Source organism: Brevundimonas sp., assembly GCF_041648055.1.
In the GTDB taxonomy this organism is placed as follows: domain Bacteria; phylum Pseudomonadota; class Alphaproteobacteria; order Caulobacterales; family Caulobacteraceae; genus Brevundimonas.
In genome coordinates this window covers 953842-1010292 of sequence record NZ_JBAZPS010000001.1, presented here as the reverse complement: position 1 = coordinate 1010292, position 56451 = coordinate 953842, and the positions used below count along the sequence as shown (strand labels likewise).

Annotated in this window: 54 protein-coding genes (2 of these 54 cut by a window edge); 30 read left to right on the top strand and 24 right to left on the bottom strand. The window is 66.1% G+C overall.

All coding sequences use genetic code 11. The features are described 5' to 3' along the window. The 5 genes from WC585_RS05005 to WC585_RS04985 all read right to left on the bottom strand — a co-directional run. Positions 1-1433: the 5' portion of an MFS transporter gene (locus tag WC585_RS05005; protein ID WP_373256459.1), read on the bottom strand. Its footprint begins 244 nt before the window's first position; 1433 of the gene's 1677 nt are visible here — the first part of the coding sequence; its start codon is at positions 1431-1433; its stop codon lies beyond the left edge, outside the window. A 182-nt stretch (positions 1434-1615) separates the two neighbouring features. Next, positions 1616-1753, bottom strand: a complete 138-nt coding sequence (locus WC585_RS05000) for an entericidin EcnA/B family protein (protein ID WP_373256457.1) — start codon at positions 1751-1753, stop codon at positions 1616-1618. Positions 1754-1792: 39 nt separating this feature from the next. Next, positions 1793-3562: a sensor histidine kinase gene (locus WC585_RS04995; RefSeq protein WP_373256455.1), complete on the bottom strand. Its 1770-nt coding sequence runs from the start codon at positions 3560-3562 to the stop codon at positions 1793-1795. A 1-nt stretch (position 3563) separates the two neighbouring features. Continuing rightward, on the bottom strand, positions 3564-4175 hold the full coding sequence (locus tag WC585_RS04990) for a sigma-70 family RNA polymerase sigma factor (protein ID WP_373256454.1): 612 nt from the start codon (positions 4173-4175) through the stop codon (positions 3564-3566). After that, positions 4172-4366 (bottom strand): NepR family anti-sigma factor, encoded by a 195-nt coding sequence (locus tag WC585_RS04985; protein WP_373256452.1) that lies wholly within the window; start codon positions 4364-4366, stop codon positions 4172-4174. Before WC585_RS04985 ends, WC585_RS04990 begins: the two co-directional genes overlap by 4 nt. 190 nt (positions 4367-4556) lie before the next feature. Between WC585_RS04985 and WC585_RS04980 the strand changes: the two genes are divergently transcribed. Continuing rightward, positions 4557-5348 (top strand): response regulator, encoded by a 792-nt coding sequence (locus WC585_RS04980; protein ID WP_373256451.1) that lies wholly within the window; start codon positions 4557-4559, stop codon positions 5346-5348. Between the two features lie 84 nt (positions 5349-5432). On the opposite strand, the gene WC585_RS04975 is transcribed toward WC585_RS04980, so the two are convergent. Further along, the gene (locus WC585_RS04975) at positions 5433-5792 is read right to left on the bottom strand and encodes a hypothetical protein (protein WP_373256449.1); all 360 of its coding nucleotides are present in this window, start codon (positions 5790-5792) and stop codon (positions 5433-5435) included. A gap of 345 nt (positions 5793-6137) precedes the next feature. On the opposite strand from WC585_RS04975, the gene WC585_RS04970 reads away from it, so the two are divergent. Together WC585_RS04970 and WC585_RS04965 are read left to right on the top strand one after the other, a co-directional pair. Then, complete coding sequence (locus tag WC585_RS04970) at positions 6138-7160, top strand: NADP-dependent oxidoreductase (protein ID WP_373256448.1); 1023 nt, start codon at positions 6138-6140, stop codon at positions 7158-7160. A gap of 10 nt (positions 7161-7170) precedes the next feature. Beyond that, the gene (locus tag WC585_RS04965; RefSeq protein ID WP_373256447.1) at positions 7171-7578 is read left to right on the top strand and encodes an acyl dehydratase; all 408 of its coding nucleotides are present in this window, start codon (positions 7171-7173) and stop codon (positions 7576-7578) included. Positions 7579-7658: 80 nt separating this feature from the next. Here WC585_RS04965 and WC585_RS04960 read toward each other — a convergent pair whose 3' ends face one another. Continuing rightward, entirely contained in the window at positions 7659-8450 is a 792-nt protein-coding gene (locus tag WC585_RS04960; RefSeq protein WP_373256446.1) for a SapC family protein, read from the bottom strand. A 127-nt stretch (positions 8451-8577) separates the two neighbouring features. Between WC585_RS04960 and WC585_RS04955 the strand changes: the two genes are divergently transcribed. The 4 genes from WC585_RS04955 to WC585_RS04940 all read left to right on the top strand — a co-directional run bounded on the left by WC585_RS04955 (position 8578) and on the right by WC585_RS04940 (position 12614). Continuing rightward, positions 8578-9054: a Fur family transcriptional regulator gene (locus WC585_RS04955; RefSeq protein WP_373256445.1), complete on the top strand. Its 477-nt coding sequence runs from the start codon at positions 8578-8580 to the stop codon at positions 9052-9054. Positions 9055-9098: 44 nt separating this feature from the next. Beyond that, positions 9099-9989: an alpha/beta hydrolase gene (locus tag WC585_RS04950; RefSeq protein WP_373256799.1), complete on the top strand. Its 891-nt coding sequence runs from the start codon at positions 9099-9101 to the stop codon at positions 9987-9989. A gap of 91 nt (positions 9990-10080) precedes the next feature. Then, positions 10081-11583 carry a CoA-acylating methylmalonate-semialdehyde dehydrogenase gene (locus tag WC585_RS04945; RefSeq protein WP_373256443.1) on the top strand — a complete coding sequence of 501 codons (1503 nt, stop codon included), beginning with the start codon at positions 10081-10083 and terminating at the stop codon, positions 11581-11583. A gap of 86 nt (positions 11584-11669) precedes the next feature. Further along, positions 11670-12614 carry a hypothetical protein gene (locus WC585_RS04940; protein ID WP_373256442.1) on the top strand — a complete coding sequence of 315 codons (945 nt, stop codon included), beginning with the start codon at positions 11670-11672 and terminating at the stop codon, positions 12612-12614. 7 nt (positions 12615-12621) lie between these two features. On the opposite strand, the gene WC585_RS04935 is transcribed toward WC585_RS04940, so the two are convergent. Next, complete coding sequence (locus WC585_RS04935) at positions 12622-13791, bottom strand: aminotransferase class V-fold PLP-dependent enzyme (RefSeq protein WP_373256441.1); 1170 nt, start codon at positions 13789-13791, stop codon at positions 12622-12624. 84 nt (positions 13792-13875) lie between these two features. Continuing rightward, on the bottom strand, positions 13876-16773 hold the full coding sequence (secA, locus tag WC585_RS04930; protein WP_373256440.1) for a preprotein translocase subunit SecA: 2898 nt from the start codon (positions 16771-16773) through the stop codon (positions 13876-13878). A 245-nt stretch (positions 16774-17018) separates the two neighbouring features. Here secA and WC585_RS04925 point away from each other — a divergent pair, with 245 nt between their 5' ends. Genes WC585_RS04925 through WC585_RS04910 form a run of 4 tightly spaced genes read left to right on the top strand, consistent with a single transcriptional unit; the run spans position 17019 to position 19927 of the window. Further along, on the top strand, positions 17019-17924 hold the full coding sequence (locus tag WC585_RS04925; RefSeq protein WP_373256439.1) for a peptidyl-prolyl cis-trans isomerase: 906 nt from the start codon (positions 17019-17021) through the stop codon (positions 17922-17924). Further along, complete coding sequence (argJ, locus tag WC585_RS04920; protein ID WP_373256438.1) at positions 17921-19312, top strand: bifunctional glutamate N-acetyltransferase/amino-acid acetyltransferase ArgJ; 1392 nt, start codon at positions 17921-17923, stop codon at positions 19310-19312. The genes WC585_RS04925 and argJ overlap by 4 nt, the downstream gene beginning before the upstream one ends. Next, positions 19309-19719 carry a (deoxy)nucleoside triphosphate pyrophosphohydrolase gene (locus WC585_RS04915; RefSeq protein WP_373256437.1) on the top strand — a complete coding sequence of 137 codons (411 nt, stop codon included), beginning with the start codon at positions 19309-19311 and terminating at the stop codon, positions 19717-19719. Before argJ ends, WC585_RS04915 begins: the two co-directional genes overlap by 4 nt. Before the next feature lie 25 nt (positions 19720-19744). Then, positions 19745-19927, top strand: coding sequence for a Flp family type IVb pilin (locus WC585_RS04910; protein ID WP_373256436.1), 183 nt, complete (start codon positions 19745-19747; stop codon positions 19925-19927). Positions 19928-19934: 7 nt separating this feature from the next. Here WC585_RS04910 and WC585_RS04905 read toward each other — a convergent pair whose 3' ends face one another. After that, positions 19935-20819 (bottom strand): methyltransferase domain-containing protein, encoded by an 885-nt coding sequence (locus WC585_RS04905; protein ID WP_373256435.1) that lies wholly within the window; start codon positions 20817-20819, stop codon positions 19935-19937. On the opposite strand from WC585_RS04905, the gene WC585_RS04900 reads away from it, so the two are divergent. Genes WC585_RS04900 through WC585_RS04880 form a run of 5 tightly spaced genes read left to right on the top strand, consistent with a single transcriptional unit; the run spans position 20818 to position 23721 of the window. Then, positions 20818-21621, top strand: a complete 804-nt coding sequence (locus WC585_RS04900; RefSeq protein ID WP_373256434.1) for a phosphoribosyltransferase family protein — start codon at positions 20818-20820, stop codon at positions 21619-21621. The two genes, WC585_RS04905 and WC585_RS04900, sit on opposite strands and share 2 nt — an antisense overlap. A gap of 59 nt (positions 21622-21680) precedes the next feature. Next, a complete protein-coding gene (gene grxC, locus WC585_RS04895; protein ID WP_373256433.1) occupies positions 21681-21938 on the top strand; it encodes a glutaredoxin 3 in 258 nt (85 codons plus the stop codon). A 9-nt stretch (positions 21939-21947) separates the two neighbouring features. Beyond that, positions 21948-22787 (top strand): carbon-nitrogen hydrolase family protein, encoded by an 840-nt coding sequence (locus tag WC585_RS04890; protein ID WP_373256432.1) that lies wholly within the window; start codon positions 21948-21950, stop codon positions 22785-22787. After that, positions 22784-23215, top strand: coding sequence for a DUF1178 family protein (locus tag WC585_RS04885; protein WP_373256431.1), 432 nt, complete (start codon positions 22784-22786; stop codon positions 23213-23215). Before WC585_RS04890 ends, WC585_RS04885 begins: the two co-directional genes overlap by 4 nt. After that, on the top strand, positions 23215-23721 hold the full coding sequence (locus tag WC585_RS04880; protein WP_373256430.1) for a GNAT family N-acetyltransferase: 507 nt from the start codon (positions 23215-23217) through the stop codon (positions 23719-23721). The genes WC585_RS04885 and WC585_RS04880 overlap by 1 nt, the downstream gene beginning before the upstream one ends. Positions 23722-23725: 4 nt before the next feature. Here WC585_RS04880 and ubiG read toward each other — a convergent pair whose 3' ends face one another. Then, the gene (gene ubiG, locus WC585_RS04875) at positions 23726-24481 is read right to left on the bottom strand and encodes a bifunctional 2-polyprenyl-6-hydroxyphenol methylase/3-demethylubiquinol 3-O-methyltransferase UbiG (protein ID WP_373256429.1); all 756 of its coding nucleotides are present in this window, start codon (positions 24479-24481) and stop codon (positions 23726-23728) included. 127 nt (positions 24482-24608) lie between these two features. Here ubiG and WC585_RS04870 point away from each other — a divergent pair, with 127 nt between their 5' ends. The 4 genes from WC585_RS04870 to ispG all read left to right on the top strand — a co-directional run bounded on the left by WC585_RS04870 (position 24609) and on the right by ispG (position 30631). After that, complete coding sequence (locus WC585_RS04870) at positions 24609-25868, top strand: aspartate kinase (RefSeq protein ID WP_373256428.1); 1260 nt, start codon at positions 24609-24611, stop codon at positions 25866-25868. A gap of 52 nt (positions 25869-25920) precedes the next feature. Next, positions 25921-28188 (top strand): phosphoenolpyruvate--protein phosphotransferase, encoded by a 2268-nt coding sequence (gene ptsP / locus WC585_RS04865; RefSeq protein ID WP_373256427.1) that lies wholly within the window; start codon positions 25921-25923, stop codon positions 28186-28188. Between the two features lie 109 nt (positions 28189-28297). Then, on the top strand, positions 28298-29413 hold the full coding sequence (locus WC585_RS04860) for a helix-turn-helix domain-containing protein (RefSeq protein WP_373256426.1): 1116 nt from the start codon (positions 28298-28300) through the stop codon (positions 29411-29413). Between the two features lie 60 nt (positions 29414-29473). After that, positions 29474-30631 carry a flavodoxin-dependent (E)-4-hydroxy-3-methylbut-2-enyl-diphosphate synthase gene (ispG, locus tag WC585_RS04855; RefSeq protein ID WP_373256425.1) on the top strand — a complete coding sequence of 386 codons (1158 nt, stop codon included), beginning with the start codon at positions 29474-29476 and terminating at the stop codon, positions 30629-30631. Positions 30632-31209: 578 nt separating this feature from the next. Here the strand turns inward: ispG and WC585_RS04850 are convergent. Continuing rightward, positions 31210-31989 (bottom strand): sulfite exporter TauE/SafE family protein, encoded by a 780-nt coding sequence (locus tag WC585_RS04850; RefSeq protein ID WP_373256424.1) that lies wholly within the window; start codon positions 31987-31989, stop codon positions 31210-31212. A 169-nt stretch (positions 31990-32158) separates the two neighbouring features. On the opposite strand from WC585_RS04850, the gene prfA reads away from it, so the two are divergent. Then, positions 32159-33226 (top strand): peptide chain release factor 1, encoded by a 1068-nt coding sequence (prfA, locus tag WC585_RS04845; protein ID WP_373256423.1) that lies wholly within the window; start codon positions 32159-32161, stop codon positions 33224-33226. Positions 33227-33552: 326 nt separating this feature from the next. Here the strand turns inward: prfA and WC585_RS04840 are convergent, their stop codons facing one another. Both WC585_RS04840 and WC585_RS04835 read right to left on the bottom strand, forming a co-directional pair. Next, on the bottom strand, positions 33553-34218 hold the full coding sequence (locus WC585_RS04840) for an SOS response-associated peptidase family protein (RefSeq protein ID WP_373256422.1): 666 nt from the start codon (positions 34216-34218) through the stop codon (positions 33553-33555). A gap of 11 nt (positions 34219-34229) precedes the next feature. Then, positions 34230-34826, bottom strand: coding sequence for a hypothetical protein (locus WC585_RS04835; protein ID WP_373256421.1), 597 nt, complete (start codon positions 34824-34826; stop codon positions 34230-34232). A 236-nt stretch (positions 34827-35062) separates the two neighbouring features. Here WC585_RS04835 and WC585_RS04830 point away from each other — a divergent pair, with 236 nt between their 5' ends. The 4 genes from WC585_RS04830 (at position 35063) to WC585_RS04815 (ending at position 38245) form a co-directional block, all read left to right on the top strand. After that, a complete protein-coding gene (locus WC585_RS04830) occupies positions 35063-36220 on the top strand; it encodes a zinc-dependent alcohol dehydrogenase (protein WP_373256420.1) in 1158 nt (385 codons plus the stop codon). A 143-nt stretch (positions 36221-36363) separates the two neighbouring features. Further along, positions 36364-36891: a GrpB family protein gene (locus WC585_RS04825; protein WP_373256419.1), complete on the top strand. Its 528-nt coding sequence runs from the start codon at positions 36364-36366 to the stop codon at positions 36889-36891. An 84-nt stretch (positions 36892-36975) separates the two neighbouring features. Next, complete coding sequence (locus WC585_RS04820) at positions 36976-37527, top strand: hypothetical protein (RefSeq protein ID WP_373256418.1); 552 nt, start codon at positions 36976-36978, stop codon at positions 37525-37527. Then, positions 37508-38245 (top strand): hypothetical protein, encoded by a 738-nt coding sequence (locus WC585_RS04815; protein WP_373256417.1) that lies wholly within the window; start codon positions 37508-37510, stop codon positions 38243-38245. Before WC585_RS04820 ends, WC585_RS04815 begins: the two co-directional genes overlap by 20 nt. On the opposite strand, the gene WC585_RS04810 is transcribed toward WC585_RS04815, so the two are convergent. Together WC585_RS04810 and clpB are read right to left on the bottom strand one after the other, a co-directional pair. Beyond that, on the bottom strand, positions 38240-38854 hold the full coding sequence (locus tag WC585_RS04810; RefSeq protein WP_373256416.1) for a hypothetical protein: 615 nt from the start codon (positions 38852-38854) through the stop codon (positions 38240-38242). The genes WC585_RS04815 and WC585_RS04810 overlap by 6 nt on opposite strands. Before the next feature lie 32 nt (positions 38855-38886). Next, positions 38887-41475, bottom strand: a complete 2589-nt coding sequence (clpB, locus tag WC585_RS04805) for an ATP-dependent chaperone ClpB (RefSeq protein WP_373256798.1) — start codon at positions 41473-41475, stop codon at positions 38887-38889. Between the two features lie 173 nt (positions 41476-41648). Between clpB and WC585_RS04800 the strand changes: the two genes are divergently transcribed. Beyond that, the gene (locus tag WC585_RS04800; RefSeq protein WP_373256415.1) at positions 41649-42290 is read left to right on the top strand and encodes a LysE family translocator; all 642 of its coding nucleotides are present in this window, start codon (positions 41649-41651) and stop codon (positions 42288-42290) included. A gap of 19 nt (positions 42291-42309) precedes the next feature. Here the strand turns inward: WC585_RS04800 and WC585_RS04795 are convergent, their stop codons facing one another. Continuing rightward, on the bottom strand, positions 42310-44628 hold the full coding sequence (locus WC585_RS04795) for a TonB-dependent receptor domain-containing protein (RefSeq protein ID WP_373256414.1): 2319 nt from the start codon (positions 44626-44628) through the stop codon (positions 42310-42312). A gap of 248 nt (positions 44629-44876) precedes the next feature. On the opposite strand from WC585_RS04795, the gene WC585_RS04790 reads away from it, so the two are divergent. Next, positions 44877-46565, top strand: coding sequence for a serine hydrolase (locus tag WC585_RS04790; protein WP_373256413.1), 1689 nt, complete (start codon positions 44877-44879; stop codon positions 46563-46565). A 3-nt stretch (positions 46566-46568) separates the two neighbouring features. Here the strand turns inward: WC585_RS04790 and WC585_RS04785 are convergent, their stop codons facing one another. The 6 genes from WC585_RS04785 to prmC form a co-directional block, all read right to left on the bottom strand. After that, complete coding sequence (locus WC585_RS04785; protein WP_373256412.1) at positions 46569-47312, bottom strand: DUF4893 domain-containing protein; 744 nt, start codon at positions 47310-47312, stop codon at positions 46569-46571. 52 nt (positions 47313-47364) lie between these two features. Next, the gene (locus WC585_RS04780; RefSeq protein WP_373256411.1) at positions 47365-48546 is read right to left on the bottom strand and encodes an FAD-dependent oxidoreductase; all 1182 of its coding nucleotides are present in this window, start codon (positions 48544-48546) and stop codon (positions 47365-47367) included. 5 nt (positions 48547-48551) lie between these two features. After that, complete coding sequence (locus tag WC585_RS04775) at positions 48552-49214, bottom strand: DUF4893 domain-containing protein (protein WP_373256410.1); 663 nt, start codon at positions 49212-49214, stop codon at positions 48552-48554. A 47-nt stretch (positions 49215-49261) separates the two neighbouring features. Further along, positions 49262-50620 carry an ATP-binding protein gene (locus WC585_RS04770; RefSeq protein ID WP_373256409.1) on the bottom strand — a complete coding sequence of 453 codons (1359 nt, stop codon included), beginning with the start codon at positions 50618-50620 and terminating at the stop codon, positions 49262-49264. 79 nt (positions 50621-50699) lie between these two features. Further along, positions 50700-51707, bottom strand: coding sequence for a DUF4167 domain-containing protein (locus WC585_RS04765; protein WP_373256408.1), 1008 nt, complete (start codon positions 51705-51707; stop codon positions 50700-50702). 312 nt (positions 51708-52019) lie between these two features. Further along, entirely contained in the window at positions 52020-52913 is an 894-nt protein-coding gene (gene prmC / locus WC585_RS04760; RefSeq protein WP_373256407.1) for a peptide chain release factor N(5)-glutamine methyltransferase, read from the bottom strand. A gap of 83 nt (positions 52914-52996) precedes the next feature. Between prmC and WC585_RS04755 the strand changes: the two genes are divergently transcribed. The 3 genes from WC585_RS04755 (at position 52997) to WC585_RS04745 (ending at position 56429) form a co-directional block, all read left to right on the top strand. Beyond that, entirely contained in the window at positions 52997-54274 is a 1278-nt protein-coding gene (locus WC585_RS04755) for a YihY/virulence factor BrkB family protein (RefSeq protein ID WP_373256797.1), read from the top strand. A 162-nt stretch (positions 54275-54436) separates the two neighbouring features. Further along, on the top strand, positions 54437-54859 hold the full coding sequence (locus WC585_RS04750; protein WP_373256406.1) for a DUF2141 domain-containing protein: 423 nt from the start codon (positions 54437-54439) through the stop codon (positions 54857-54859). A gap of 91 nt (positions 54860-54950) precedes the next feature. Further along, complete coding sequence (locus WC585_RS04745) at positions 54951-56429, top strand: carotenoid oxygenase family protein (protein ID WP_373256405.1); 1479 nt, start codon at positions 54951-54953, stop codon at positions 56427-56429. Here WC585_RS04745 and WC585_RS04740 read toward each other — a convergent pair. Continuing rightward, a protein-coding gene (locus WC585_RS04740; protein WP_373256404.1) for a LytTR family DNA-binding domain-containing protein crosses the window boundary here: on the bottom strand, positions 56426-56451 show its end. The gene runs 745 nt beyond the window's last position; only the last 26 of its 771 coding nucleotides appear in the window; its start codon lies off the right edge, out of view; it ends in the stop codon at positions 56426-56428. The genes WC585_RS04745 and WC585_RS04740 overlap by 4 nt on opposite strands.

Here is a 56451-nt window from a genome sequence, read left to right as displayed (position 1 = left end):
GCCTGCGGGCCATAGACGGCGGTCGCGGCGATCATGAAGACCATCAGGATACCGAACACGGCGAGCAGGTTGATCCGCGCGGGGTCGGCCTTGGCGGGGTAACCGGCCTGGGTCAGCGCCGTCTTCACGCGCGTTTCCACATCGGTGCGCGCGGCCTTCAGCGCGGTGGCATCCAGGCCCGTGCCCTCGACCGAGGCGATCTCGACCGACCCGACCCGCACCACCGCAGGTGTACCGACCGGGGCCGCGACATTGTCATAGCTGACGCCCGCATTCGACAGGACGTTCTTGGCCAGGTCGCAGGACGAGGCGAAGGCGGCCTTGCCGACCGGATCGAACTGGACTGCACAGGTGGCGGGATCGGCGACGACCGTCACAGGCGATGTCGCCTGGGCTTCGGCCAGGGCCGGATTGGCGGCGCGTGTCAGGGCCTGGAAGCCGGGGAAGACCGCGATCAGGAACAGCACCATGCCGCCGACCATGACGGGCTTTCGCCCTAAGCGGTCCGACAGCCAGCCGAAGAAGACATACAGGAAGGCCGAGGCCACGGTGATCGCCAGGATCAGGCCGTCAACGGTCGAGACCTCGATCTTCAGCACCCGCTCCATGAAGAAGCGGGTGTAGAAATAGCCCGCGTACCAGACGGCCCCTTGGGCGAACATGATGCCGACCAGGGCGATGAGCACGAACTTGCCGATCTTCCAGGTGGCGAAGCTCTCGCGGAACGGGGCCTGGCGTTCGGTGCTTTCGGCCACCATCCGCTTGAAGGCCGGGCTCTCGTGAAGCTTGAGCCGGATCCACAGGGAGATGACCAGCAGGAAGAAGGACAGCAGGAAGGGGATGCGCCAGCCCCATGCGTCGAAGGCCTCGGCCCCCAGGATGGCACGGGTGATCAGGATGACGCTGAGTGCCATGATCAGGCCGATGGCGGCGGTGGTCTGGATCCAGCCGGTCAGGAAGCCACGCTTCTTCGGCGGTGCATGCTCTGCCACATAGATGGCTGCGCCGCCGTATTCGCCGCCCAGGGCAAATCCCTGAACGATGCGCAGGAAGATCAGCAGGACGGGGGCCGCGATGCCGATCTGATCATAGTCGGGCAGCAGGCCGATGGCGACGGTGGCGACACCCATCAGGGTGATGGTGACCAGGAACGTCGTCTTGCGCCCCGTCTTGTCGCCGAACCAGCCGAAGACCAGAGCTCCCAGTGGTCGCACCACGAAGCCGACGCCGAAGGTCAGAAGGGCCAGGATATAGGCCGTGGCTTCGCCCACATCGGCATAGAAATGCCGGGCGATGATCAGGGTCAGGGACCCGAAAATGAAGAAGTCGTACCATTCGAAGGCGGTACCGGCGGCGGAGGCCCCGACCACGGTGCGCAGGCCGGGGCCCGCCTCCTCGGCATCATCCGTGTCGGCTGTCGTCGTCCTGGCCATGAAACGCCTCCCCGCGTCTGAACGTGCGGGGTCGTCTTTAGCGCCCCTCGCAAGCCCTGCTTAGCGCTGGAAATCGAGGGCGGGAATAGCAAAGGCCCGCCGGTGGGGGGACCGGCGGGCCTTCTTCAACCGAACCGCACGTCGGGGGGAAACGCGGTCGGGAACTGTGTAGGCCGAAAGACCTAGTTCTTGGCTTCTTCGGCGGCACCGGTGACGGCGTTACCGGCGGCGGCGGCGTCCTGGCCCACGCCCGAAACCGTGTTGCAGGCAGCGGTGGTCAGGGCGGCGGCGGCGGCGACCAGAATGAAAATCTTGCGCATGGTAGGCTCCTCGAAACAGAAAACGCTGTGTCGAGGCTATCAATGCCTTCGTGCGGTGGAGGTTCCCAGGTCGGATGGATCAATCGGCGTAATCGCTTCGGGCGTGGCAAAGGTCATCCGCGCGAGGGTGCCGCCCGAGGGCGAAGGCACCATTTCGGCCGTGCCTCTGAGCTGTTTGGCAAAGGCCCCCATCAGGGTACGGCCGACGCCTGCCCGTTCGGTTTCGCTGACGCCCGGTCCATCATCCTCGACCTCGAGGATACTGGTGTCGCCATCCACCTTGAAGCGGACCTTCAGGTCGCCACCGCGCCCGGCGAAAGCATGCTTCTGGGCATTGCTGACGGCCTCGACCAGCCAGAGGGCCAGGGGGGCCAGCTTGTCGGGATCGACAACCAGGGAATCGGCTTCGACCGAAGACGTGACGACCGGTCCCCGACCGGCCTCGCCTGCAATCAGCTGGCCGACCAGATCGGTCAGGAACACCCGCGCATCCGCATAGCGCAGGTCGTCGCTCTGGTAGAGGGTGCGATAGATCAGGGCGAGCGCCGCGATCCTCTGGCGGGTGTCGCCGACCGCGGCCTTGGCCGGGGCGTCGGTCAGGGCTCGCTGCTGCATCGACAGCAGGGACGAGATGATCTGCAGATTGTTCTTCACCCGGTGGTGGATCTCGCGCATCAACGCATCCTTCTCCTCCAGCGAGGCGGTAAGGCTCTGGTTGCGGGCAGAAATCGTGTCGGCCAGATCGTTCAGCGTGCTGGCCAGGTTGCGGATTTCGGCGGGGGCATGCACGGCCTGGGTCGGCCGGACGCTGAACTTGCCCTTGGCATAAAGGGCCGCGATCCGCTCCAGATAGACCAGCCAGCGGACCACGATCCGCTCGCTGACCCAGGTCACGGACATCAGCGCCAGAAGCCAGGCCAGCACCGGCGCGAAGAAGGCCCCCAGCGGATTCAGCCGGGCCCAGGAGAGCAGGTCGGGCGCAGGTGCCGAAAGCAGGGCGTAGAGATCGCGTCCCGCCACGGCCGTCCCGGCATAGACCCGGTTGCGGCCTAGCGTGTCTTGGCCTTCGAAGATGGTCGATCGCGTGTCCCCCACTTGCTCAACCCAGCCATCCAAGGCCGAGCCGTTGCGCAGCAGGAAGGCGTCGCGGTCGGTGACGGTCAGAAGTCGTCCGCTCGCATCAGTCAGGGCCGCCTGGGAGCCCTCAGGGAGAGCCGGGTCATTGATGTCTGGCTGCAGTCTCGACAGGGGTACGACGGCGAGCATCACCCCATTGAAAGACCCCATCGGCCGCTCCAGCCGGATGGCGACGATCAGACTGGGGGGTGCGCCAGCAACGTCGGGGGCACGGGTCAGGATGGTGTCCTCACCCGCCCGCAGGCGCCGAAACCACTCGGTGGTTGCGGCCTGCGACAGCCATGCAGGCAGGGGCTCCGAAAGGTTCTGCGACGCGCAGGTCGTCTGGCCCGTCGCGCTGAGACGAGCCAGCCCGTCAATGTCTTCCAGACGCTGAACCAGAGAGGTCAGGCGAGGACGGCAGAACAGCTCCAGCGCCTCTGGCCGCAGGGCCTGGAGCAGCACGCTGGTGCTGTCCAGCCGCGCCTTTGCAGTAGCCGAAGTACGCTCGACGGCCAGTTGCAGATCTGCGCGCTGATCTGCGTCCTGGGCCTCGAAGGCCCGGTTGGCCTGGAAGGCACCGAGCACGAGGATCGGCAGCAGGGCCACGGCCATGGCCAGACCCAGGCGAAAGCGGATGCCGTGCAGGCGCGATCGGCGCCGCCGTCCGAACGCCCTGGCCAGCCTTGCCACCCTATCGATCCGGGGTGCCGCTCAGGCGATCGGCAGCCGCCAGGATGGAGCGCATGGCATCGCCAGCGGCCCGTCCGTCACGGCCATAGGCCCCGGCTTCCAGTGTGGCCAGCAGAGCCTTGCGGGCGCGAGAGACCCGGCTTTTTACCGTGCCGACGGCGCACTGGCAGATTTCGGCGGCTTCTTCATAGGCAAAGCCACCGGCACCGACCAGGATCAGCGCTTCACGCTGTTCTTCGGGCAGCGTGTTCAGCGCCTGACGCAGCTCGTCCAGCGCCAGTGGGGATTCCGGATCATCAACGGCGACAAGGGTGCGCTCTGCGGCTTCCTGGTCGAGCTGAGACTGACGCCACGACCGACGCTTTTCCGAGTAGAACTGGTTGCGCAGGATCATGAAGGTCCAGGCCTTCATGTTGGTGCCCAATTGATAGCTGGCGCGCGCATCCCAAGCCTTCATCATGGCATCCTGTGCCAGATCGTCGGCGGCCGTCGGATCCCCCGTCAACGTCCGTGCGAAGGCGCGCAGGTGCGGGATCAGCGTGACCAGTTCGCGTTTGAAGGCACCATCGTCAGCAGAATCCGGCTTGGGCGGCGCAGGTTTGTGGGCGCTCACGCCTTGTCACTCCCGCGCTCGTCGGCGCGGCGCAGGATGTCCAGGAACTCGTCCGGCACAGGCTCGTTGACCACATCGTCGAACAGATGACGCAACTTGACGCCAATGGCCTGTTGTCGAAGGCGCGCCTCTTCAAGCCCTGGCCCCTTGGCGGTGTCGGACTTGCCGGATGGATTGGTATCGTTTGTCATCAAGATTCGGTCGCCGCCTGGACTCTGTTGTCGGCCCGGAACGCCGCACACCGGGGGCGGTTCCTAGATGACACAGGTTTAATGCTCAAGCTTGCGGTGCCGAGCGGGAACCGTTGCCCGATTGGCACGTTGACGCGGCTTGCGAAGGCCTCATTGTCAGGGGCCTACTTCCTGTCGGGGACTATACTACATGAGCCTTCTGGCCCGCCTTGCGCCACACCTTCCCTATGTCCGGCGCTATGCGCGCGCCCTCACGGGTGATCAGACGACCGGCGACAACTATGTCCGCGTCGCGCTGGAAGCCTTGGCCGCAGGCGAGCGCCAGCTGTCGACCGATATGACGCCCCGTGTTGCACTGTATCACGTCTTCCACACAATCTGGACGACCACCGGAGCGCAGCTGGAAGACCGCAGCGGCATGGACGACGGCGACGCCTCGACCCGGTTGATGAGAATATCGCCTCGATCGCGCCAGGCGTTTCTGCTGACGGCACTGGAGGGGTTCACTCCTTCGGAGGCCGCGCAAATCCTGGATGCCGACGCTCATCAGGTCGAGCGCCTGATCGCCGAGGCCCAGTCCGACATCGATGCCGAACTGGCGACCGACGTCCTGATCATCGAGGACGAGGCCATCATCTCGGCCGATATTGAAAGCCTGGTCACCGAGCTTGGACACCGTGTCACCGGCACAGCCACCACTCATGATGAGGCGGTGGATGCCGTCGCCCGTCATCGCCCGGGTCTGGTCCTGGCCGATATCCAGCTGGCCGACGGGTCGTCGGGAATTGATGCGGTCAAGGACATCCTGAAGCGCTTTGATGTGCCGGTGATCTTCATCACCGCCTTCCCGGAACGCCTGCTGACCGGAGAGCGGCCCGAGCCGACTTTCCTGATCACCAAGCCTTTCCAGCCGGAAACTGTAAAGGCGGCGATCAGCCAGGCGCTGTTTTTCCACCCTTCGCGTCAGAAACAGGCCGCCTGACGCCTGCTGCGGGCCTGCACTTCAGCGCCTAGAAAGAGGGCCCGGTCGCCGACCGGGCCCTTATTGCGTATGAACAACGTCCCGTTAGCGGGATGGCTCAGCCGATGTCGTCGGGGCGTTCACATTGGGTGCGTCACCCGTGCCTGGTGCCGTCGGCTCCCCCGTCGAGGTAGTGGGCGCATCGGCTGCTGGGGGCGTGACCGAGTCACCGTCGAAGGCCTGTGAATCTACGGCCTGTCCGCCGACGTTGGCGTTGGTATTGGCAAAGCCGCCCTGGCTTACGAACCACATACCCAGCAAAAGTATTGCCACCGCGGCCGTGGAGATGACCAGAAGAACGAGTATGCGTCCTCCTGGACGCCCGCCACGGACGTATTTTGCATTAACCGGACGCCCCTCGTGGACGGCATCGGCAGCCTTGTCGTGCGGTGAGGGGTCGGTCATTTCAATTAATCCTGTAGCTTGAGTGTAGGTTTCATCCTTGGAACGCTGCGGGGGCGGCCCTGTTCCGGCCGTCTTCTCCCCGTCACTTTCAAATGGAAAGTTTGCATTTCACGGAACCGGAGTCTGCGAGGTCCGTTCACGTCATGCGAAGGCGACGACGCCCCCCCGACTTGAGACTGGCGCTAGTCAGTCTGTCGTCTTCGCGCTCATTCTCGATGATGCCACCTCACACGGCGGTTCCGATGTCGGAACCGCCGTTTCTTTGCCTGTGCCGCCAGACCGACTGGACACTGCCGCCCGCTTGACCACTATGCGCGTCTCGAAAGAAAACCTGAGGAGACCGATATGGCTCGCATCAATCGTCAGTGGGTCCTGCGCCAGCGCCCCAAAGGCTTGATCCAGCCCCGTGACCTGGAACTGGTCGACGGCGAGGTACCGACGCCACAGGACGGCGAGGTCCTGGTTCGTACCGTGTATCTCTCTCTGGACCCCACCAACCGCACCTGGATGAACGATGCCGAGGGCTACCTGCCCGCCGTGCCTCTTGGCGGAGTGATGCGCGGCTTGACCTTGGGTGTGGTCGAAGAAAGCCGGTCCGAGCGATACAAGGAAGGCGACATCGTCTCTACCGCTGCGGGCGGCTGGTCCAACTATGCCGCCATTCCTGGCAGCGCAGTGTCGCGGATACACCGTGCGCCGGGCATGCCCCTCACCGCGAACATGAGCGTGCTCGGCATGACCGGTATGACCGCCTATTTCGGGGTGACAGATGTCCTGAAGGCCAAGGCGGGCGAAACTCTGGTCATCTCGGCCGCAGCCGGCGCGGTCGGTTCCATCGCCGGACAAATCGCCAAGGCCCGGGGTTGCCGCGTCATCGGTATCGCGGGCGGGGCCGAGAAATGCCGCTGGCTGACCGGTGAACTCGGTTTCGACGCTGCCATCGACTACAAGAGCGAGGATGTCGGGGAGGCCCTGGATCGTCTGGCGCCGGACGGCATCGACCTGAATTTCGAGAACGTCGGCGGCGACATCATGATCGCCGTCTTCAACCGTCTGAAGACTCACGGCCGGATGGCGGTGTGCGGCCTGATCTCGGCCTACAATGCGACGAAGATGCCGCCGTCGCCCAACTTCTCGCGCATCATCACCCACCGGCTGAACGTTCAGGGATTCCTGGTGCTGGACTACGCCCATCGCGCCAAGGAGATGATTGAAGAGATGGGACCTTGGCTGGCGAGCGGGCAGGTCAAGTGGAAGGTTCACGTCGACGATGGGCTTGATGGTGCACTGGACAGCCTGAACCGACTGTTCACTGGCGACCACGACGGCAAGCTGCTGGTCCGGGTCTCTGAAGAACCCGCGGGCTGAGGCAGATCGCATGAGCGAACCGCTCCATATTCATTTCGAGGACATCGGCGTCGGGGAAGTTATCCCTCTGGGGGCCTGCATGGTGGATGAGGCCGCGCTGGGCGTCTTCGTCGAGCGTTTCGCGCCCGGCTGGGATGCCGGCTATGGCGCGCCCGACGCCATGATCTATGCCCTGTGGAGTAGGCTGTTCGCTGAAAAGTCCGGCACCTGGGCCCAGTCCAAGGTGCTGGCCGTCGACGGCCTGCGTTTCCTGCGCAATCCCCCACCGGGCGAACTGATGCGCGGCCGGATGACGGTGATGGGCAAGGACCCCGTCGGCGACGACAAGGGCATCGTCATTGCGTCCCACGACCTGCTGGACGAAGCCGGCCGACTGGTCTTCTCGTGCCTGACGCGGGCCGTGTTCGTGCGCAGATAAGGATTGGTGCCGGCGTTAGGGGTGGAAGAAGCAGTTAGCCTTGCACACTTCCACCCCCAACCTGACCAAGATCACCTGCTTCAGGCGTTGCCTGCTGCCTTCTGCTGTTGTGCCATCCGGTCGAATGCGATCACGATCAGGCGGTCCCAGCCCAGCAAAGAAATCAGATGGGCATAGATTTGGCCCAACGCCCCATTGTCACGAAGTTCAACCAACTTTTCGACGGGCAGGGCTTTGATTTTATCTTCCGAGATCGCGAAATACTCAGCGATTTTCTGAACTGAGGCAGCCGTACCGTCGGGATTTTTCGGCGTGAAGTTGGCCTCGCGCGTTTCGAACAAATCCAGATCGTTCAGCATTTTGACGAAGCTGTCGGTCCGCTGACGCTCGGTCTCGAAGTTGTTGCAGAACTCCAGGGCCTGCTGGACGTAGGGGCCGGGCTGGCCGTTCACGAACAGGGCCTGGGCACCACCCTCCTTCACGAAGGGAGCCTTTCGGTCGATGCACAGCACCAGGCGTTGCTGGGCGTCGTCATTGGCGAAGACAAAGGGATAGCGGCGCACATAGGCGGGGATGTAGGCGTCGCCACGGAATTGGCCTTGATCGTCGATGAACAGGTTCTCGCCATCGCGCAGACCCATGACGGCCACCGGTTGCTTGTTGTCACCGACGAAAATTACCGGATAGGACAGGGCGGCCGGCGCGAACTCGGTCACGGTCAGCGGCACGATATTGGTCTGGGCCACGAAATCGTAAGGCCGATCAACCGGATCGACGCCCAGGGTGCCGTGGGCCTCGATCGAAAGGGGCTCAGGCTGGCTGTAGAACAGGACATTGCCGGTCAGGGAAGCAGTCGAGGTTGTGTCGGTCATGGACGCGATGCGGGCTCTGCAATGAAAAGGGAAGGCCGGTGTCTAACCCAGACCGGCGGCGGCGGCAAACGCGACAGTGAAGGTCACTACGGTTGCGACAGGAGCGACGAAGCCCTAGCTGTGAGCCATGGGCGACAGCTGTCATCACGCACATCAGGAAGGGCCACCGGACGCCGCGACAGTCGGTCGGGCGCTGACCGACGCCGATCGCCGACTGTCCGCTCAGGGCGAACGGATGACCGCCGCCCGCACGCGCGTGCTGGAGTTGCTTCTCAGCGCCGGAGAGCCGGTCAAGGCCTATGATCTGATAGCCCGTTTCGGCACTGACGGAGCGCCGGCCAAGCCCCCGACAGTCTATCGCTCGCTCGAGTTTCTGGAACGGCAAGGGCTGGTTCACCGCATCGCCTCCATCAGCGCCTATGTCGCCTGTACCTCCGGAGCAGACGATCACGCCGCCGCCTTCCTGATCTGCGATTGCTGCGGCGCGACCCAAGAGGTTTCCGCGACGCTGGCCGAGGGGCTGGATGCTGCTGCGACTTCGGCAGGCTATGTCATCGAGCGGACAACGATCGAGGCACACGGACGCTGCTCCGCGTGCGCCTGACCTGATTACTGGTAACCCGCCCGTGTATGGCCTATCTGCCGTCTATGGACGCGATCCGGCTCTCCCCGCCCCGCCGCTTCAACCTGCCGGTTGATAACCGATGGGGCGCGGGCGACATGGCCGTACTGGACTACGGCGACCCCAAACGCCCTGTCGATGTGATCTTTGTCCATGCCAATGGCTTTAACGCCATGACCTATCGCAGCTTGCTGGCCCCCCTGTCGGGCTCCCTCAGGCTCTGGTCGCCGGATCTTCGAGGCCATGGCGCGTCAGTTCTTCCGGCACGGACACTAGGGCGACGCAGCTGGAACGACCACCGTGACGACCTGGTGGCGTTGCTGGATGCGCTGGAAGGCCCGCCTGTCATACTGGCCGGGCATTCCATGGGGGCCACCTCGTCTATCCTGGCGGCAGCCGAACGTCCCGAACGGGTTTCGAAATTGGTACTGTTCGACCCTGTAATCTGGAGCCGCCTGGCCGTCGCGATTTTCCATCTGCCCTTGCTGGATCGGATGGCGGGTAGAATTCCGCTTGTGAAGAATGCCCTGAAGCGTCGGGCCGTCTTTGACAGCCGGGAACAGGCCATGACGGCCTACACCGGACGGGGGGCGTTTCGCGGCTGGCCCGAGATGATGGTGGCGGACTACCTGGCCGACGGCCTGATCCAGACAGACGGCGGCTTTATGCTGGCCTGTGCGCCGGATTGGGAAGCATCCAACTACGCGACGCAGAGCCACGACCCTTGGCGCGCGCTCAAGCACTATGATGGTCCGGTTCGCATCCTGAAAGCGGAGGCCGGATCGACCTGCCATGTCCCGGAGCAGCCGCGCGGCCTCCCGAACGTCACCGTTCAAACGGTCCAGGGCGGCACCCATTTCTTCCCCATGCTTCAGGCCGACGTGGCCCGCGACGCCCTGTTCGACGCGGCGGTATGATCTGACGCGCACGGCCCCGCTGGCGTCCGCCCACCCGACCCGCTAAACCGCCGCCAACAAGAACAAGCCGCTCTTCAGGGAACGTCCGACCATGCGCGACATCAACCATTTCATCGACGGTGCCAGCTTTACGGGCGCATCAGGCCGCTTCGCCGAAGTGTTCAATCCAAATACGGGCGAGGTCCAGGCGCGGGTGCAACTGGCCTCGGTCGCCGAGATGGACCGTGCGGTGCAGTCGGCGCAGGCTGCCTTTGAGGGCTGGTCCTCGACCAACCCCCAGCGCCGCGCGCGCGTGATGTTCGAGTTCAAGCGGCTGGTCGAAGCCAACATGACCGAGCTGGCCGAACTGCTGTCGTCCGAGCACGGCAAGGTGGTTGCCGACTCGAAAGGGGACATCCAGCGCGGGCTGGAAGTCATCGAGTTCGCCTGCGGCATCCCCCATGCCCTGAAGGGCGAATACACCTGGGGCGCAGGCCCCGGCATCGACGTCTATTCGATGCGCCAGCCTCTCGGCGTGGTATCGGGCATCACACCGTTCAACTTCCCGGCCATGATCCCGATGTGGATGTTCGGCGTGGCCATTGCGGTGGGCAACACCTTCATCCTGAAACCCAGCGAGCGCGATCCGTCGGTGCCGGTGCGTCTGGCCGAGTTGATGATGGAGGCGGGAGCCCCCGCGGGCGTGCTCAACGTCGTCCACGGCGACAAGGCGGCGGTGGACGCCATCCTGGAGCACCCGCTGGTCCATGCCGTCAGCTTCGTCGGCTCGTCCGACATCGCACACTATGTCTATCAGACGGGCGCCGCCAATCATAAGCGGGTCCAGGCCATGGGCGGGGCGAAGAACCACGGCATCGTCCTGCCCGACGCCGATATGGACCAAGTTATCAAAGACCTGTCCGGCGCAGCCTACGGCTCGGCCGGCGAGCGCTGCATGGCGTTGCCGGTCGTCGTTCCCGTCGGAAAGAAGACGGCCGACGAACTGCGCGAGCGGATGGTGGCCGAGATCCCGTCGATGCGGGTCGGCGTCTCGACCGACGCGGGGGCCCACTACGGTCCGGTGGTCACCGCCCAGCACAAGGCGCGCGTCGAGGGCTGGATTGACCAGGGCGTCAAGGACGGGGCCGAACTGGTCGTCGACGGTCGCGGCTTCAGCCTGCAAGGGCACGAGAAGGGCTATTTCATCGGCCCGTCGCTGTTCGACCACGTCACGCCCGAGATGGAGTCCTACAAGGAAGAGATCTTCGGCCCCGTGCTGCAGATCGTCCGCGCCGCCAGCTTCGAGGAGGCCCTGTCGTTGCCGTCGAAGCACCAGTACGGCAACGGCGTCGCAATCTTCACCCAGAACGGCCGGGCCGCCCGCGACTTCGCCGCCCGGGTCAATGTCGGCATGGTCGGGATCAACGTTCCGATCCCGGTGCCGGTCGCCTACCACACCTTCGGCGGCTGGAAGCGCTCGGCCTTCGGCGACACCAACCAGCATGGCATGGAAGGCGTGAAGTTCTGGACCAAGGTCAAGACCGTCACGGCCCGCTGGCCGGATTCCGAGCTGGAGCATGCGGATAGCAGCTTCGTCATCCCGACCATGGGGTGATTTTCCCCTGGGCGACGTTCGGTGCAGCACTTTCGGGAAACGGGCGTTAGACTAAGCTATACCGCCAAGCTGGAGTGCCCTGTCGCATGCGTCGTTTTCTGGTCTGGACCACCCTTCTGATCATCGTCGGCCTGGCACTGGCCGGGGCGGGCTACTGGGGCTGGTGGAACTATTTCGCGCGGTTCCAGCCGGTGACGGTCAGCCAGAATCAGGCCGAGATCCAGCGTCTGCTAGACGACGCGCCCTGGGTCTCGGCGGGCGATGTGACGGGCTCCCCAGTCTATGTCGTCGGCCATCGCGACAGCGACGCCCTGATGCGGTTCCAGCGCGAGGAGGGGCCCAAGCTGCGCACGGCGGGGGCCGAGATGCGTGTGGTGATGTTCGCCCGGCCAGACCTCGAGGGCCTGGCCCAGTCTACGGCTGCTGAACGCGCCACAGTCGCAGAGCTCTGGCTGACCCGCGACTGGACCCTGTATCGCCGCTGGACGGACACACCGGTGGCCAACTGGACCGCACCGGGCCTGGCCCCTGCCGACGGCGATCTGACCCGTACGGCTATCGTCGCCGGTGGTCGTGACTTCGCCCGCCGCCTTGGCGAACTGCTGGAGCCGAACGGCGTGCGGGAAGGTTATCCCGTCATTCTTTGGCGCGACCGGCAGGGGTTTCTGAAGGCCTGCGCCTGCACCGATGCCCGCTCATGGGCCTACATCCGCGACGATCTGGGCGCACCGGACCGGGTGGCCACGGACGGGGGCCAGACAGCCGAGGCCGTACCCTATGATGAAGGTGGCACCGCCGTCCCGCCGCCCGCGGGCACACAGGCTTTGCCCTATCCCGATCTGACCGCGCCGCCTGTGCCGACCCCGGGCCGCGTTGAGGGCCAGCCCCTGCCGCAGGCGGGGACGGCTCCCGCGCCGAACGCTTCCGGTTCCGGAAATCCGTCGGCTCGCCCAGCCCAACGCCCGACGCAAGCCCCCCGGCCGCGCACGACGCCTCAGCCGCAGCAGCAGGAAGACACGACCTTCTTCTGACGGTGACTCAGAGCACCCGCTCGCAGGTCTCGATCAGACGCTCCAGATCGGGCTCGCCCTGATATAGGCCGAAGCCGAAGCGGATGGTGTCGTCCCGTACGTCGGTGACCACATTGGCCTCAAGCAGCCGCGCCCGCCAGGCCAGGGCCTTGGGGTGGCGCAGAGCCAGGAACCGCGCGCGGTTGGCGTCATTCGTCATCGGGTTCAGGATTTCCGCATCGGCGAGACGGCCGACCTGACCGCCCTCGATCGCCTGCTGGAAGGTGCGCATCAGGCCGTGGGCATGGGCGGCGATATCGGCGGTTGTCAGCCCGGCCTCGTCCAGCATCTGGCGTACACCGTTGAAGCGGTACAGGGGGGTGGAATCCATCGTCGCCCCCCAGAACCGGCCCGCATCGGCCCGGTACTGAACACCGTCCGGCGGCCCCATCAGATTGCCGAACTCGGCGAACCAGCCGGTGGATACGGGACGCATGCAATAGCCGTCGGGCGCATGAAGTATGCCCGCACCTTCGCCCGACATCGCGTATTTATAGCCGCCGGTGACGTAGAAGATCCTGTCCGCCACCGCCGACAGATCGGTCGGCGTGGCCATGAAGCCGTGATACCCGTCCACGACCACCCACGGCCCCGCCGGATCGGCCAGCGCCGCGAGCTCTTCCAGCCGGTTAAAGCCCTGGCCCGTCTTGAAGAAGATCTGGCTGATGACGATCAGGTCGAAGCCGCCGCCGCGCGCCGCCTGCACAAACCGCTCGTCGAACGTTTCGAACGGCTCCAGCGGCACGCGCGTGACCACCGCCTGACCCGCCTCCTGCCAGCGCTCGGCCTGGCGGCGGAAGGCGTGGAATTCGCCGTCAGTGGACAGGATGCGCACGGGCTTGCGTTCGATGCCCGAGATAATCCGCAGCAGGAAGTCATGGGTGTTGGACGCGAACACCACCGTGTCCGGTGACGGCAGGTTCAGCTCTTTGGCCACATGTTTCTGGGCCTCTGGCACGACGTCGCCGAACACCAGATCCCACTTGCGGTCCGCAAACTGATTGGCCTCGACCCAGGCCCGTACTTGCCCATCGAAACTGGCGTCTGGCCACAGGTGGTGGCTATGCGCCGCGAAGTGCAGCCGATCGGGGTCCAGCGACAGGGCGCGGGAGAAAAGGTCTTTACGCGCACCGGCCATCAGTCTCTCCGTCGTTCACGTCACCGGCAGAACGCACGATAACGCGCTCTGGAAGCGAGCCGCCGCGCTGCAAGCGTTAGCGCCCTAGATCAAGCTACCGTGGCAATGCTTGAACTTGCGTCCCGATCCACACGGACAGTCGGCATTTCGCGGCGTGCGCTCCCAGCCTGCGGCCAGCAGATCGACCGGCAGGCGTGAACGGTCGTCGCCGGTCAGCTGGCCTTCCGGGTTCTGGGCCGAGGGGTGATTCATTTCGTTCTCGCCCGTGCCGGGATTCAGGTGGATTTCCTGAAACTCGGGCATGTCCATGGGCGGGGGCGCTTCCTGGAAGCGGAACTCGACCGTCATCAGCCAGCGGGTGACGTTGTGGCGCAGCTCGTACAGCAGCGTCTCGAACAGGTTGAAGGCCTCGGTCTTGTACTCGTTCAGCGGATCGCGCTGGCCATAGCCGCGCAGGCCGATGACGCCGCGCAGGTGGTCCAGGTGAACCAGGTGCTCGCGCCAGGCCATGTCGATCTGTTGCAGCAGGAACTGGCGCTCCAGCCCGCGCGTCTGATCGGCGCCCAGCATTTCCAGACGTTCGGCGGCACGGGCATCGGTGGCGGCGACGATCCGCTCCTCGATCTCCTCGTTGGAGACGCCTTCCTCTGCGGCCCAGTCGTGCAGCGGCAGGTCCAGACCGAGAGTCGACTTCACCTTCTCGTCCAGCCCGTCGATATCCCACTGCTCGGCATAGGCCTTGGGCGGCATGTGCCTTTCGACCAGGTCGGAGATGACGTCGGCGCGGAACTCATTGACCAGTTCGGACAGGTCGGTGGAGTCCATAAATTCCTGACGTTGCTCGAAGACCGCCTTGCGCTGGTCGTTCACGACGTCGTCGTATTTCAGCAGGTTCTTGCGGATGTCGTAGTTGCGGGTTTCGACGCGCTTCTGAGCGGTCTCGACGGCACGGTTCAGCCAGGGGTGCGAAATCGCCTCGCCCTCGGCCACGCCGAAGCTGCGCATGATCGAGTCCAGGCGATCGCCGGCAAAGATGCGCAGCAGGTCGTCCTCGCAGGACAGGAAGAATTTGGACACGCCGGGGTCGCCCTGACGACCCGTCCGGCCGCGCAACTGGTTGTCGATACGGCGGCTTTCGTGACGCTCGGTGCCCAGGACGAACAGGCCGCCGGCCGCCAGGGACTTCTCCCTCTGGACCGCGATCTCGGCCTTGAACTGGGCCTCCATGGCCGCTTCGTCCTCGGGCGTGACCTCGATGGCCAAGTTGCGCTGGTCCTGACGCCACTTCTGCAGCTTCATTTCCAGGTTGCCGCCCAGCTGAATGTCGGTGCCGCGACCGGCCATGTTTGTGGCGATGGTCACCACGCCCGGCAGCCCCGCATCGGCAACGATGAAGGCTTCCTGCTCGTGCTGGCGGGCGTTCAGCACGCTGTGCGGAATGCCGGTGCCGGACTTGATCTCGATGTCGAAGTCTTCGTCCTTCAGCGCCTGATAGGCCTTCTTGGCAGCGGCACGCACCTTGGGATCGTCATTGATCGCCTCGGTCTGCAGATGCTGGTGCTGGGGCTTCAGCGTCTTGATCTGGACTTCGTAGCTGTGGGTCTTCAGCAGTTCCGACAACGTCTCGGACTTCTCGATCGAGACGGTGCCGACCAGGATCGGCTGGCCCTTGACGTGGCATTCGGCGATCAGATTGGCGATGGCCTGGTTCTTCTCGGCCTCGGTGCGGAAGATTTCGTCGTCGTGGTCGATACGCTTGACGGGCCGGTTGGTCGGGACCTCCAGAACGTCCATCTTGTAGATATCGAGGAATTCCTGCGCCTCGGTCGCGGCTGTGCCGGTCATGCCCGACAGCTTTTCGTAGAGGCGGAAATAGTTCTGGATCGTGACCGAGGCCAGAGTCTGGTTCTCGGGCTGGATCTTGACGCCTTCCTTGGCCTCGATGGCCTGGTGCAGGCCTTCGGACAGGCGGCGGCCGCTCATCATCCGGCCCGTGAATTCGTCGATCAGCACGACCTCGCCGGCCTTGATGATATAGTCCTTGTCGCGCTGATACAGCGTGTTCGCGCGCAGCGCCTGGTTGATGTGGTGGACCAGGGTGATGTTGGCGGCGTCGTACAGACCGGTCGTGTCCTCGGCGAACAGACCGCGCTCTTCCATGATCTGCTCGACCTTTTCGGAGCCTTCCTCAGTTAGCAGGACCTGGCGCTGCTTTTCGTCCAGGTCATAGATGGTCTTGTCCTGGATCATCTCCTTGATGATGCCGTCCACGATCAGATACAGGTCCGAACGATCCTCGGTCGGGCCCGAGATGATCAGAGGCGTGCGCGCCTCGTCGATCAGGATGGAGTCGACTTCGTCGACGATGGCGAAATGGTGCGGGCGCTGCACCATCTCGTGCCGGTCATAGACCAGGTTGTCGCGCAGATAGTCGAAGCCGAACTCATTGTTGGTGCCGTAGGTGATGTCAGCGGCATAGGCGGCCTGGCGCTGGCCCGAGGACAGGCCGTTGACGATCACACCGACCTCCATGCCCAGGAAGCGATAGACCCGGCCCATCCATTCGGCGTCGCGGCGGGCCAGATAGTCGTTGACGGTGATGACATGCACGCCCTTGCCGCTCAGAGCATTCAGATAGGCGGGCGCGATGGCGACCAGGGTCTTGCCCTCGCCGGTCCGCATCTCGGCGATGCCGCCGTCGTGCAGGATCATGCCGCCGGTCAGCTGCACGTCATACTGGCGCTGGCCCAGCACCCGTTTGGAGGCTTCGCGCGCGACGGCGAAGGCCTCGTTCATGATCTTGTCGACGGTTTCGCCGCCAGCCAGACGATCGCGGAAAGCGTCCGTCATCATGCGCAGTTCGTCGTCCGACAATGCGGCGAACTTGTCCTCGAGCGCATTGATCTTCTGCACCCGCCCCATGAATTCCTTGACCTTGCGGTCGTTGGAGGAGCCGAAAAACTTCTTGGCGATGCCGAGCATGAATGATCCGAAGGCGGGCGAGCGGGTGGTGCTCTGGTACTGGAACGGTCCCGAAGGAGCGGCGAAGGTCTGACGCCCGGACGGCGGCTTCTTCGGCGGCGGCCCGTCGCACCTGAAACAGGGCGCGCTGCATGGGGCCGCGCGGACGATGAAACCCCTCGACTTGGGCGCAGGCGGGACTTAAGCACCGACCTTATCCCTGTCAACGCGAGGGCCTTTGCCGCCCTGTGACGGAGCCTGCCTTCATGCGGCCTTTTCGCCCCCCCGTGATGACTGTCGCGCCGGTTCTTCTGGCCCTCGTCCTGGCACTTTCAGCCTGTGGACGTGGCGGCGGTAATGACCGCCCGCCGGAAGCCGACGATCGCGCCGTGGCCAGGGTTCAGGACGAGACGGTTTGGGCCTCTGACGTCAAACGCGAAGCCGTGGCACAGGGGCTGATCGGCGAGGCTGAGCCCCTGGATACCAACTCAGACCTGTTCCGCCGCGTGCTGGACGAGGTCATCGACCGAAAACTTCTAGCCGCCGAGGCCGAGCGGCGCGGGCTCGACGATGACGCCCTGGTCCAGCGCCGACTCGTGGCGACGCGCGAGCGCATTCTGGGCGACGTCCTGATCGAGGAGCAGGTTGCCGGCCAGGTTAGCGAGGCCAGAATCCAGGAACTGTACCGCGACCAGGTCCGTCAGGCCCAGACGACCGACGAGGTGAGGGTCCGCTTAATCCTCAGTCGTACGCGCGAGGAGGCCGCCGCCGTGATCGGCGTCCTGGCCCAAGGTGCTGCGTTCGAGGCCGTGGCGGCACAAAGTTCGATCGATGACGCCACGCGCTTTTCGGGGGGTGACCTGGGCTATCGCACGCTGGATGTCCTGCCCCAGGCCTATGCCGACGCCCTGCGCGATCAACCGGCAGGGTCTACCATCGGCCCCGTCCAGACCGAGGCGGGATGGGCCGTCCTGCGTGTCGAGGACCGGCGCCGCGAAACCCCGCCGACGCTGGAACAGGCGCGGCCCCAGATTGTCCGCTACCTAACGTACGAAGGTATCCGCCAGCAGTTGGAAACCCTGCGAGGTCGGGCGAAGATCGAGCGCCTGCTGGACGAATCAGCGGCGGGGTCTCCTGCCCCTACTCAAGCGCCCGCGACCCCTGCCCCATGAGCAAGACTCCCACGACCGGCCGTTCCACGGGACAGAAGATCGAGCACGCCATTGAGAAGGCGCTGGACCCGCTGGCCACGGCGCTGAAACGCGCGGGCAAGCCTGCTGTCTCGACGTCGCCTGCCACTGTTGCCGTGCCCGGAAAGCCCGGGCTGGAGATATCGCCGCTGGCCGTGCCGTTTCCCGCCATTCCGCCGATCGGCGGGGTCGAGATCGCCACGGCGAGGGCGGGCTTCTACAAGCATGAACGAGACGATCTGGTCGTCTTTTCCTTCGCGCGCGGCACGAGCTGTGCGGGCGTCTTTACGCGCCACAAGATCGGTTCAGCCCCCGTGGACTGGTGCAAGCGACATCTTGATGCTGACGAGGGCGGCAAGGATGTGCGGGCGCTGGTAGTCAATGCGGGCTGCGCAAACGCCTTCACGGGCAAGGCCGGAGCCGATGCGGCACGGCGCACGGCGTCAGAGGTCGCCAAGCGGTTCGGCTGCCGCCAGCGTGACGTCATGCTGGCCTCCACGGGCGTGATCGGCGTCTTGCTGGACGACAAGAAGATTGCGGCCCGGATGCATGACATCGAGGCCGGTCTGGATGCCGATGGTTGGGCAAAAGCCGGTCTGGGCATCATGACCACAGACACCTTCCCCAAGGGGTCGTTCGCAGAGTGCCAGATCGAAGGACACACGGTCCGGATCGCCGGCATCGCCAAGGGTTCGGGCATGATCGCGCCCGACATGGCCACAATGCTGGCCTTCATCGTCACCGATGCCGACATCCACCCAAGCGTGCTGAGGGCCCTGCTGGGTCTGCATGTGCGCACCACCTTCAACTCTGTGACCGTGGACGGCGATACCTCGACTAATGACACCTGCCTGCTGTTCGCCACCGGAGCCAGCGGTGCGCCGCGTATCGGCCGGGTCGGCGACCGGCGGCTGAAGGCTTTCTCCGCAGCGCTGGACAAGGTCATGCTGGATCTGGCGCATCAACTCGTGCGTGACGGGGAAGGGGCGACCAAGTTCGTCAAAGTCACAGTGGACGGGGCCGCCAGTCCCGCCTCGGCCCGCAAACTGGCCAAGTCGATCGCCGACAGCCCGCTGGTCAAGACCGCCATCGCAGGCGAGGACGCCAACTGGGGCCGCGTGGTCATGGCCGTCGGCAAGACCGAGGAACCGGTCGATCGCGACCGCCTGGCTATACGCTTCGGTCCGCACCAGGCGGCCATCGATGGAGCGCCATCGCCGACCTATGACGAGGCGAAGATGAGCGCCTATATGAAGCGATCGGAAATCGACATCACGGTGGATGTCGGCTCCGGCCGTGCCTCGGCCACCGTGTGGACCTGCGACCTGACCAAACGCTACATCGAGATCAACGGCGATTATCGTTCGTGACCGACACCCTCCCCACCGTTCTGGTCGTGGCAGCGGCCCTTATCGATGCCGACGGACGCGTGCTGATCGCTCAGCGGCCCGAGGGCAAGGCGCTGGCAGGGCTGTGGGAATTTCCCGGTGGCAAGATCGAGCCGGGCGAGCGGCCGGAACAGGCCCTGATCCGCGAACTGCACGAGGAACTGGGCATCGACGTCAATGCCGCCTGTCTGGCCCCCTTCGTGTTTACCAGTCACGCTTACGAATCCTTTCACCTGTTGATGCCACTGTATCTGCTCCGGCGCTGGTCGGGCACGGTGCAACGGCGCGAGCATGCGGCACTGAAGTGGGTGAAACCGGATCAGCTCCGGGACTATCCCATGCCCCCGGCGGATGAACCCCTGGTCGCCTGGTTGCGCGATCTGCTTTGACCTCGCCGCCGCGAAAGGGGGCCGAATGCGACGCCTGATTTCGCGCTTCATAGTCGATGACAGCGGCGCTACCGCGATCGAGTATGGCCTTATTGCCTCTCTCGTCTTTCTGGTAGCGCTTGGCGCGATTACCGCCTTTGGCGGAGCCAGCACCAATATGTTCAACGCCGCGCTCAACAAAATCAGCGCCGCTATCGCAGGCGGCTGAGTCTTACTCAGCCTTCGCCCGTCTGCTCCTGAACACCGAGTGCATCCGCCAGCCTCATTTTCGCTGACCCTCGCGCAAGCGGCTTCTGCTGGCTTTCATGGGGGGCCCATCCGGCGAGGTGGATGATCTCAAAGGTGGCGGGTATGCGCCCGTCGGCCTCGGCGTGTCGTTCCGCATATAGCTCCGCCGTACGCGTCACAATCTTGCGGGTCAGCGGTCTGACGTGGCCGGTCAGCACATTGGTTTCACCCATGGCCCGCAGGTCTCGCACCAAGGCCAGCAGGTCGGGATAGCGCACCACCACTCGGTCCACATCGCTGACGGGCAGGGCAAATCCGGCCCGTTGCAACAGGGCAGCCCCGTCGAACCCGTCGGCAAAGGGGGATACCCGCGCCTGTGCTCCGCCGCTCACCTCCAGTTCGGCCTGGGTCAGGGCTCCGCGCAACTCCTTCAGAGTGCCGGCACCCAGCAGCGTGCCCAGGAACAGGCCGTCAGGCTTCAGGGCGCGACGGATCTGCGTCAGGGCACCGGGCAGGTCGTTGGCCCAGTGCAGGCTCATCAAAGAGACGATCAGGTCCTGCGATTGATCGGCCAAAGGTAGAGGCTGCGCCCCCGGTGCCGTGCGCGCCGCTGGATCGCCGACCGACAATACGTTCCCAACCCTGGTTGCCGCCACGCTTTCCGCCAGTTGCCGCGCAAAAGGCCCCGGGTGGGCCGACAGGTCGACGGCGTCCGGAAAGTCGCGCAGGATGACGTCCAAGCTATGAACCGCATTCTCGGCGGCGCGGTCATGCAGGAAGTCGGCCCCCGCGAACAGGCGTTCGCTGCGGGCCAGGCGGGCGGCACGGCGACGGGCGTCAAAGATGGCGGGGGGACCGGAGGAGGCGTTCATGAACCTTCAGGATGGGGGCTGGCGCGCGCGATTGAAAGGTGCGGGGCCTGTCGTGCTGTTCGGACGGCGTATGGGGCGAGGCCTGGCGGACCTGCTGCTGCCCTCGCTGGCGCACGACAGTCCCGAGGCCACGGCCTCCGCAGGGCTGACGCCGGACGCCTGGAGCCGGGTCGTATTTCTGGAAGACCCGGTCTGCGACGGCTGCGGTGCGGCGTTCGAGGCCGATGGTGGGGCTTTCGCCGCCAGCCGGTGCGCGGCGTGCCTGGCCCAGCCCTATGCCTTCGCCCGCGCGCGTGCGGCCTGTGTCTATGACGAGGCGTCGCGTGGCCTGGTGCTGAAGTTCAAGCATGGCGATCATCAGCCTTTTGCGCCCCTGTTCGCGCGCTGGATCAGTCGGGCGGCCGCGCCCCTGCTGACTGAGGCGGATGCGGTCGTGCCGGTGCCGCTGCATCCCTTGCGTCTGATATCGCGTCGCTTCAACCAGGCCGCAGAGATCGCCCGTCCACTGGCGGCGTCCAGCGGGCTGGACTACCTGCCTGACGCTCTGGTGCGCCAGACCCATACGACAAGCCAGGGCGGCAAGTCGCTGCGTGGGCGTCGGCTGAACGTGAAGACGGCCTTTGCCGTCACCGAGGCGGGGCGACGTCGCATCAAGGGGCGGCGCATCCTGCTGATCGACGACGTGCTGACCACCGGAGCGACCGCAGAGGCGTGCGCGCGGGCGCTTCTGCAGGGCGGGGCACGCGCTGTCGATCTGGCGGTGATCGCGAGGGTGCGAACTGCGAGGGAATTGCCTACATAGGGGGCAACCACCAGCCGCGACTGCGGTTAGGATCAGACCCCAACATTCGGAGAACCGCCTTGGCTGACGTCGTCATCTACACAAAACCCGGCTGCCCCTACTGCACGGCGGCCAAGGCCTTGCTGGACAAGAAGGGCGTGGACTTCACCGAGATCGTCGCCTCCAACGATCCGGAGAAGAAGCAGGAAATGATTCAGCGTTCGGGCGGGCGCATGACCTTCCCGCAGGTGTTTGTGGGCGAGAAACACATCGGCGGCTCCGACGATCTGCATGCGCTCGATGCGCGCGGCGGTCTCGATCCGCTGCTGGCGGCCTGACGCCTCGCGATGAGCAGCCTGAACATCGCCCTGATTCAGACCCGGACGCCCGCGACGCCGCAGGCTGCGCTGGACCACGTCTTGCCCCTGATCCGGCAAGCGGCGGCAGGCGGCGCTCAGCTGATCCTGACACCCGAGGCGACCAACTTCCTGATCAGAGACCGCGCCGCACGTGACGCCGTTCTGGCCGATGCCGACGCAGATCTGGTCGTGCAGGGACTGCGCGATCTGGCGCGGGAGCTGAAGGTCTGGCTGCTGATCGGTTCGGCCATCGTCAAATCCGGGCACGAGGGCGACGACAGGGCGGCCAACCGCTCGATCCTGATCGATGACACCGGCGTTGTGGTCAGCACATACGACAAACTGCACGTCTATGATGTCGATCTGCCCACCGGCGAGCGTTGGCGCGAAAGTGCGTCGATCCGGCCGGGCGATGCCGCCGTTGTGGCCGACACGCCCTGGGGCAAGCTGGGGCTGACCATCTGCTACGACGTGCGTTTCGGTCATCTGCACCGTGCGCTGGCCAAGGCGGGAGCGTCGATGATTGCCGTGCCCGCGGCCTTCACCGTGCCGACCGGTGAGGCGCACTGGGAGACGCTGCTCCGCGCGCGCGCAATCGAAAGCGGGGCTTATGTCCTGGCCCCGGCCCAGGCCGGTGCGCATGAGGACGGGCGTCGTACCTGGGGTCGTTCCACTGTCGTGGCCCCATGGGGCGAGGTAGTCGCCAGGCTGGACGACGACGCGCCCGGCGTGCTGTTCGCCCTCCTGGATTTCGATGCCGTGGCGCGGGCACGGGAGGCCGTGCCGCAGCTGACCCACGACCGCGACTTCGCCCTGCCGACCGCATGATCCGCTATGCCCTGAAATGCGAGCATGACCACGGCTTCGAGGCCTGGTTCAGCGCCTCCGCCGACTATGACGATCAGGCGGAGCGCGGTCTGGTCGAGTGTCCCTTCTGCGGCTCGCGCGATATCGGCAAACAGATCATGGCCCCCGCCGTCGCGGGCACGCGCAAGTCAGCGGTGTCTGCCGATCCCGCCGCCCTCCAGACCATGATGATGCAGGCCGCCCGGGAGGTCCGATCCCATGTCGAACAGAATTTCGACTACGTCGGCGACGCCTTCGCCCGCGAGGCCCGCGACATCCACGAAGGCCGCTCCGAGAAGCGCGAAATCTACGGCGAGGCGACACCCGCCGAGGTGAAGAAACTGCGGGATGACGGCGTACCTTGCGCCCCTTTGCCCGTCCTGCCGCCCGACCCGTCCAAGGCGCATTAATGGCCGCCGCTCCGCTGGCCTGGCGTCCAATGACCACCGCAGACATCGACGGCGTCGTCAGGGTTGCGCGGCTGTCGTTTCCCGATCACTTCGAAAGCCGGGCCTGTTTCGAGAGCCGACTGGCGCTCAGCCCGGCCATGTCGTTCGTGCTGGCAGGGGCTGACGACACCGTGCGTGGCTATCTGTTCGCCTATCCCTGGAAGGGCGAGACCGCTCCCGCTCTGAACACCCTTATCGAGGCGATTCCGGCGGAGGCCGACCGCATCTATCTGCACGATCTGGCGCTTGATCCCGCCGTGCGAGGCGGTGGCCATACCCGCAGTATCGTCGAACGGCTGGTCGATCAGGTGCGGGCGGACGGCTGGACGATGATGGCCTTGGTCGCCGTCAATGACGCGACCGCCTTCTGGCAGCGGATGGGCTTTCACCCCGTCACCTCACCGGAGCTGTCCGCGAAACTGGCCAGCTATGGCGACGACGCTCGCTACATGGTGCGTGAACTTTAGGCGCTCAGTCCCGGGTGGCGATCATCATATAGTTGATGTCGGCCTCGCCCTCGCTCCAGCGGTCGTTCAGAAGTTCATACTCCAGGCCATAGGGGCCGGTGACGGTCACCGGTTCGGCCGACAGCATGGTGCGGATTTCGTCGGGCTTCAGAAACTGTCGCCAGTCGTGGGTGCCTGCGGGTACCCAGCGCAGAACATATTCCGCCGCGACCTTGCCCAGCAGCAGACCCTTCAGCGTACGGTTCAGGGTAGCCACGATCATGATCCCGCCCGGCTTCACTAGCCGCGAACAGGCCCGCACAAAGCCTTCCGGATCGGCGACATGTTCGATGACCTCCATTGTCAGCACAACATCGAACGGCCCGGCCCCTTCGGCCTCCAGCTGTTCGACCGTGGCGGCGCGATAGGCGATGTCCAGGCCGGTCATCTGCGCATGGGCGCGAGCGGTTCCGATATTCTGGGACGAGGCGTCGACAGCCGTCACCTCGAAGCCCAGCCGCCGCATCGGCTCAGCGATTAGCCCCCCGCCGCAGCCGACGTCCAGCAGGCTCAGACCTGCGAAGGCCTCGCGCTGGCGGATGTCTCGCCCGAACCGCTCGGCGACCCGATCCCGCACAAACTGCAACCGCGCCGGGTTGAACTTGTGCAAAGGCGCGAATGGTCCACGCGCGTCCCACCAGGTCTCGGCCTGGGCCGAAAACCTCGCCACATCGGCGGGGTCGATCGAGGGGCCGGAGGCCTGGGCGTCGTTGGTGTCCATAAGACCCTGTTGCCTTTGGGGTTTGCGCGTCGTCCGCCGGTCGTTAGAAGCAACCGTGGCTGCGGGAGTGAACCCTGACGCCATTCGATACCATACAGCCTCATGGCACAGGGAACGACACGCTGAAATGACGCGGCTGGTGATGAAATTCGGTGGCACCTCGATGGGCGACCTTGAGCGCATCCGCCGTGCTGCCCGGATCGTCGCCGCAGAGGCCGCGACGGGCAAGCAGGTCGCCGTCGTCGTTTCGGCCATGGCGGGCAAGACCAATGAGTTGGTGGCCTGGACCGACGGCGCGGGCCGACCCGGCGAGGGCGTAGCGATGTCGGACGACGAGTACGACGTGGTCGTGGCCTCGGGCGAACAGGTGACGGCGGGCCTTCTGGCCCTGACCCTGCGCAACATGGGGCTGAATGCGCGCAGCTGGATGGGCTGGCAGATTCCCATCCTGACCGACGACGCCCACGGCCGCGCCCGTATCGAGGATGTGCCGGGCGAGGTTCTGGGGGCCGCAATGGACGCGGGCGAGATCGCCATTGTTCCAGGCTTTCAGGGCGTGACCCGCGGCGGGCGGATCACCACCCTGGGCCGCGGCGGCTCGGATACGTCTGCGGTCGCCGTGGCGGCGGCGCTGTCATGCCCGTGCGACATCTATACCGACGTGGACGGCGTCTACACCACCGACCCGCGGATCGAGAGCCGTGCCAGGCGTCTGGAAAAGGTGTCCTACGAAGAGATGCTGGAAATGGCCTCGCTGGGGGCCAAGGTGCTTCAGACCCGATCCGTCGAACTGGCCATGGCCAAACAGGTGCCTGTACGGGTCCTGTCCAGCTTCATCGAACCTGACGAGAATGGCGCGCTGCCCGCCAATGCCGGCACCCTGATCTGCGACGAGGAGGAAATCGTGGAAAAACGTATCGTATCCGGCGTGACCATGAGCCGTGACGAAGCCCGCATCACCCTGCTGGGGCTGGCGGACCGCACCGACGCTCCGGCGGATGTCTTCACCCGCCTGGCCGAGGCCAGCGTCAATGTGGACATGATCGTCCAGAGCCAGGCCCGCACGGAAGGCACCGTCAACCTGACCTTCACGACAGGTCGCAGAGACGCGCAGCGCGCGGCGGAACTGATGCGGGCCGAACAGGCCCAGATCGGCTTTGAGGAGCTTCGCGTTGACGAGGACGTGGCCAAGGTTTCGGTCGTCGGCGTCGGTATGCGCAGTCATGCCGGTGTCGCCCAGACCATGTTCCGCGCCTTGGCCGACAAGGGCATCAAGTTCCAGGCCATCTCGACGTCCGAGATCAAGATCAGTGTCCTGATCGACGCCGCCTATGCGGAACTGGCCGTCCGCGCACTTCATTCCGCATACGGTCTGGAAGCGGTCTAGGAATAGTCACATCGAGCGCCCATTTGCGGCGTGAGCTTTACGGGAGGGCGGATTGGCGGCTGGCGGATTGACGACGAGGGGGCCGCGCAGCCTGCTTCGCCAGATCCGCGAGGCGATGGCCGGTGCGGCTCCGGCCCAGGAGCGTCTGGACCACGTGGTCCGCACCATCGCCCAGTCGATGGTGGCCGAGGTCTGCTCCATCTATCTGCGCCGGTCGTCGGGTGAGCTGGAACTGTTCGCCACCCAGGGTCTGAAGCCCGAGGCCGTCCACAATACCCGCCTGCGCCCAGGCGAGGGCCTGGTGGGCGAAGTCGCCCGCACCGCCCAGCCGATCAGCCTGTCGGACGCCCCGTCCCACCCCAGCTTTTCCTACCGTCCGGAAACGGGCGAAGACCCCTATCACGCCTTCCTGGGCGCGCCCCTGCTGCGCGGCGGCCGGGCCATCGGCGTGCTGGTCGTCCAGAACCGCTCCGAACGGCGCTATGACGAGGAAGAGGTCGAGGACATCCAGACCATCGCCATGGTCCTGGCCGAGACGGTGGCGTCGGGCGAGTTGCTGGCCCAGGACGAACTGCGCGATATTGAAGTAGCTCCGCACCGTCCGGAGCGGTTGAAGGGCCAGCGGTTCGCCGAGGGTCTGGCCTATGGCCACGTCGTACTGCACGAGGCCCCGGTGCCGCCGGAAAACCTGCTGGCCGAAAACCAGCAGGTGGAGGAAATCCGTCTGCGCGAGGCCCTGATCGGGCTGAAGGCCCACATCGACGCCATGCTTGAGGGCGGCCGCGTCAAGCTGGCGGGCCAGTCGTTCGAGGTGCTGGAAACCTACCGGATGTTCGCCGACGACCGCAGCTGGAACCGGTCGCTGGAGGAGGCAGTGCGCACCGGCCTGACTGCCGAGGCCGCCGTCGATCGTGTGCGCAACGAACACCGCGCTCGCTTCGCCCAGGCCCGCGACCCCTATATCAAAGAGCGGCTGCACGACTTCGAGGACCTGGCCAACCGCCTGTTGCGGTTCCTGGCTGGGGACAAGCCGGGCGAGCGCGACCTGCCCGACGACGCCATCCTGGTGGCGCGCAACCTGGGGCCCGCCGACCTGCTGGAATATCCCCGGCACAAGTTGAGAGGCCTGCTGCTCGAAGAGGGCTCGGCCGCCAGCCACGCCGCCATCGTGGCGCGGGCGTTGCAGATTCCCTGCGTCGGCCGCCTCATGGGCCTGCGCGACCGCCTGTCCGAAGGCGATCAGGTCATCGTCGACGGCGAGACAGGCGAGGCCTATCTGCGGCCTCGTCCCGACATGCTGGCCGCCGTGCAGTCGCGCATGGAGGTGCGCAGCCAAAGGCAGGCTGAGTTTGCAAAACTGCGAGACGTTGATGCCGTCACCCTCGATGGCCAGCGGATCACGGTCCTGACCAATGCGGGCCTGGCGGTCGATCTGGAGAACCTGAACGAGACGGGGGCCGAGGGCATCGGCCTGTTCCGCACCGAGTTCCAGTTCATGGTGTCCGAGGAGCTGCCGCGTCTGGACAGTCAGACGGCGCTCTACAAACTGGTGCTGGATACGGCCGGCGACCGCCCCGTCACCTTCCGCACGCTCGATATCGGTGGTGACAAGGTCCTGCCCTATCTGGAGACGGAGCGGGAGGAGAACCCCGCCCTGGGTCGTCGCGCCATTCGCCTGGGTCTGGACCGGCCGGGCCTTCTGAGATTGCAGTTGCGCGCCCTTCTGGCGGCAGGTGCCGGACGCGAGCTGCGCGTCATGTTCCCCATGATCGCCACGGTCGACGAGTTCAGGGCCGCGCGCGAGCTGGTCGATGTCGAGTGCGATTGGGCCCGGCGACGCGGGCGCGAGCTGCCCGCCCTTCTGCGGGTCGGAGCCATGATCGAATGCCCGTCACTGCTTTGGCATCTGGATGCACTGCTGCCGCTGACGGACTTCGTCTCGGTGGGGACGAACGACCTTTTCCAGTATATGTTCGCCGCCGACCGGACCAATCCGCTGGTGTCGGATCGCTATGATCCGATGTCGCCGCCTGCACTGAGGGCCCTGGCCGAGATCCAGCGGAAATGTGCCGACACCGGCACGCCTGTCTCCGTCTGCGGCGAACTGGCGGGTCGGCCACTGGAAGCCTTTGCCCTGCTGACGCTGGGCTTCACCCGGCTGTCGGCTCCGGCGGGTGGAGTGGGGCCAGTCAAGCGGATGATCCTGTCCGCCGATCTGACGGCCGCGCGCCGCGCCATGAGCGGCCTGCTGGGCTCTTCGGCAGGTTCTATCCGGGGCGAGCTGGAATCGCTGGCCCGCAAGCTGAACGTCATCCTTTAACGCCTGCCGTTGAAGCGGCGCGGCCTGTGTTCTATGCACGCGGCAGGGCTCTGACGCGGTCGCAGGCCCCAATCCATTCTTCGATACGCCGGTGACGAGGGCGGGCCTGATGGCGGTGAAAAGGGGGGCAACCTCCGCAGAGTTGGGGCCTCGCGCCGATCCCGCCGACGCCTCGGTCGAGGATGCACTGACGCTGGGCGACGCCCTGCGCGCGGCCCGCGAGCGTAGCGGGCGATCCCTGGCCGAACTTTCGACCCAGACCAAGGTGCACACCCGCTATCTGACCGCGATCGAGCAGAACGATTTTTCCATACTGCCCAACCGGGTGTTCTCGATCGGCTACGTCCGTTCCTATGCTGCGGCTCTGGGGCTGGACGAACAGTCGGCGGTCGAGCGCTTCAAGCGCGAAAGCCCCGATCCGACTGTACCGCTACAGGCCCCGTCGGGCATCGCCTATGAGGATGTGAAGCGGAACTCCGGACGCCTGGCAGCGGTAGGCGGCCTGCTGCTGCTGGCCGTCGTCGGCTGGAACATCTTTCAGCGGGTCAGCCTGGTCCAGGCCCCGCGCCCGTCGGATATCGCCCAGGTGCCGCCAAACTGGGCGACGGACAAATCCGTGGACAAGGCGGGTCTGAGGCTGTCCGGTCCCGCCCCGGCACCCGCCGATCAGACCGTGCCTGAACTTTACGTCACACCGGGTCTTGAACTGCAGATGACGGGCGTCGCCCCCGCAACACCCGAACAACTGGAAGCCGCAGCAGCCTCGGCTACGCCGGTGCGCAAGGCCTTCAACCCGCGTGGAGCTCTTTACGGCGCCCCCGCCACCGCCTCCCATGTCGTGCTTCAGGCCTCGAAGGCGGCCAATATCGTGGTGCGGTTGGCCGACGGTCGTGTGCTGTTTGCGCGGCAGTTGACCGAGGGTGACGCCTGGCGTGCGCCGATCGGCGTATCGGCTACGCTCGACGTGTCCGAGCCGACCGCGTTCGACGTCTACATCAACGGCGAATATGCGGGCGTCATGCCTGCGCTGCAGGTACCGCTGAGCCAGTTCAACAGCCGTGCCGAAGCGCAAATCCGACAGGCCGCCGAAGAAAATGCGGAACGTACACGTCAGGCCCAGCTTCAGGCTGCCCGTCAGGCGGCCACCAGACCGTCTGCGCAGACCCCGGTCGTCCCCATCAGCCCGTCTGCGGTACCTGTCGCACCCGTGACGTCGCCGCGCTGACCGCTTGCGACGTCGGCTGTCGTGGTCTTGTGAACAGGCATCCCCTATATTGGACGCATCATGAGCGCTGATCACTCCTCCGAACTGGGTCACATCCGTCCGTGGCGGCATATCGAGCGGCGCAAGAGTCGTCAGATCATGGTCGGCAATGTGCCCGTCGGCGGCGGCGCGCCGATCACCGTCCAGTCGATGACCAACACGCTGACCTCGGACGCGGCCGCGACCCTGGAGCAGATCCGTCAGCTTGAAGAGGCCGGGGCCGATATCGTCCGGGTCTCTTGCCCCGACGTCGAATCCACCGAGGCCTTCCGGACCATCGCGCGTGAATCGCGGGTCCCGCTCGTGGCCGACATTCATTTTCACTACAAGCGCGGCATCGAGGCGGCCCAGGCGGGTGCCGCCTGCCTGCGTATCAACCCCGGTAATATCGGCTCGCCCGACCGCGTCCGCGAGGTCATTCAGGCGGCCAAGGACCATGGTTGTTCGATGCGCATCGGTGTCAACGCCGGGTCTCTGGAGCGCGAACTGCTGGAGAAATACGGCGAGCCCTGCCCCGACGCCATGGTCGAGAGCGCCCTGAACCACGCCCGCATCCTGCAGGATCACGACTTCCACGAGTTCAAGATTTCGGTGAAGGCGTCCGACCCCTTTCTTACCGTCGCCGCCTATCAGCAACTGGCCGAGGCCATCGACTGCCCGCTGCACCTGGGCGTGACCGAAGCCGGCCCCTTGCGCACCGGCACGATCAAGTCGGCCATCGGCATGGGGTCCATGCTGTGGGCCGGGATCGGCGACACCATTCGCGTGTCGCTGGCGGCCGATCCGGTCGAGGAAATCAAGGTCGGCTTCGACATCCTGAAATCGCTGGGCCTGCGGCACCGGGGCGTGAACATCATCGCCTGCCCGTCCTGCGCGCGTCAGGGCTTCAACGTCATCGAGACGGTCGGCAAGCTTGAGGAACGGCTGGCCCACATCACCACGCCCATGTCGCTGTCGATCATCGGCTGCGTCGTCAACGGCCCGGGCGAGGCCCTCTATACCGACGTGGGCTTCACCGGCGGGGGTGCCGGGTCCGGCATGGTCTATCTGAACGGCAAGATCGCCCATAAACAGCACAACGACGGCATGATCGAGGAGATCGTCGCCCAAGTCGAAGCCAAGGCGGCGGAGCTGGATGCGGCCCGAGCCGGGCAGGCGGCGCTGGAAGCCGCAGAGTAGTTCAACCTACCAAGTAAGTGGGTTGGTCATGGTGCTTCGTTCGGTACGTGGCACGACATATCGCAGCGTTTCAGCGGCATCCATTGCGCCGGGGGGTGTGGGTCCTCGACCGATTTGGATCACCATTGTTTCCCCCGGTTTCACATAGCTTGAAATGGTGGAGCCGCCCCCCGTCGTAGTCGACGAACCGTAGGCCGTGTTCCCGTAAGCGGTAGCCTGAGCCGTAGTGTACGTTGGAGCGCGGTTGACCACATATCCTGATGAAGATCGATCTTCAGAGGACACAATCCCAAACCAAGTGTAGCCTGCTTCTAGCGTAGCCTCAGCCGCCTTCCGAAGGGAAAAGTCGGCAACGCGATCACGATCCGTGTAGCCATTGCCTCTGGCGCTTATTCGAAAAGTTGTTTCGCTCAACCGATCAGCTGACACACCGCCGGTGAAACCCATATCGCCATAAGAGGTGGCGCACCCCGCTAGAAGGACGCAAAAGCCGACTGTGGCTATCATCTGTTTCATTTAGCTTCCCCCAAGTGCCTAGCTGCACCGTATCATAAGTTGAAAGCCTGCCTACATGATTGTCAGGCGATGACCCCCGCCAGTTGCAGCCCCTGGAAGGCGGACAGGATCAGCAGGAGGAAACCCACCGCATAGGTCAGGACCTTGCGCGGCACCTTCTTGACGATCAGGCCCGCAAACGGGGCGGCGATTAGGCCGCCCACGACCAGGCCCGCCACGGCGGCAAAGTGGTGTTCCAGTGCCCCGGCTTCGGCCCAGTGGCCGGTGAGCAGGGCCCAGACGAAGGTGGCGCTGATGGCCACCGTCAGGAAGAACTCGGCGGTATTGACCGTGCCGATGGCGCGTCGTGGCTCCTGGCCGGCCCCAACCATGGCGGAGGAGACCGTGGGCCCCCAGCCGCCGCCGCCGATGGCGTCCAGAAACCCGCCGATCACTCCGACCGGAGCCATGACCCAGGCGGGCAGGCGGCGTGGCCTGGCGTCATGCCCGGCCCGCCACAGGATCCAGATGCCAACGATGGCCAGATAGGCGATAACGAAGGGCTTGATGACGTCACCCTCGATTCCCGACAGCACATAGGCCCCCAGCGCCCCGCCGATGACCCCGGCGATGGCGAGAGGAAGCAGCAGCCGCCAGTCGATGTTGCGGTGCCAGGCGTGGCTGCCCGCCGAGGCGGCGGTGGTGAAGACCTCGGCGGCGTGGACGCTGGCCGAGGCGGTGGCAGGCGGCACGCCCAGCGCCAGCAGCACCGACGACGAAATGACGCCGTAGGCCATGCCCAGGGCTCCGTCGATCGCCTGGGCCAGCAAGCCGACCATCAGAAACAGCAGGAAGGTGTCCATTCAGCCCCCGACGGAAGCAGCGCGTCGCGAGCTCCAGATTCGATGTAATGCGCCATGAGGCGAAGCGTTACGGGCCCGCAGACGAATTCTGCGGCCGGGGCTGCGCATCGACAGGCGGGACGCGGCGGGGTAAGGCTCCGCCCCTTTTCAAGACCCAGGATTTGCTGCCTTGCGACTGCCCCAGGCCCGGCTCGATCAGGTTCTCGACCGTTTCCACCAGGTGGAGGCGCGGATGGGTGCGGCCACGGACGGCCAGGAGATCGTGCGCCTGTCCAAGGAGCACGCCGAGATGAAGCCGGTGGCCGATGCGGTCATGGCCCTGGCGAAGACCCGGGCGGAGATGGCCGATCTGGAGGCCATGGCGTCTGATCCCGAGATGGCCGAGATGGCGGCGGAGGAGCTTCAGACCCTGCGCGAGACCCTGCCCGACATGGAGCGGGAGGTGGCGCTGCTGCTGGCCCCGCGCGATGCGGACGAGAATGCCAGTGCGGTGCTGGAAGTGCGGGCCGGGACTGGCGGGGACGAGGCGGCGCTGTTCGCGGGCGACCTGTTCCGGATGTACAGCCGTTATGCGTCCAGTCGCGGCTGGCGGGTCGAGGTGGACAGCCTGACCGAGGGCGACGCCGGGGGCTTCAAGGAGGTCATCGCCACCGTCACCGGCGACGGCGTCTTCGGCCGGCTGAAGTTCGAGAGTGGGGTGCACCGGGTGCAGCGCGTGCCGACGACGGAATCGCAGGGCCGCATCCACACCTCGGCGGCGACGGTGGCGGTGCTGCCCGAGGTCGAGGACGTCGAGATCGAGATCCACGACAAGGACATCCGCATCGACACCTTCCGCGCGTCGGGCAGCGGCGGCCAGCACGTCAACACGACCGACTCTGCCGTGCGGATCACCCACCTGCCGACCGGCATCATGGTGACCTCGTCGGAGAAGTCGCAGCATGTGAACCGCGATAAGGCGATGAAGAACCTGCGCGTACGGCTGTACGACATGCAGCGTCAGGCCAAGGATCTGGCCCGGTCCGATACGCGCAAGAGCCAGGTCGGGTCCGGCGACCGGTCCGAACGCATCCGCACCTACAACTTTCCGCAGGGGCGGGTCAGCGACCACCGGATCAACCTGACCCTGCACAGCCTGCCGCAGATACTGGAGGGGGACATCGACCCCCTGCTGAATGCTCTGATCGCCGAGGACCAGGCCGCGCGCCTGGCTGACCTCGAAGCCGAAATGGGCTGACGGCCGGACGAAAAACAGAGTCCACTCAGTCCACTCAGTCCGCCTTGGGGTCCAGTGTCTCCATGAGCCAGAAAACGGGACCGTCGCGCGCGTCATGACGCGGCGATGCGTGGGAGTTCGCCTGCGGCCTGGGGTCGGCGGGGCGGGATGGGAACTGTCAAAGACCGCAGCGTGGGCCCTCAGGGGGACCGCCGGGCATTCTACCACGGGCCGGAGGCGTGCTGAGGAAAACGGTCGCATGACCGCCGGGCGAGGGTCCAGAAGGGCCGGTTCGGGGCCCGGAAGGACCGGATGATCTGTCCCCGCAATGACCGCTCCCGGACCTCTCAGAGATCGAAAAGGGTCGGGGTCTGTCCGTCGTCACGGGATGGGGAAGGCCGGGGCGCGGCGGTGGCGATCAGGGTCCCGGCGGGCGGCGGGATCAGCAGGTCGGCGGCGGGCCGTCGGTCAAACAGCCAGTCGGCCCATGAGGCGGGCGGCAGGGGCATGACGCCGCGCGAATGATAGGGGGCGATGTCGGGCCCGGGCTCGCCCGTCAGCAGGGCGAAACCGTCGGCGTCGCCGTCGCCGCCCGCCCCGGCCCCCGCACGCCAGACGCAGGCCAGCATCAGCACCGCGCCACCGGCGTCCGACAGCCGCCAGCGGGTCTTCGGATAGGTGTCGCCGGTGAACTCATAGAAGCCCGAGACCGGCAGCAAAGCCCGACCCGAGGCCGCCGCATTGGAGACACCGCGCCCCTCGGACCGCAGATTGATGACGGGCGGGCGTTTGGGGGCAGAGGGCTTCAGCCCGAACCGGGCGGGGGCCAGCAAGGCGCGGTCACGCCCGTCGGGGGCGGCCCGGACGATCCGGTCGGCCTCGGTCGGACGGACCTCTTCGCGTGGCTCCAGATTGGGCAGGCCGCCGCCGTCCATCCCGACCTCTATGCCTGCATGGGCGAAGGCATCGACCAGCTGTCGCACCGAGAACCGGGATTCATAGGAGGCGCACATCGGCCCGCCGATCAGGGCAGCGGGCGGGCGTCGGGTTCGGACGCGATCAGGGGGGTGACGTCGGGCGCACCGTCCAGGGGCGTGGCGGGCGGTGCGGTGGGGTTGGTCGGATAGGTCCGGCCGTCGTAGGTCAGGCGCACCCAGCCGGCTTGGGCCCCGCCACCGCCGATGGAGACGGCCAGGTCGCGCCAGCCGTTGGTCGAGGTGGTCAGGACGCCGACGGGCGTCCGGGTCACGCTGGTGCGGGTCACGACGCGCCAGCCCTCGCCCCCATCCTCGCCCTGGGGCGCCAGCACATAGAGGTTGCACCCGCCCGAGCCGCAGACCATCGGCCCCATGACATAGGCCAGGACCTCGTCCGTGCCGTCGCCGTTCAGATCGACGGACGCCTGGGCATAGGTCAGGGCTCCGTCTTCGGCGTGCAGGCCGCGCAGCGCCGTCTCCAGCCCGGCGGGCGCGGCCTGTGAGGGGACTGGGGGCGTGGCTGGCGTAACGGCGGGGGCGGTCGCTGCCGGGGGGGCAGGCTCGGGCGTATCGGGCTGGCCACAGGCGGTCAGCGCGAGGGCCAGCATCGGGAGGAGGGAAACGGACAGGGCAGAGCGGATCATGGCAGGGCCTTTCGTGTCGGTTCGCCCTTCAACGTCCCATGATACAGAGGGGATGCAAAGGCCGCCATGCGCCTGTTCGACAACCATCCGCACATGTCGATCTTCATCTGCGACGGGGTGGAGGTGATGCCGGTGATGGGGGGACGCCGTCCAAGCGGAGCCATAAAAAACGAGTAGTCGTGGGGAACGCGCGTCTGCGCCGAACCTTCTCACTGTTCATCGACAGGGAGACGACCATGAAAGCGTTATGCTGGCACGGCAAGGGTGACATCCGCTGCGAGACGGTGGACGACCCCGAAATTCGGGATGGCCGCGACGCCATCATCCGCGTCACCTCCTGCGCCATCTGCGGGTCTGACCTGCATTTGTACGGCGGCTTCGTGCCCGGCATGAAGTCCGGCGACGTCATGGGCCACGAGACGATGGGCGAGGTCGTCGCCGTCGGGAAGGACAACACCAAGCTGAAGGTCGGCGACCGCGTCGTGGTGCCCTTCACCATCAGCTGTGGCGAGTGCGACTACTGCAGGCGCGGGCTTTATTCCGTGTGCGAACGATCCAACCCCAATGGCGCGGAACAGGCGAAACAGATCGGCTACCCGACCGCCGGGCTGTTCGGTTACACCCACATGTATGGCGGCATCCCGGGCGGACAGGCCGAATATCTGCGCGTCCCCTATGCCGACGTCGGGCCGATCAAGGTGCCGAACGGCCTGACCGACGATCAGGTCCTGTTCCTGTCCGACATCTTCCCGACCGGCTGGATGGCCGCCGAGAACGCCAACATCCAGCCCGGCCAGACCGTCCTCGTGTTTGGTTGTGGCCCCGTCGGCCAGTTCGCTATCCGCAGCGCCTTCATGATGGGGGCCGAGCGCGTCATCGCCATCGACCAGGTGCCCGAGAGGCTGCAACTGGCCCGCGACGCCGGGGCCGAGACCATCGACTTCTCCGAGGGCGACCTGCAGGAGCGGATCAAGACCATGACGAACGGCGTTGGCCCGGATTCGGTGATCGAGGCCGTCGGCCTGGAAAGCCACGGCTCGGGCAGCCTGATGGAAAAGGTGCAGGAGACCGTCGCGGGCAAGATGGAGCGCCCCTACGCCCTGAACGAGGCCATCGTCGCCTGTCGCCCCGGCGGCACCATCAGCCTGCCCGGCGTCTTCGTTGGCGTCATCCCCACCATGATGGGGGCCTTCGTCGGCAAGGGCCTGACGCTCAAGACCGGCCAGACCCATGTGCAACGCTATCTGGAACCCCTGATGCGCAAGATCGAGGAAGGGGAGATCGACCCCGGCTTCCTGATCACCCACAAGATCAAGCTGGAAGACGGCCCGGACGCCTACAAGATGTTCCAGGAGAAGTCCGACGGCTGCGTGAAGGTCGTCATCAACCCGTAGGCCGGGGACGCCCGGCGCGATGGGGTCGGAGGCCTCCGTGGAGACGCGGGGGCCTTCGTGTTTCAGGCGGTCGCTCGATTGCGCCACAGCCATACCGGACCGGTCCGTCTTGACCCCGGCCGCCACGCTTCGGATCATGGCGTATGCTCAGGTCCGTCACGCTTGTTCCCCACAGCGCCCGCTGGGCCGATCAGGCGCAAGGTCTGATGGCTGACTTGCGGGTCGCCGCGCCGGGGGTGTTTGTGGGCCTGCATCATATCGGCTCGACCGCCGTGCCGGGGCTGGCGGCCAAGCCGGTGGTCGATCTGCTGGGCGAGGGGACGGACCCGGGGGCGGTCGATGCGGCGCGGGCGGGGCTGGAGAGGCTGGGCTGGCGCTGGCGGGGAGAGAACGGCGTCGCCGGGCGGCGCTATCTGACCCGCGACGATCCGCAGACGGGCGAGCGGGCGGCCCATCTGCACATCCATGCGCGCGGGGATGCCATGATCCCCTGGCACCTGGCCTTCCGCGACCGCCTGCGCGCCGAGCCCGCCACGGCCGCCGCCTATGAGGCCGAAAAGTCCCGCTGCGCGGCCCTGCATCCGGGGGACAGTGGGGCCTATGCGGTGTGCAAGAAGGCCTGGACGGATCGGGTGGCGGCGGAGGCAGTGAGGGGGTGGGTTGGTCCCTGATCCCGGAGTAGTCGTCCTTTTCACAGACTCGCGTAGGTTGCTAAGGTCAGTTAACCTTTGCCATGCGAATCAAACGAGGGCGCGATGAAGGTACGCATTCAGCAAGGCTCCAACTCTATCGAGATTGAAGGTGATAAGGAGGAGGTGTCCGCCATCCTCGAAAGCTGGTGGAAACCTAGCTTCGCTGTGGCACCGGCAAACGATGATCCAGCAGTCCAAGAACAAGGTGCCTCACCGAAGCGACGGACCACGAAGCGATCTGCGCCACGCGCACCAAGCGCTGCTCGAGAAACGTCGTCAAAGTTAAACGCTGAAGAAGTTGCGAACCGGATCAAGGAAGACCCCCGCTTCGATTTGTTCAGCAAGCTGTTCGTGCTGGGCGAAGCCAGCCGATCAGACAGAGCAAAGTTCGTTTCGTGGTTCGTCGGAGATACACCGATAACCAGCGGGGACGCTTCACGTGTGATGATCGCGTTGGGTGTAAAGTTTGACGCTCCAGCAGCGTCGAAGGCGATGAGTGATAGCTCGCGAGACTGGATCAAGGACTCGTCGGGGCCACAGACCACTTTCCGTCTATCTGCACCGGCCCGCCATGCGTTCGAGCACAAGGTTTTGAATGCGAAACCCGCAGCTTGACGCCTTCACCGCGAGGCTCGCAGGCGACGGGCTCCGTGAAGCGGATGCAGCCGTCGGATTAATCTGGTTTCTCACTCATGGGATGGAGCACACCGCTGACGCGACCGCCAAAGAGCTTGCTGATGTCATGGTGGCCCAGCGGCTCAGCGGTAAGGTGAATGCGTCGCGACTCGGGATTAATCTGGCAAAACACCCGAGCGTTGTCAGGGGGCAACGGCCAGGATCATTTCGCATTCGATCGTCGAGCGACGCGACGCTAACTGCGATTTATCGCGATCACGCGGACCTTTCGAATGCGCCCGTTAAGGACGGGCTGATTTCTGCGAGCATCAGCTTGGGAGGTCGAAAGAACCTCGACGCGGTGCGCCGAGAGGCGAACGGCTCTTATGAACGGGCATTCTACAACTCATCCGCCGTGATGTGCCGTCGATTGACGGAAATGCTGCTAATCGAGGCCTTCGACAAATGTGGCCGCTTGGACGATGTCCGAGACTCACAAGGCAATCTCCAACCATTCTCAGAGCTAATTGCAGCAGCCAAGAGCGGTCGGCTTTTGAGGTTGTCGCGGACAGCTCCCTCCGCCTTGGTCAAAGTCAAACAGCTAGGAGACGGTGCCGCCCATCATCGGCATTTTCTCGTCGCGAAGAAGGACTTGGACGACTTAAATCCCGGGCTGGCGCTCCTACTCTCGGAGCTTGCTGCACTCGCGGGGCTATAAATCCGGTCCACGCTGGCCGCGCTCACGCTGCTGGCGGCGCCGCCAGCGGTCGTGCTGTCGGCGCTCATGCAGGCGGTCGCGAGAGTCGAAGGAGTCGACTTTCAGCCGCCCGTTGGCAAATTTACGAAAGTGCTCGGCCAAAGATTTTAGGGACTTACTGACCGTTTCCTCGTGAGGCGTACCTAACCTGACTAGGCTGGCAAAATCCGCCAAGTTGAGGTCGTACTTCAGAGTCTCCCGCTTGGCGCTACCGGGTTTCCTCGACCAGCTCACGCAAATCTCGAAGCGCCGTCCTTCCAGTTTGGCATACTCGCAAATGTAGCTGCTGATTAACTGGCCGGGCTTTAGGACGGAGATATTCTGCAGGGGGACTGGTAGCTCTTTCTGATCGTCGTCGAGCTCAAACGGTGGATTTGATGAAACCCTGATCTCGTAAGCCGTGCCAGTTCCTGTGTTTTGCGCAATGAGATCCATGTGCATCAGTGAATGAGGGTTGGACTCGAGAGTCACGACCACCATCGGCTCGCTTGTCGCGTCCGATAATCTCTTCGTCTCCTTAGCAAGAAGAGCAGTCACGACGGCAAGCACGATCGTCGCAATCGCAGTCACTACAGAGCCAATTACAGACCAATCTAAGTCCATCAATGCACCCGCGCCTTCCCGATCTCCAGCCCGTCCGCCCCCGCTGACACGGCGATCACGCTGCCGTCCTCGATCTCGCCGGCCAGCAGTTTGCGGGCGATCGGGTCGACCAGGTCCTTCTGGATGACGCGTTTCAGCGGGCGGGCCCCATAGACGGGGTCGTAGCCACGGTCGGCGAGCCAGGCGGTGGCGGTGTCGTCGAGGGCCAGGGTCAGGCGGCGGTCGGCCAGGAGTTTCTCGAACCGGGCCAGCTGGATACGGACGATGCCGCCCATCTGTTCGCGGCCGAGGCGGCGGAACAGGATGATCTCGTCGATGCGGTTCAGGAACTCGGGCCGGAAGTGGGCGCGGACCTGGTCCATGACATAGGGGCGCACGCTCTCGACGTCGTCGCCCTCGGCCTGACCGGCCAGGGCTTCCGACCCCAGGTTGGAAGTCATGATGATCAGGGTGTTCTTGAAGTCGATGACCCGGCCCTGGCCGTCCGTCAGGCGGCCGTCGTCGAGCACTTGCAGGAGCACGTTGAAGACGTCGGGGTGGGCCTTTTCGACCTCGTCGAACAGGATCACCTGATAGGGGCGGCGGCGGACGGCCTCGGTCAGGGCCCCGCCCTCGTCATAGCCGACATAGCCGGGAGGGGCACCGATCAGGCGGCTGACCGAGTGTTTCTCCATGTATTCGGACATGTCCATGCGGGTGATGGCGGCCTCGTCGTCGAACAGGAAGGCGGCCAGGGCCTTGGTCAGCTCGGTCTTGCCCACGCCGGTCGGGCCCAGGAACAGGAAGGAGCCGAGCGGGCGGTTGGGGTCGTTCAGGCCGGCGCGGGCGCGGCGAACGGCATCGGAGACGGCCTCCAGCGCCGCATCCTGGCCGACGACGCGGTGACGCAGGGCGTCCTCCATCGACAGCAGCTTCTCACGCTCGCCCTCCAGCATCTTTTCGACCGGGACGCCGGTCCAGCGGCTGACGACGGCGGCGATCTGTTCGGCGTCGACGACCTCTGGCGTCAGGGGGCCGGACTTGTCGGCCTCGTTCTCCTCCGCCTCGGTGAGCTGTTTCTCGATGCCGGGGATCTGGCCGTAGGCGATCTCTGACGCACGGGCGAGGTCGCCGTTGCGCTGGGCCAGGGCCAGGTCGGCGCGCAGGCGGTCCAGGGTCTCGCGCAGCTGGGCCCCCTGACCGACCTTGTCCTTTTCCGCCTTCCAGCGGGCGGTCAGGTCGTCGGACTGGGTCTGGAGGTCGTCGATCTCATCATCGAGTTTTTCCAGCCGGGCGATGGAGGCCTTGTCGGTCTCCTTCTTCAGGGCCTCGCGCTCGATCTTGAGCTGGACCAGGCGGCGGTCGATCTCGTCCAGGCTCTCGGGCTTGGAGTCCACGGCCATGCGGACGCGGCTGCCCGCCTCGTCGATCAGGTCGATGGCCTTGTCCGGCAGGAAGCGGTCGGTGATGTAGCGGTTGGACAGGGTGGCGGCGGCGACGATGGCGCTGTCACTGATGCGCACGCCGTGGTGGACCTCGTACTTCTCCTTCAGGCCGCGCAGGATCGAGACCGTGTCCTCGACCGTCGGCTCGTCGATGAAGACCGACTGGAAGCGGCGGGCCAGGGCGGCGTCCTTCTCGATATACTTCCGGTACTCATCCAGGGTCGTGGCCCCGACGCAGTGCAGCTCGCCGCGCGCCAGGGCGGGTTTCAGCAGGTTGGAGGCGTCCATGGCCCCGTCGCCCTTTCCGGCGCCGACCAGGGTGTGCATCTCGTCGATGAACAGGATGATGCCGCCCTCAGCCGCCGTGACCTCGGCCAGGACGGATTTCAGCCGCTCCTCGAACTCGCCGCGGTATTTGGCGCCGGCGATGAGCGAGCCCATGTCGAGGGCCATGACCACCTTGTCGCGCAAGCTCTCGGGCACGTCGCCGTTGACGATGCGCAGCGCCAGACCCTCGACGATGGCGGTCTTGCCGACGCCCGGCTCGCCGATCAGGACGGGGTTGTTCTTGGTGCGGCGGGCCAGGACCTGGATGGTGCGGCGGATCTCTTCGTCGCGGCCGATGACGGGATCGATCTTGCCGTCGGCGGCGGCCAGGGTCAGGTCGCGGGCATAGCGTTTCAGGGCGTCATAGCCGTCCTCGGCCCCGGCGCTGTCGGCGGTCTTGCCCTTGCGGATGTCGGCGATGGCGGCGTCCAGCTTGTCAGGCGTGGCGCCCACGGACTTCAGGATCTCGCGGGCCGTGCCGCCCTCGCGCGCGATGGCGCTGAGCAGACGTTCGGTGGTGACGAAGGCGTCGCCTGCCTTTTTGGACGCCTCCTCGGCGGCGGCGAAGACGCGGGCGGTGTCGCCGTCCAGATAAAGCTGGCCATTGCCGCCGCTGACCTGGGCGCGCTTCTTCAGGGCGGTCTCGGTCGCGGCCTCGGCCTTGGCGGCGTCGCCCCCGGCGGCGGTGATCAGGTTGCGGGCCAGGCCGTCGCGCTCCTCCAGCAGCACCTTGAGCAGATGCTCGGGCGCGAACTGCTGGTGACGGCGGGCGAGGGCCAGAGACTGGGCCGACTGAACGGCCTGTTTGGCGCGGTCTGAATAGAGGTCGAGGTTCATAGGGGTCCCCTTGGACAGGCGGATGTGGTCCGGCCCGCCCTCCACTGAGCGACGCGCCGCTGTGATCGAGGTGGGTGTGACGATCGGGTCACACAAGGGGGTGGCGCAGGTCACGATCAGGACTGTCGCGGCGGACGAGCGAGGCCTAGGCTGATCGCCAGAGGAGGCCGCCCGTGATCCCGCATTCCGCATGGCCCGTCGACCCGGCCGTCATCGGCCCCTTCCTGCTGGCCGTGGCCCTGATCGAGCTGACGCCAGGGCCGAATATGGGATGGCTGGCGCTGGTGTCGGTGGCGCGCGGGCGGCTGGCCGGGTTCGCGGCGGTGGCGGGGGTGACGCTGGGGCTGGCGATATGGATGGTGGCGGCGGCCTTTGGCCTGACGCAGGTGTTTGCCGCCTGGCCGCCGCTGTATCAGGCCCTGCGCTGGGCGGGGGTGCTGTTCCTGCTGTGGCTGGCGTGGGAGGCCTGGCGCGAACCGGGAGCCACCGACCCGACCCCGGATGTGCGGACGCTGCGAGGGCTGTTCCTGCGCGGTCTGGCGGGCAATCTGCTGAACCCCAAGGCGGCGGTCTTCTATGTGGCGCTGCTGCCGACGTTCATGCGGCCGGGGCATGGAGCGCCCCTGACGCAGGCCTTGACGCTGGGCAGCCTGCATCTGGCCGTCGCCGTATTGGTGCACAGCCTGATCGTGCTGGGCGGAGCCGGAGCGGCGGGCGTGATCCTGCGGCGGATGCAGGGACCCGCCATGCGCGCGGTGATGGCCGGCGGCCTGGTCGTGGTCGCCGCGTGGCTGGCCTGGGAGACGCGGACCTGAGGCCCGCGCCTGGCTGACGTCAGCCGCCGGTGGGGGGCGGGGCGAAGTCGAACTGTTCGGGACGACGCTGGCCCCCGCCGAAGTTCCAGGTCAGGCCGATATAGGCCGCGCGGCCGCCGAAGGTCTGGTCGGTCCGGTCCCGGAACGCGGGGGTGTCGATGGTGGTGGTCGAGCCGAAGTCGTCGAACACGTCACGCACCGTCATCTGCAGCGACCATTTGTCGTTCAGCTTGCGGCGATAGCCGAAGTTGACCAGCGTCGACTGCTCACGCGTGCCCTGCGCCAGCAACTGGTCCCCGGCCCAGATGCCGGACAGCTGGACGAAGTCCTCGGCCGTGGGCTGCCAGTTCAGGCTGAGGCGGCCCGAGATGCTGTCGGCCTCGGAGTCCACCGCGCCGGGAATGCCCGAGGCGTCGATCTCCTGACGGAAGACGTTGACGCTGGCGTTGTAGCGCAGCTTGGGATGCAGGGCCCCGTTGGCGACCAGTTCCAGCCCGGTCGAGCGGCTGGAGCCCAGGTTTTCCGGACGGGTCAGGAAGACACCGTCGCCCAGATCGCTGGTCACCTGGGTGAAGGCGTCCCGGGTGTCGCGGTAGTAGAGGGTGGCCTGGTAGAAGGTCTGCTGCACCCGCTTCTGCCAGCTGAACTCGAAGGCGTCCGTCTCCTGCGGTTCCAGGTCGGGATTGCCCGAGCGCAGGTTCTGCGGATCGCCATAGGTCAGGAAGGGGTTCAGGTCGCCCGGCTGGGGCCGCTGGATGCGGCGGCTGTAGCTGGCGCGCAGGGTCTGGGTGTCGTCCAGCTGATAGGAGACGTGGCCGGTCGGATAGGCGCGGAAATAGTCCTGGGAGGTCTGGATGTCGGAGGTGACTTGATCCAGATCCAGATTGGCCTGTTCCAGGCGCAGGCCGAACTGGGCCGACAGCTTCTCGCCAAAGGGCCGCTCATAGGTAGCGTAGACGGCGTGGACGGTCTGGTCGACATTGAACATGTTGGACACGGTCGGGTCCGGCGTCAGGGCCGCTCGGTCCGGGCCGCGCGCGACGGAGTTGTCGAGTTCCAGCATGGTGGCCTGAAGCTCATAGCCCAGGCGCAGGCGGGCACCGTTCGAGAAGGGGCGGACATAGGCGCTGGTGACGCCGATCTGGTCCTGTTCGTTCTGGTTGTTGATCACCTCGAAGAAGGGCGCGGCCGCCGGAACCTGCTGATCGACAGAGGTGTCGCCGCCGAATACGAATTCGTTGCGATCGAAACGGATTTCGTTGGTCCAGTCGTGCCCCTGTTCGCCAAAGCGGCGCACCACGCGGGCCGTGGCACCGGAGAACTGCCCCTCGAAGCCGCCGCTGGTGTCCCGACGATAGGCCGAGGCGATGCCGCCACCCGCAGCATCGGCCTCGTAAAGGGTCAGGGCGTCCACGTTCACATCGACATCCGTGTGTCGCAGCTCGGCGACCAGCTGGGTATTGGTGTCCAGATTGTATTCTGCGGCCAGCCGGACATAGAGATTGTCGGACGCGCCGTCATTGTTCTGGGTGGTACGCGACTGAAGGAACTGGCCCGAGCCGGTGTCCAGGGTTTCACGCACGCGCTCGACCTCGGCGGCAAAGCCGTCGTGGCGCACGCCGACGTCGGCGGACAGCGTCAGCTTGCCGTTCACGTGAGCGATGTTGGCCCCGATGTTGTAGCGGCCGTCATCGCCGATATTGGCGCGGACCGAGCCGTTGGTGGTGACGCCGGGGCGCACGGTCGTGGGCTTGGTGATCAGGTTGATGACCCCGCCGGAGCCTTCGGGGCTGTAGGCGGCGGAAGGGTTGGTCATGACCTCGACGCGAGCATACTGGTCCGCCGGAATCTGCTGGATCATCTGGCCGCGGCTGGGGCCGTTGAACTGGGTCGAGGGGCGACCGTCGACCAGGATGGTGACGTTGGCGTCGCCGCGCAGGCTGACGTTACCGTCGGGATCGACCTCGACCGAGGGGACATTGCGCAGGGCGTCGGCCAGGGTGCCGGTGGTGGCCTGAAGGTCGTTGGCCAGGCTGTAGCTGGTTGAATCGATGGAGGTGCGAACGTCGTTCGGCCGGGCAGTGACGACGACGTCGGTCAGGGCCGTTTCTTCTTCGTCTTCCTCAGCCGGCGGAGCTGCCTCAGTCGCAGGCGGCGTCTGGGGCACCGGAGCGGGCGCTGGTGTCTGGGTCGCAGTGGCCGGAGCCGTCGTAGCAGGGGCCGTCGTTGCAGGGGCAGGGCGCGGCGTCTGGGTTGCGAGCGGCGTCTGGGCGAGAGCCTGGCCCGACGTGGCAGCAAGCGCGGTGCCGACCAACAGCATGAATTTGAACGACGTCATGAGAACCCCCGATGCACCGGTCACATAACGCGGTGCTGTTTCCGGTGACGTAAAGCCTCCTTGACCGCGTTGCGAGTTACTTCGGTGTCATGATCAAGGCGAGATAGCGCACGGGCCGAACATTACAGATCGGTCATCTATACTTTCGAACACTTCGATATCCCTGATACCTTCAAGATCTGGACGGGAACTGGCGCTGAGGGTTGCGGCACGATAGGTCTGGACCTTCGTGAAGCCGGAGTTGCCCGATGCCTGTCCGTCCCGTCCGTCCCGTCCGCCCCACCCGCCGCACCGCCCTGTTCACCAGCATGGGCGCGGCCAGTGCGGCGATGTTGCCGGCAAGGGCGTGGGCTCAGACCGCAGCCAATGACGGGGCGTCGCTGGCAGATCAGGTGGATGGGTTCGTGAAGCGGGCGATGGCCGCATTCCCGGACCAGCCTGCGGTATCGGTGGCGCTGGTTGCAGACGGACAGGCAGCCCTGACCCGGGGCTATGGCGTCCGCCGCCAGGGCGATGCGACGCCCATCGACGAGCACACCCGCTTTGCCATCGCCTCCAATACCAAGGCGGTGACCTGTGCGGCCCTGGCCATCCTGATCGACGAGGGCAAGGTGAAATGGGACGAGCCGGTGCGGACCTACCTGCCCGGTTTCTCCCTGTCGAAACCCGAGCTGAACGATCTGGTGACGGTGCGCGATCTGGTCAGTCACCGGATCGGGTTCGGCCTGGGGGCCGGGGACCTGCTGTTCTGGCCCAACAGCGATCGGACGCGGGCCGAGATCATGGCGGCGGTGCCGCATGTGCCCATCGAGGGGGCGTTCCGCGCCGGCTACAACTACTGCAACCTGATGTTTGTGGTGGCGGGCGAGGTCGTCGCGGCGGCATCGGGCATGGCGTGGGAGGATTTCGTCCAGACACGCATCCTGGACCGTCTGGGCATGACCGAGACCCTGCCTGTGATGGCGGGCGCGGACCCTTCGGTCTCGGCCCTGCCGCACGGCCGGATCGGGCCACCGCTGCGTTATCAGGGCGAGACCCAGGTCATCGGCCAGTCGATCCAGGAGGTGTGGAACTGGACCTCGGCCGGGGCAGCCGGTGGCTTCGTCACCAACCCCGTGGACTGGGCGAAGTGGATTGCCGTGCAGCTGAACAAGGGCCTCCTGCCCGACGGCACGCGCCTGTATGCCGAGGCGCGGGCCGACGAGATGTGGAAGCCCAACATCATCATCTCCAACTCGGGCGGGCCGACGCCTGACATGCCGGGACGGGCGATCGCGGCCACTTATGCCATGGGCTGGCAGGTGATGGATTATCGCGGCGAGCGGATGATCACCCACGGCGGGGGTGCGCCCGGCTATATCTCCGGCACCGTCCTGCTGCCCGGGCGCAAGACGGGCTTTTCCTACTTCACCAATGCGGAGGAGAGCTACCTGCTGCGGGCTCTGCGCAGCGGCATCATCGACATCATCCTGGGTCAGGACCGGGCTTTCACCGCCTTCGACTGGATCGCCGACAGCGCCCGCCTGCGCGCCGAGGGGGACGTCAAGTCCATCGCCGCCGCCACCGAGATCGATGCCAAACAGGCGGCGGGGGCACCGCCGTCACTGCCGCTGGAGGCCTACGTCGGGACATGGCGCGATCCTTGGTATGGCGATATCGAGATCACCCTCAGCTCGGCCATGGTGCGTGGTCCGCGCGGTCGGACGGCGTTCAAGCAACTGGGGCTCAAGTTCTCGCGCACACCGGCGCTAAATGGAGCGCTGGAGGCGTATGACGGCGACACCCTGCGCACCCGTTTCCCCGACAAGCGCGAGGAGGACGCCTTCATCACCTTCGAGATCGAGAACGGTGCGCCCGTCTCGGCCACGATGAAGGCCGTCAGTCCGGACGCGGACTTCAGCTATGACTATCACGACCTGCGGCTGACGAAGGTCTGACGGTCAGCGCACCAGTTCGAGAATTTCCAGCTTTGATTCCACGCGCGGCCAGGGGATGACCAGACGCCAGCGGTTGGGGCCGATACGTTCGAACGCGCCGACCTGATCGCGTTCCGGCATCTGGCCGTAGCGAGGAAAGCCGGTTTCATCCATGCCCCAGGCCTGGGCCCCGATGAAGACCAGGCGACGATCCGTGTCCGGATAAAGCAGGCCGCGCGTGCGCTGGGACCCCGTGCTCTTGGTCAGGATCAGGTCGCCACCGGGGGTCAGCTCGATCGAACACTGAAAGAAGGGATAGGCATTGAAGGCCAGGCCGACTTCGGTCTTCGTGCCCATTTTTATGGTGCGGCAGCGATAGGTGCCCGGTGCGGGCTGGAGGCGGCCCGCTTGGCCCGCATTGGGGTCGACCAGCGGCCCCAGGGCCGTGACATCATCGGCGAACCCCTTGTCGTCGGCCTCGGCGCGCGCCATCCGCCAGGCCTGATCCAGCCGTGACAGGCTGGAAGCGTCGGCGGCGGTCACGACCTGCCGCCAGTCGTCTGTACCGCCCTGTTCGCCCGGGCTCGAGGCGGGGTCGGTCGTGGGCAACGGGGCGGGAGGCGTCGACGCGGCCGGAGTGCCGGTGTCCGGTTGCGTAACCGTGTCGGCCTGGTCGCCGGAGCTCGCCGCGTTTTGCGACGGGGCATTCCCCTGGCCGCAGGCGGCGAGGAGAAGGGCGGTCGAGGCGGCGGCGAGGACGGTACGCATCAGGCAAGCTCCGGACTGTTCGCCGTGATCAACGACCGGAATGGCCTGCGGTTCAGTCCCGGTTCCGCGACCGTGGGTCCAGCAGAAGCCCCGAAACCGTGGCGGCCAGCAACCTCGGAGCCAGCGGCAGTCGGGCGACATGGCCCAGAATGTGGTCGCGGATCCAGGGCCTGAGACGACCATTAGCCTGATAGAACGGCGTGAACCCGATGCTGAGGGCCTGATAAAGGCTGAGATGAAGGCGGCGGCTGCGGGCATAGGTAGTAAGCGCCGATGAGAGGTCCTCGCGGGTCCGCAGGGCTGTGGTCAGGGCCTGGGCATCCAGCAGCCCCATGTTGACGCCCTGACCCAGTTGCGGACTGGTCGAATGGGCCGCGTCCCCGATGATGGCCAGACGGTCAGAGAAGGGCCGCCACAGAGTGTGGTGCCCATAGCGGGCCAGGGTCATCTGATCGGGGTCGTGGATGCCGTCGAGGATCGGGGCGGTGTCGGGCCAGAGGCCGCGCACCTCGTCCTTCCAGCGCTCCAGACCGGCCGTGCGCCAGGCGGCATGGTCCCGGGTTTTCAGGCTCCAGAAGAAGGTGGCCAGGCGATCGTCCGAACCCGGATGGCGGCCGACGGGCAGCACACCGATCATCTTCGACGCGCCGCGATAGACCTGTTGCAGCGCTGTTTCGTCGAACGGTGCGCCGGGCCAGGGCACCGTCCCCCACAGGGCCCCGAAGGCGAGGGGGCGAGGCCGCGCGCCATAGTCGGCGGCGATGCGCGAACGGGCTCCGGAGGCGTCCACGATCAGATCGAAGGCAGGGGTCTGACGCCCCGCCCCGTCGGTCAGTCGGCCGGCATGGGCTGCGATCATTTCACGCCCGGTGACGATCTCGACACCGGCCTTCACCACTCCCTCATGCAGGACGTGAAACAGGGCGGCGCGGTGGACGCCCAGGGCCTGACGCGGGCGATGAAGGTCGCTGTAACGGACGTCCAGAACCACCCGGCCGCGACGCGCCTCCCGGCCGAAGATGTGGTCGATGGGTTGCGCCAGTCGCGTGACGTCCGGCGTCAGACCCAGGTCGTCCATGTCCCCCAGACCCGTGGGTTGCAGCATGAAGCCCGCGCCGACGGGCCCCGCCGCCTCGAACCGTTCGAACAGGGTAACCCGCCGCCCTTCGCGCGCCTGCATGAGGGCGAAGGCCAGGCCGGAGGGGCCGGCCCCGACGACCGCGATGTGCTGCACGGTCTTCAGGCGGGAACCAGCTCGATCAGGTCCAGCCTGGACTCTGCGGTTGGCCAGGGGATGACCAGGCGCCAGCGGGCAGAGCCGATCCGCTCCAGGACGGCGATCATGTCGCGGTCGGGCTGTCGTCCGTAGGAATTGGCGGCAGGCTCATTGCCCAGGGCCATGGAGCCGAGAAAGACCATCTGACCGTCGTTCTCGGGGAACAACAGGCCGGAGGGGCGCTGGGAGCCCGTGCGCTTGATGAACTTCAGGCCGGTCGGGGTCTCCTCGATCCGGCAGGCGAACCAGCCGTAGACGACATAGCCCAGACCCTCGTCGTCACCCTGCGAACCCAGTTTGACGGTGCGGCAGCGATAGTCGCCGACGCGCGGGGTGACCCCATCGATGCCGGCATCGGGATCGATCAGGGCTCCGGTGGAGGCCAGGTCGCCGGAGCCGGCCAGGCTGCGTGCCTGGCGCAGGGCGTCGCGCCAGGCGGCATCTCGACGGTCGAAGCGGTCGCGGTCCGCGCGGGTGACGATGCCGCGCCAGTCCCGCAGGGTCGTCTCGGCGGTCTGGCCGGGCAGGGGCGGGACGGGCGGCACCGGCGGCGCCGGGGTGGCGCAGGCGGCCAGGGCTGTGGCGGCGACGGCGAGCACAAGGCTGGATCGAAACAGATGCGGCATGGGCACTCCTGGACCAGACCCCTAAGGGCCATCCCAGGCCGTGAAGGTCAAGCCGCGCGACGTCGCGCCGGGGGCGGGCTTGATGCGGCAACCTGCTGCAGGGTGCTGGCCAGAAGGGCGATGTCCAATGGCTTTGTCAGCCAGGCGGCAAAGCCTTCATCACACCCGCGCCGGGCATCGGTGGGGCTGGACCCTGCGGTCAGGGCGACCACGGGAAGGTCCTGGGTCAAGGGGTCCGCCGCGAGCCGGGCCTTGACCTCGAAGCCATCGAAGTCGGGCAGGTGGATATCCAGCAGGATGATGTCCGGCCGCAGATCGCGGGCCAGATCCAGGCCCTGCGTGCCGGTTTCCGCAATGTGCAGCGCCGGGCCCAGTGCTCCCATGACGTGCCGCATGAGGGTGATGTTGGCGGCATTGTCCTCGATGTAGAGGATGGTCATGTCTGACAGTTCCGCCCCGGAGGCGGTGTCTTCCGTTTCGGCCTCGATCGGGTTGGCGGATGCCAGGGCGACGGCGAGCTCTAGTGTGAAACTGGCCCCTTCGCCCGGCGTGCTGGCTGCGGTCAGGGTGCCGCCCATGGCCTGGGCCAGACGCCGCGCGACGGCCAGGCCGACGCCCAGCACCATCTGGCCGTCCGCGTCAGGCCGATTTTCCCGGGGCGACAGCCGACAGAAGGGCTGGAACAGGCTTTCCAGTCTTTCCGGTGCGATCCCCGGCCCATTGTCGTGAACAGTCATCGTGATCCGGTCGCCGACCTGGTGCACCTCGATCAGGACCGTCCCGCCACGCAGATTGTGGCGCACCGCGTTGGACAGCAGGTTGAGCAGGATTTGACGCAGCCGGTCCGGGTCGGCGGCGACGGCATAGCCAGGACTGGCGGCAGGCGCTTGCAGGGTCACGCCAAGGGCTTCGGCCTCGGCCCGCATGGCCTCGACCGCCTGGCGCACGATCAGCAGGGGATCGACCCTCTGCATCGACAGGGCCACAGCCCCGGCTTCGATGTCCGAGAAATCCAGAATGCGATCGATCAGGCCGAGCAGGCGAGATCCGGCGACGCGGATTTCGGAAACGGCGCGACCCTGTTTGCGGGTCAGAGGCTCCTGGTCGGCATTCCGGGTCAGCAGGTCGGCAAAGCCGATGACGGCGTGGAGTGGGGTGCGCAGGGCGTGGTTCATGCCCGACAGGAAGTCGGCGCGAGCCTGGTTGGCGCTTGCCAATGCCTGCGCCTGTTCTCCCGCGGCGTCGAGCGCCTGGCGCAGGCAGCGGGTGCGTTCGGCAACGCGGGATTCGAGAGCGTTATTGATGGCGCGGAGCCGAACGGCCTCGGCTCTGGCCCGCATCGCCAGCCGAACCGCGCCCAGCAAGCCGGTGAGCAGGATTGCCGTCAGGAACAGAACCATTTCCATCGCACGCGTCTCCATCCACGCCTGACAACTCTGGCGCGAATAGATTGAGCGATGATGAAAATGCGACCTGAGGTGGTGGTCAGTCCTCGGCGGGCGCGGCCTCGACCTTGCGACGCGGGGCGCGGCGCTTGGGTGCCGGAGCCTCGGTGACGGCGTCTTCACCGGCCTCGGCAGGAGCGACAACGGGGGCCGCAGCGACCGGGGCAGACGTCGGGCGTGTCAGAAAACCTGGCAGGGCGGACGGGGCCTCATCGGCGTCATCTTCGCGGGCACGCGGGGCGTCGCGGCGCGGACGGCGCTCGCGGACGGGGCGCTCCTTGACGCCGGAAGCTTCCTGCACCGGAGCCGAAGCGGACTCGCTGGTTTCGCTGGCGGCGGCTTCGGACGACGAGGTTTCGCCTTCGTCGCCTTCGCCATCATTCTCGAAGCGGCGGCCACCATTCTCGGCGCGGCGACGCTCCCAGCGTTCGCGGCGGGTTTCGCGGCGTCCGCCTTCACGTGGCTCGCCAGAGGCATTGGCCTGGCCTTCGCCGTCATTCCGGGGCTCGCGCGGTTCACGGTCGTCGGTACGCTCGGCGCGATCGCGTTCGCGATCATTGCGCTCGGGACGGTCGCGCCATTCCCGGCGGGGCTGGTCGCCGCCCTGAGCCTGACGCTCGGCCTGGCGCTCTTCCTGTTCGCGCTGGCGAGCCTCGGCGGCGGCGACACGGTCGGCCTCGGCCTTCTCGGCGGCCATGATGGCGGCGGCCTGGGCCCCTGTTTCGTCTTCGAAGTCGATGTCGAAGCCCTGGCCGGCCAGTTCGCGCTGGGCGATCTCGGAGACGGGACGCGAGGGCTGAAGCGCGCGCAGGACGCGGAAATAGTGTTCGGCGTGCTGGGTGTAGTTCTCGGCCAGAACGCGGTCGCCGCCGGCCGACGCATCGCGCGCCAGCTGCATATAGCGTTCATAGACGGTCTGGGCGTTGCCCCGGACCTTGATGTTCTCGGGCCCTTGCGAGTCCCAGGACCGGTTGGGGTTGGTGGCGTTGGCGTGGTTGTTGCCGCCGCCCTGGCCGGGCTTTCTGTTGCGTCCGCGTTGACGCTTCATGCCCTTGAAATCTCTCATCGGAGCTTACCGTGCTTTTCGTGAGGGAGGGCGGGCCTGCAAGATGATGCAGCCTGTCGCCGTCCGGGGTCGTCTTCCGTTTCGTGCGAGGCCAATCCCCGCTGACGATGTGATCGGAAATCCGTTGCCGCCCTGTGGTGCGCCGGGCGACCGGCCCGACCTTCACATGCCCGGACGCGCGAGACTGGGCCAGAAGCGGTCCAAGGCGTGCGTTTTGGGTGGGAGACAAGGATGATGTAGCGCGGGATCGTGGCGTTTCCAAGGGCTAATCGTAGGCGGACCTTGCGACCGAAGCTACATCTTCGGAATGGGATTGGTCCGGGGGTCGGGGCCATTGGTGACGACACGGTCGCGATCGGACAGGTCCTTGACCACGATAACGTCGGTGAACCCTTGCGCCTCGAACAGGGCCTTGACCTGCGGGCCCTGGTCCCAGCCGATCTCGACCGCGAAGATGCCGCCGGGCTTGAGGATGCGCAGGATTTCGGGGGCCAGGTCCCGGTAGGCCTGAAGCCCGTCGGGGCCGCCGTCCAGGGCCAGGCGTGGATCGTGATCGCGGACCTCGGGGTCCAGTCCGTCGATGTCGTCCGACGGGATGTAGGGCGGGTTGGAGACGACCAGATCGAAGCTGTGGTCCGCCATTCCCGCCGCCCATTCGGTGCGCAGGAAGTCGCAGCGACCGTCCAGATCCAGGCTGGCGGCATTGTCTCTCGCCACGGCCAAAGCCTCGAACGAGATGTCGGTGCCCACGCCGCGCGCGCCCGCCCGCTCGGCCAGGGTGGCCAGAAGGATGGCCCCCGAGCCGGTGCCCAGGTCGATCATGGTGAAGGCCTGATGCGGCGCAAACGCCAGCATGACCACATCCAGGATGGCCTCGGTGTCCGGGCGCGGGCTGAGGACGTCGGGGGTGACGTTCAGCATGATCTTCCAGAAGCCCTTCTTGCCCAGGATGCGCGACACGGGCTCGCGTTTCAGTCGGCGCTCGACATAGCCGTCCAGCGTCGCCTGCTGATCCGGCGTCAGGGCGCGATAGGGGTCGGTCAGGATGTCGGCGCGGCCCGCGCCGGTGGCGACCTCCAGCAACAGGCGGGCGTCGATGGAGGGGCTGTCGATCCGGCCGGCCTTCAGCCGCGCCGTCGCGGCCTTCCAGGCGGTGACCAGTGTGGGAGAAGCGGATGTATCGGTCATGACGCTGGCCTTGGCGCGGGTTTGAGGGAATATCAAGCGCAGGGTGCAGGAACGCGCCTGAAGGATGGTTCGTTGTGCGCGAGATGACCAGAAAGCCGAACCGATCGAACGCCCATCCCGACGACGGGACCGGCCCGGGACAGGGTCTGGGGGCCTGGGGCCTGCTGGCGTCGGTCGCCGGAGGTCTGGCGGCGGGGGCCGGGGCGGCGCATCTGCTCTATACGCGCGGGCACAAGTTCGGTGTGGAGCTTCGCCCGGCACGGCCTGAAGTCCTGCCACCCGCCCCGCCGCAGCCGCATGACTTCGATGCCAAGGAACCGGGTCGGGGGCGGCTGGCCGAACACCCACATCACATACCGCGCAAGGGCTGGATCGACATCACCTGGCGCGTGGCCATGGGCTATTTCGGCGACCGCGTCGGCTTCGTCGCCGGGGGAGTGACCTTCTTCATCCTGCTGTCGCTGTTTCCGACGCTGGCGGCCTTCGTCACCATCTACGGGCTGTTCGCCGATCCGGCGGATGCCTGGGGCCGGCTGAGTTTTCTCTATGCCTTCCTGCCCGGCAATGTGGTGCAGTTCCTGGGGGACGAGATGGCGCGGCTGGCGGGCAACTCCAACAGCCAGCTGACCTTCACCCTGGTGTGGACCCTGGCCCTGTCGCTGTGGATCGCCAACAACGGGATCAAGACGCTCTTCTACGGGCTGAACCTGGCCTATCACGAGGTCGAGAAGCGCAACATCGTCACCTACAACCTGCTGTGCATGGCCTTCACCGTGTCCGGCCTGCTGGCCGTCATGATCAGCGCGGGTCTGGTGGTGGGGGTGCCGATCTTTCTGGCCCTGTTCGGACTACAGGACGAGTGGGCCTATCTGGCCCCACTGAGATGGCCGCTGCTGTTCGTCGGCTATGCGGCGGCCCTGACCCTGATCTATCGGACGGGTCCATGCCGGGCGCGGGCCCGGTGGCGCTGGCTGACCCCGGGAGCCGTTTTCGCGGCGGTGGTCAGCGTGCTGCTGTCGTTCGTGTTCAGCTGGTACCTGACCAACTTCGTACGCACCGATTCCTATGGCCCACTGGCGGCCATCATGGGCTTCCTGCTGTGGACCTGGCTGTCCGTGCAGATCATCCTGATGGGGGCCAAGCTGAACGCCGAGATCGAGCATCAGACGGCGCTGGACACGACGACGGGCGCGCCTGCGCCTCTGGGCGACCGGGGGGCGGTCATGGCCGATTCCGTCGGGCCGCGGCGCGGCAATCCGGCGGCGCTCGCCTTTACGCTGAAGCATGCCGAAGCGCTGGCCGACAGGGTTCTGAGACGGAAGGTCCGGCGCGATACGGGCGTAGATCAGGACGAACGCTGACGGCAGGCTGTCCGTTCGCGTTTCGTGAACGAACACCCGTGTTCATTGGCGAACGAGCGGCGGGCAAGGCCGCAAACGGCGTGGCGCAGACTGACGTACGGCGGCACGGTCTGGGCATCGAAAGGCCCGGTGGTCGGGTCTCTCATCGACAGGACGCCCGCCATGATCCGTTTCGCCGCAACCACCGCCTTCGCCCTGATGCTGGGAGCCAGCGCCGCCTCGGCAGAACCGGCGGGTGACACCCTGACCCTGACGTTCGAAACCGGAGCGACCACGGGCACGGTGATGATCTCGGTTTTCAACTCCGAAGCCACCTATTCCAGCGGTGCTCCCGTGGCCGCCACCGCCCTGTCGGCGTCGGGTCCCGTCGTGGCCGTGTTCGAGAACCTGCCCGCCGGCGACTATGCGGTGAAGGCGTTCCATGACGTCAACGGCAATGGCCGGATGGACACCAACCCCTTCGGCATGCCGGTCGAGCCCTATGCCTTTTCCAACAACGCCCGCGGCAACATGGGCCCAGCCGGATGGGATCGTGCGCACTTCGCCGTGAGTGGAGCCACAGCTCAGACGATCAGCGTTCGCTGATGTGGGGCCTAACGGTCGCCGCGCGGCGGCTCCCTGCTTGAGGCCATTCCCCCTTCTTCCTGACAACAGATACGATCCCCCGAGGTCCGCCATGCTCGCTTCTCGTCGCTCATTCATGATGGGAGCCGCCGCCCTGTCGGCCGCCGTGGTCACGCCGGAGACGGTACGGGCGATGGCGGCAATGCAGGCCAGCGCCGAGGCGGGAAGCGCCGACTGGGCCCTTGCCACGGCGGACCTGGAAGCGGATGTCGCGCCGCGCGCCCTGCAACTGGTGCGCGGTCGGGCCCCGGCCGGACTGGCGGGCACCCTGTTCCGCAACGGGCCGGGCAAGTTCCGCAGGGCGGGCGGCAGCGCGACGCACTGGTTCGACGGCGACGGACTGATGCGCGCCTTCCGCACCGACGGCGGGCGGGCGACGCTGCAGGCCCGGTTCGCCGATACGCCCAAGCGCCGGTATGAAACCGAGATCGACGCCGTGGTCACCCCGGGCTTCGGCACAGTCGGAGACAGCCGGGCCCGGCTCGGTTCCAATGATGACGGCAATGCCGCCAATACGGCCGTGATGACGGCGGGCGACAAGGTCTGGGCCCTGTGGGAAGGGGGCTCGCCGCTGGAAATGTCGGGGTCGGATCTGTCGACGGAGGGCTTCGTGGCCCTGAGGGATGATCTGAAGGGCATGCCGTTCCAAGCCCACCCCCGCTATGCGCCCGACGGCACCATCTGGAACATCGGCATGAACGGCGACAAGGCCGTGGTCTGGCATCTGAACGCCGATCGCAGCCTGAGGGACGCCCAGGTGATCCAGCTACCGCGCGCCAGCTATATGCACGACTTCACCGCCACGGAACGGCACCTGATTATCGTCATGCAGCCCTGGGTCTTCGATCATTCGGGCATGCCCTATGCCAGCCAGTTCGCCTGGCACGCCGACATGGGCACCCAAGTCATGGTGGTGGACAAGGCCGATCTGAACCGCCGCCGCATCTATGAGCTGCCGACCTTCAGCTTCTTTCATCTGGGCGATGCCTGGGAGCGTGCGGACGGAGCCATCCAGTTCGACCTGGCGGCGGGCAAGGATGTGGCCTTTGCGGTCGAGGGCGCGCGGGTACTGATCGAGGGGCGCGGCACCGTGCCGGGCGAGCCGGCACAGCTGTCGCTCATCACCCTGCACACCGACGGCCGGGCCGAGATGGTCAAGTCGGGCGTGACAGCGGAATTCCCCAAGGGCGATCCGCGCCGGGCCGGACTGGAGCGTCGGCTGACCGTCCATGTGGCGGGCGAACGCGGCAGGCGCCCCCTGCCCACCGGACTGGCCGTACACGACTGGCAGACCGGGCGATCGGATGCGTTCGAGTTCGGTGACGGCCAGATCATGGAGGAGGCGGTCTTCGTACCCCAACCGGGGCGGTCAGGCGAGGGCGAGGCCTGGCTGGTCGCGCCGTCGATCAATCTGCGTCGCGGGGTGACCGAACTGCATGTGTTCGAGGCGGCGCATGTCTCGGACGGGCCGGTCTGCACATGGCGGGCAGACGTGGCCCTGCCCGCCGGCTTCCACGGATGCTGGGCCTAGTACCAGCCAGCCTCGCGCAGGG

Excerpts from the sequence above, each read along its gene's own strand:
- WC585_RS05000 (WP_373256457.1), bottom strand. The coding sequence starts at position 1,753 with ATGCGCAAGATTTTCATTCTGGTCGCCGCCGCCGCCGCCCTGACCACC.
- WC585_RS04985 (WP_373256452.1), bottom strand. The coding sequence starts at position 4,366 with ATGACAAACGATACCAATCCATCCGGCAAGTCCGACACCGCCAAGGGG.
- WC585_RS04980 (WP_373256451.1), top strand. The coding sequence starts at position 4,557 with ATGAGCCTTCTGGCCCGCCTTGCGCCACACCTTCCCTATGTCCGGCGC.
- WC585_RS04975 (WP_373256449.1), bottom strand. The coding sequence starts at position 5,792 with ATGACCGACCCCTCACCGCACGACAAGGCTGCCGATGCCGTCCACGAG.
- WC585_RS04970 (WP_373256448.1), top strand. The coding sequence starts at position 6,138 with ATGGCTCGCATCAATCGTCAGTGGGTCCTGCGCCAGCGCCCCAAAGGC.
- WC585_RS04965 (WP_373256447.1), top strand. The coding sequence starts at position 7,171 with ATGAGCGAACCGCTCCATATTCATTTCGAGGACATCGGCGTCGGGGAA.
- WC585_RS04960 (WP_373256446.1), bottom strand. The coding sequence starts at position 8,450 with ATGACCGACACAACCTCGACTGCTTCCCTGACCGGCAATGTCCTGTTC.
- WC585_RS04955 (WP_373256445.1), top strand. The coding sequence starts at position 8,578 with ATGGGCGACAGCTGTCATCACGCACATCAGGAAGGGCCACCGGACGCC.
- WC585_RS04950 (WP_373256799.1), top strand. The coding sequence starts at position 9,099 with ATGGACGCGATCCGGCTCTCCCCGCCCCGCCGCTTCAACCTGCCGGTT.
- WC585_RS04945 (WP_373256443.1), top strand. The coding sequence starts at position 10,081 with ATGCGCGACATCAACCATTTCATCGACGGTGCCAGCTTTACGGGCGCA.
- WC585_RS04940 (WP_373256442.1), top strand. The coding sequence starts at position 11,670 with ATGCGTCGTTTTCTGGTCTGGACCACCCTTCTGATCATCGTCGGCCTG.
- WC585_RS04935 (WP_373256441.1), bottom strand. The coding sequence starts at position 13,791 with ATGGCCGGTGCGCGTAAAGACCTTTTCTCCCGCGCCCTGTCGCTGGAC.
- secA (WP_373256440.1), bottom strand. The coding sequence starts at position 16,773 with ATGCTCGGCATCGCCAAGAAGTTTTTCGGCTCCTCCAACGACCGCAAG.
- WC585_RS04925 (WP_373256439.1), top strand. The coding sequence starts at position 17,019 with ATGCGGCCTTTTCGCCCCCCCGTGATGACTGTCGCGCCGGTTCTTCTG.
- argJ (WP_373256438.1), top strand. The coding sequence starts at position 17,921 with ATGAGCAAGACTCCCACGACCGGCCGTTCCACGGGACAGAAGATCGAG.
- WC585_RS04910 (WP_373256436.1), top strand. The coding sequence starts at position 19,745 with ATGCGACGCCTGATTTCGCGCTTCATAGTCGATGACAGCGGCGCTACC.
- WC585_RS04900 (WP_373256434.1), top strand. The coding sequence starts at position 20,818 with ATGAACCTTCAGGATGGGGGCTGGCGCGCGCGATTGAAAGGTGCGGGG.
- WC585_RS04905 (WP_373256435.1), bottom strand. The coding sequence starts at position 20,819 with ATGAACGCCTCCTCCGGTCCCCCCGCCATCTTTGACGCCCGTCGCCGT.
- WC585_RS04890 (WP_373256432.1), top strand. The coding sequence starts at position 21,948 with ATGAGCAGCCTGAACATCGCCCTGATTCAGACCCGGACGCCCGCGACG.
- WC585_RS04885 (WP_373256431.1), top strand. The coding sequence starts at position 22,784 with ATGATCCGCTATGCCCTGAAATGCGAGCATGACCACGGCTTCGAGGCC.
- WC585_RS04880 (WP_373256430.1), top strand. The coding sequence starts at position 23,215 with ATGGCCGCCGCTCCGCTGGCCTGGCGTCCAATGACCACCGCAGACATC.
- ubiG (WP_373256429.1), bottom strand. The coding sequence starts at position 24,481 with ATGGACACCAACGACGCCCAGGCCTCCGGCCCCTCGATCGACCCCGCC.
- WC585_RS04870 (WP_373256428.1), top strand. The coding sequence starts at position 24,609 with ATGACGCGGCTGGTGATGAAATTCGGTGGCACCTCGATGGGCGACCTT.
- WC585_RS04860 (WP_373256426.1), top strand. The coding sequence starts at position 28,298 with ATGGCGGTGAAAAGGGGGGCAACCTCCGCAGAGTTGGGGCCTCGCGCC.
- ispG (WP_373256425.1), top strand. The coding sequence starts at position 29,474 with ATGAGCGCTGATCACTCCTCCGAACTGGGTCACATCCGTCCGTGGCGG.
- WC585_RS04850 (WP_373256424.1), bottom strand. The coding sequence starts at position 31,989 with ATGGACACCTTCCTGCTGTTTCTGATGGTCGGCTTGCTGGCCCAGGCG.
- WC585_RS04840 (WP_373256422.1), bottom strand. The coding sequence starts at position 34,218 with ATGTGCGCCTCCTATGAATCCCGGTTCTCGGTGCGACAGCTGGTCGAT.
- WC585_RS04835 (WP_373256421.1), bottom strand. The coding sequence starts at position 34,826 with ATGATCCGCTCTGCCCTGTCCGTTTCCCTCCTCCCGATGCTGGCCCTC.
- WC585_RS04830 (WP_373256420.1), top strand. The coding sequence starts at position 35,063 with ATGAAAGCGTTATGCTGGCACGGCAAGGGTGACATCCGCTGCGAGACG.
- WC585_RS04825 (WP_373256419.1), top strand. The coding sequence starts at position 36,364 with ATGCTCAGGTCCGTCACGCTTGTTCCCCACAGCGCCCGCTGGGCCGAT.
- WC585_RS04820 (WP_373256418.1), top strand. The coding sequence starts at position 36,976 with ATGAAGGTACGCATTCAGCAAGGCTCCAACTCTATCGAGATTGAAGGT.
- WC585_RS04815 (WP_373256417.1), top strand. The coding sequence starts at position 37,508 with ATGCGAAACCCGCAGCTTGACGCCTTCACCGCGAGGCTCGCAGGCGAC.
- clpB (WP_373256798.1), bottom strand. The coding sequence starts at position 41,475 with ATGAACCTCGACCTCTATTCAGACCGCGCCAAACAGGCCGTTCAGTCG.
- WC585_RS04795 (WP_373256414.1), bottom strand. The coding sequence starts at position 44,628 with ATGACGTCGTTCAAATTCATGCTGTTGGTCGGCACCGCGCTTGCTGCC.
- WC585_RS04790 (WP_373256413.1), top strand. The coding sequence starts at position 44,877 with ATGCCTGTCCGTCCCGTCCGTCCCGTCCGCCCCACCCGCCGCACCGCC.
- WC585_RS04785 (WP_373256412.1), bottom strand. The coding sequence starts at position 47,312 with ATGCGTACCGTCCTCGCCGCCGCCTCGACCGCCCTTCTCCTCGCCGCC.
- WC585_RS04775 (WP_373256410.1), bottom strand. The coding sequence starts at position 49,214 with ATGCCGCATCTGTTTCGATCCAGCCTTGTGCTCGCCGTCGCCGCCACA.
- WC585_RS04770 (WP_373256409.1), bottom strand. The coding sequence starts at position 50,620 with ATGGAAATGGTTCTGTTCCTGACGGCAATCCTGCTCACCGGCTTGCTG.
- WC585_RS04765 (WP_373256408.1), bottom strand. The coding sequence starts at position 51,707 with ATGAAGCGTCAACGCGGACGCAACAGAAAGCCCGGCCAGGGCGGCGGC.
- prmC (WP_373256407.1), bottom strand. The coding sequence starts at position 52,913 with ATGACCGATACATCCGCTTCTCCCACACTGGTCACCGCCTGGAAGGCC.
- WC585_RS04755 (WP_373256797.1), top strand. The coding sequence starts at position 52,997 with ATGACCAGAAAGCCGAACCGATCGAACGCCCATCCCGACGACGGGACC.
- WC585_RS04750 (WP_373256406.1), top strand. The coding sequence starts at position 54,437 with ATGATCCGTTTCGCCGCAACCACCGCCTTCGCCCTGATGCTGGGAGCC.
- WC585_RS04745 (WP_373256405.1), top strand. The coding sequence starts at position 54,951 with ATGCTCGCTTCTCGTCGCTCATTCATGATGGGAGCCGCCGCCCTGTCG.